Source organism: Pedobacter ginsenosidimutans, from assembly GCF_001442625.1.
Classification (GTDB): domain Bacteria; phylum Bacteroidota; class Bacteroidia; order Sphingobacteriales; family Sphingobacteriaceae; genus Pedobacter; species Pedobacter ginsenosidimutans.
This window is the reverse complement of the sequence record NZ_LMZQ01000013.1, coordinates 230,686-288,356: the sequence shown is the minus strand read 5'-3', so window position 1 is coordinate 288,356 and position 57,671 is coordinate 230,686. Positions and strand designations below refer to the sequence as shown.

The window sequence follows — 57,671 nt, the reverse complement described above, 5'->3', positions numbered from 1 at the left end:
AGCGGCTGGAATGTGATCAGCACCAAGATCAAGAATTATGACCTCCGTTATGAGTGGTACCCAGGCCCGGGAGAAATCATATCAGTATCGGCCTTTTATAAAGACTTTGATAATCCGCTGGAACTCGTTGCACAAAATGTGTCTTCATCAACCGGAAAGATACGTTACCTGCGCTTCCAGAACCAGAAAAAAGCAACCAATAAAGGATTTGAAATGGAATTCCGGAAATCATTGGGCTTTATTGCCGATAAACAGTGGCTGCACGATCTAAGCATTTTTGGAAATGGTACATGGATGCGTTCTGAAGTAACTGCAGTAAATTATAGGGTAGTTGCTGAGAATGGAGGTACTTCCTATTCGCTGATAGAAGAAATATTGCCTGGAGTGAAACGCCCCCTTTATGGGCAATCGCCATGGCTTATCAATGCGGGGGTAAGTTACAGCTCAAAAATAGTTGGTGCCAATATCAGTTACAACCGTTCAGGTTACCGCTCTTACGTAGTAACGGCCAGTCCAAATGACATTGAATATGAAAACGGACGGAATGTGGTGGATCTCCAGTTGAGTGCCAGACTGATGAAGCAAAAAGCAGAGATCAGGCTTAATATTGGTAACCTTCTTGATGAGTCTACCATTTATTATACCAATCCAACAGCCTATACATTAAATCCGCAAAATGGCTATGATATCGCAGGCAATAATACCGATGCCTATGAACCGGAGAACGGTGATAAGATATCCTACCGGATAAAAAATGGGAGAACAGTAAGTATTACGTTTAGTTATAAATTTTAGGAATTAGTGTATAAAAAGAATAGAAATTTCTAAGCCTTTTTTAAAGGTTTAAATGTTGTTTAATTGCTTTATTTAAGCGATGTAATTATCTATTTTTCAGTATTTTATGAAAAAAATATTTTATAATTTTTCTTGCATTATTCAAACATATATTTCAACTTTACAATGTTTTAAAACAAACACAAATCTTCCACATTAAACAAATCTCCTTACGATGAAAACAAAAAATTTAAACTTATTGGTACTCTTAGCAGTACTTGCGACTTTTGCACTTCAGAGCTGCAAAAAGGATGGTGTTTTACGCACCGGTGATTTCAGCAAATCATCTAAAGCACCTATTGATTACAACTTGTTACCAAAAGTACATTTAGCTGGTGTATACACTGGAAGCCGCACACTTAGCCCAGATACCCTTTATCTTTTAGACGGTGTAGTTTATTTTTCAGGCAGTAATGCAAAACTTCATATTAAAGCAGGAACACATGTTGTAACCGGTAATGCAGTAACTTATGCTGGCAGATCGCTTAAAGGTGTTTTGGTGATTGCTAAAAATGCACAGATTTTTGCTGATGGTAACAGAAGCAATGTTGCTGAAGCCAGCTACAATCCAGATAGTACAATCGTATTTGGTCCGGATCCTGCTCTTGCCTCACCAGCTCCTGGAGATTTCGGTGGTGTGATTCTTTTGGGTAATGCGCCAACCAATCAACCAACTTCAACAGTAATCGAAGGTATTCCTACATCTCCACCAGCTGATGTTACTTATGGCGGTTCTTCTGCAGGTGATAACTCAGGGGTTTTACGTTTCGCACGTATTGAGTACGCAGGATTTTTATTATCAACCGATAATGAAATCAATGGTCTTACTTTGGGCGGTGTTGGTTCAGGTACTACCTTAAACCACATCCAGGTATCTTTCAGTAATGATGATTCATTTGAATTTTTTGGAGGAACAGTAAACGCAGATCACTTGATCGCTTTAGGCGGTATTGATGATGACTTTGATTTCGATTTCGGTTATTCAGGTACAATCCAGTACGCTATTGCATTAAAAAACCGTGATGGCAACCATACTACATCAGGTGGTGTTAGTGATGCTAACGGTATCGAGTCTGATAATAACCCTACAAGCGATACTACTTCTACTTTCTTAACCAGACCTGCTTTAAGCAACTTCACTATTCTGGGTTATTCAAGCGGTGGCACAGGTACTGAATCTGATGAATTGGAAAATGGTGTACATATCAGAAGAAAATCTGGTGTAAACCTTCAGAATTCAATCGTAGCAGGATTTAACAATGGTATCCGTTTCGAAAACATCAAACAAGCGGGTTCTACTACTCAATTTAATTTGGTGCATGGTTTTGTAACTAGTTATTTACCAGCTACTGGCGGTCGTCCGGCTACATTTGCCAACAACCAGGCATTTACAGGTTCATTGTCTCCTGATTATTTAGGTTTAGCAGGCGGAGCAAGTGCATTTTATGCAAACGGTTCTTATGACCCAGCTAATTTAACACCAGTTGCCTCACCTTCAACTGATGGTGGAACCAGCGGAACTTATAATGGTGCTATTGATCCTAGTGGTGCAATCTGGACAGACAACTGGACCAAATTTAATTTTTAACCTTATTAAATGTTTGTTTTAAAACCTTAAGAATAAGTGGCAGCCTCTCGTTGCTGCTTATTCTTATTAATAAAAGAAAATATGTCAAGAATCATTACCCGCTACTTTTTTTATTTAAGTTTAATTATCCTTTTTATTTCAGCATGTAAACGGCAGGAGCCTTATTTAAAAGATGCGGCCAGCTATGCAGATATTCCGGTATTTATCAACAACAGTGTCCTTGGTGATAAGTTGGGCACAAAGCTTAATGGTAGGCCAATTGAATCTTTTGGTAATGTATTTTTAAGCGGCCCTGGTAAATTTAGTTTCTACAATAAAAACACAGGTAACGTTTTGCTGGAAAAAGAATTTAACCTGCAAGATAAGAAGAGGGATACATTATACATCTTTCAGCCAGATAGTACCATTACCCCACAATTGTTAAAAAATACACAGCTCAATGAACCTGCAGCTCCAGCAGGATATATGAAGCTAAAAATTGCCAACTTAAGTAATATTGCGCTATCCAATAGTGCTGGGGTTCCCTATAGAAAATTGGATGTAATAGTTAAATCGACATTAACAAGTGTGGTTACCTATCTCCCAATTGATACCCTTATTGGAATAGGAAAAGATTTGGATACAGCTGGTTATTATCTCATCAAAAAACCGATTAGGGCAGGGTTGATACAGACCCAATATAAATTTTCTTTCCTGGATCATGAAACAAAGACGCCTATACAGAGTAGTAATGGTACAGTCTACCTGTCTTTATCTTTTAGCGCGCCCCACAATCCGGCAAATCCAGGAAAACAGGTATATACTGTTTACCTTACAGATACCTCTAGACCCTCAGCCGGGGCTGCTTATATATTAAAGAATGGCAAATATTACGATGTCTCATCAAATAAATTATTTGAATAACCCGGTTGACTGTTATAATCGCAAATAATACAATTTCTCTCTCATGTACCTATAGAGGCCGTATCATAAGATATCGGCCTCTTTTTTAACCTGCGTTCTTCGGCGATACGATGTATATATAGCAGTCTTTGCTGATGTTTTTAACGACATCGTTAAGTGAAATATTAAATGAAAGATGCCTGAACAAGTTATTTTCTGCCAAAATCCGAACCCTTCCAGGCAAGACCATTAATGAACTTTTTTATTAAAGATTTGAAGCGTGTTGCGGATTTGGAAATTCCGAAGTGAGCCTTGCACGCTACCTCGTTTCAAAAAGTAAATTCAAAACACATTAGTTTGCTCTTTATAGCAATTTTCGGTGACAAGCTATTTTAGGAGAAGACAGTGCATCTATCGCCGCAGGCGGCTTTACACCTTTAAGCAGAATATAAAACTGACCAGCAGCAGTATTCTTTGATACCTCTCATTGAGTTGTTAAATCGATTTACATATGTTGTTTGGATATGATTAATAATATATATTTGTTCTATACCAACCAGATATGCAGTTATATAGTGACCTTCCAGACGTTGAACTATTTGATCTTGTTCAAGAGAATGACCACTACGCATATACTGAAGTTTACAACAGGTATAGCCGATTGCTGTATACTCATGCTTACAAAAAGCTTGGAGATCGGGAGTTGGCCAGAGATTTAGTTCAGGATTTATTTACCACGCTTTGGATAAAGCGGGAAGAGATATTTATTCAGAGTGTACTTTCTACATATCTATATACTGCACTAAGAAATAAGATTCTTGATCATCATGCTCACCAAACAGTAGCAACTGGTTATCTTTCTTATCTGGAAAACTATTCCTTTGCTAAAAATGATTTAACAGATCACTTGGTCAGACAAAAACAATTGGCCTCGCTTATCGAACAGGAAATCGCTGCCTTACCAGATAAAATGCGCCATATATTTGAACTGAGCAGGAAGCAGCATTTAAGTCATAAGGAAATAGCAGCCGAATTAGATATTTCTGAACAGACGGTGAGAAAACAGATCCAAAACGCATTGAAAATTATGCGCCCTAAATTGGGCATTTTACTCGCTTTAGCATTTTTATTAGAAAAATAATTTTTTTCTACCCTATACGTCTGAGTTATTCGTCTATAGTTTAAAGGGGATCATAATATTCCTGATAAACTTCATGCAAACTAACCAAATTAAAGATTTACTTAAGCGTTATACCGCCGGAACCTATACGGAAGAGGAGAAGGCATTCGTAGAAAGCTCGTATTTAAAGTATGAACATCAGGCTAAACCTTTAACCGAAGAAGAGATCGAAGAAGATCTAGAGCTGATTAAGAGCAGACTTCCACAGGTTGGCGTACCAAGAAGATTTTCGCTTTTTCAAAAAGCAGTGGCAGCCGCGGCAGTATTACTGTTGGTAGCCTCGGTAACTTTTTATCTGGTTAAACCAATACCGGAAGAACTTAACGCTAAAACTGAGCAAGAAAAGCAAACTATTCTACCAGGTAAAGATCAGGCCATTTTAACCCTTGCTGATGGACGCAAGCTTGTGTTGGATAAGAATGCTTCAACGCTCGTGTCTGATACGGGTATGGGCATCCGGATTAAGAAAACTGCCACGGGAGAGTTAGTCTACGAAATATTAAAAACTCAAGGCCCTGCATCTACCACCGTGGCCTACAATACTATCGAAACACCCAGAGGCAGCCAGTACAAAGTGATCTTGCCAGATGGAACTAATGTATGGTTAAATGCCGCTTCGAGCTTACGTTATCCGATTGTTTTCAAAGGGGCTAAGCGAGCGGTGGAGCTTAGTGGAGAAGGTTATTTTGAAGTAGCCAAGAATCCTGAAATGCCGTTTATTGTTCAAACCGGTACTCAGGAAGTTCAGGTTTTGGGTACACACTTTAATATCAGCGCTTATCATGAACCTGAAGGAATTAAAACTACGCTTCTAGAAGGAAAGGTATTGGTAAGCCAGGCCGGACAGAAAAAACTAATGAAGCCGGGGCAACAGGTTGTGAATTCGGGGCAATCACTTATGCTGCAAAATTTACCCGATGTACAGGAAAGCATTGCCTGGAAAAACGGACTGTTTTTATTCAATCATGAAGATCTGCATTCTATCATGAATAAAATTTCCCGTTGGTACGATATCGATGTAGAATACAAAAATGATTTTAAAGCCCAGTACTACACCGGTACCATTTCCAAATTTGGAAGTGTAACTGAGGTGTTAAAAATTATGGAGCTTACTAAGTCGGTTAAATTTAAAATAGAGGGAAGGAGGATTATTGTGATGAAGTAACCCTTACCCAAACCGGCTTTAAAAAAAGACCCGAAGTGATTGGAGCCACTCCAGGTCGATGGCAAAAGCCAAAATGCAAATCAAATAAACCTATTTTCCGAACAAGTTATACTTTAACTTACTAACCAAATGTATAAAATTTTTAACACAACTACATGCTGTGGGCAACCCTCCATGTCATTTAAATTTCTCCTCCGAATGAAATTTATCGTGATTTTAATGCTTGCTTTCGTGCTACAGCTGAATGCAAATATCCACGCTCAAAATATCAATTTAAGCGTTAACAAAGCTTCAATTGCTCAAGTTTTAAAAGTATTACGTGCACAAAGTAATTACAATTTTTACTATGAAGATGAACTGATAAGATCAGGTAATCCAATAACATTAAATGCTGTAAACGAGCCGTTTTTAAGTGTCTTGCAAAAATGCTTTGAAGGTCAGCCATTTACTTATGTTATTGATCAGAGAACCATTGTTTTACGCAAGCGAATGGCTGAATCGAAATTAAATGCAGACGAAATTACTGTGCAGGGTAAAGTTCTTGATGAAACAGGTCAGGCTATTCCAGGGGCTACGGTAAAAATAAAGGGTGGAACCTTAACTGTTGCCACCAATCCGAGTGGAGAATTTAAAATTAAAGTAGATGAAAATGCCACACTATTGATCAGCTATATTGGATATGAGAGTAAGGAGGTGCCTGTTGAAAAGAGAAAGAGTATCACCGTTATCTTAAAACCTATTGACAATTCTTTAAATGAGGTAGTGGTCGTTGCTTTCGGGCAAAAACAAAGAAAGATTGAAACTTTGGGTGCACAATCAACAATGGATGTTGAATCCTTAAAGCAACCTGTAGCTAATATTTCTACCGTTCTGGCGGGTCGGGTATCAGGACTTGTAGGTGTGCAGCGTAGCGGTGAGCCAGGCAGGGATGGAGCTGATTTATGGATTAGGGGGGTAATATCCACTGGAAATAATACCCCTTTAATTTTAGTAGATGGAGTAGAACGTGCCTTTAGTAATATTGATCCTAATGACATAGAAAGCTTTTCCATATTAAAAGATGCTTCTTCTACTTCAGTATATGGTGTAAGGGGGGCTAATGGAGTAATTCTCATCACTACCAAACGCGGAAAAGCAGGTCGTACAGATCTTAGTCTGGATTATTATCAGGGCCTTACCCAGTTTACCCGAATTCCTGAAATTGCTGATGGTGTAACCTATATGCAGATGGCCAACGAGGCCTCTACCACTCGTGGAGGCAATCCGATATATTCGGAAGACATGATTAATAAAACATTTACGCAGGTTGATCCCTATTTATATCCCAATGTAAACTGGTTTGATGAAATATTTAATGATTTTGGCCATAACCGTAAGGCAAATCTAAGCGTGAGGGGAGGCGGAGAAAAATCTACTTTTTATGTTTCAGGTGGATATTACGATGAGACAGGTTTGTTCACCACGAACGGATTACAGCAGTATAACTCCTCGATAAAGTTTTCGAGGGTTAACTTTAGTTCTGCGCTTAACATAAAAGCCACAAAGAGCACCACTATAGATTTAGGTATCAAAGGCTGGATTTCAAACGGGAATTATCCAGGAAAAAATGCTTCTGAGATTTTTGATATGGCTTTAAAGACCTATCCCATTCTATATCCAACCATGTATCCGGATAACAGGGAACCTTTTTTATCTACAGGTGGCGGATTGAACAGTCCGTACGCCATGTTAACCAACCGGGGATATCAGACTACTTACGAAAATCAGATAATGTCTGATATTAGGGTAACACAAGATTTAGGTTCATTGGTAAAGGGTTTATCATCTCATATACTTTATTCGTTTGATGCCATCAATTCGAATACCCTGGCAAGAATTAAAACGCCAACAACCTATTACGCAACCACTCGCAATGCCAATGGCGAATTGGTTTACAGCAGCATTAATCCTGGTCAGGATTATTTATCTTTTTCGAGAAGCAATGGTGGTAGCAGACAATTTTATCTGGAAGGGGCAATTAATTACGCACGTACTTTCGGGAAACATAAGCTTGGTGGTTTAGCACTTTATTACCAAAGTGATAAAGTAAGTGCCACAGCGGGCGATCTAATCGGCTCCATTCCTTACCGTAGCTTAGGTGCAGTAGGGCGCTTTACATATTCTTTTGATGACCGTTATCTTGCAGAAGCCACCTTTGGATATAATGGTGCAGAGAATTTTGCGCCCAACAAACGTTATGGTTTCTTCCCTTCATTTGCCGGAGGATGGGTGATATCTAATGAAAAGTTTTTTGGTAACATCAAAAATGTTTTTCAGTTATTGAAATTGAGAGGTTCTTACGGGATAGTAGGAAGCAGTAACATTGGAGGAAGACGCTTTTCTTACGTAGGTACGGTTGGCAGTAGTGGGGAATATCAATTCGGTCAGGTAAGAAACGATAATTTACTAACCGGAATCGATATTGCAGATTACCCGGTAGATGCAACCTGGGAAACAGAGAAAGATTTAAACTTAGGTTTAGAGTTAAAAACCTGGAACAATGCGTTAAGCCTACAGTTTGATGTATTTACCCGTAAAAGGGAAAATATCTTTACAGATAGGAAAGGCGTACCGGATTTTGTGGGGGTGAGAAACAATTTGTTGGGTAACCTGGGGGTTACAGAGGCAAAAGGAATTGATTTTACCGGGAATTTTGATAAAAACTTTGGTGCTTTTTCATTGTCACTTCAGGGAACATTTACCTATAACAAAAATAAAATAATTGAAGATGACACGCCAACACCTGCATTTCCATGGCAGCAAAGCAGAGGCCAATCTGTTTATAATAGGTTAGGTTATATTGCAGATGGTTTTTACACCCAGGCAGAAATAGACAATCCGGCAATTGCCAGGACTACAGGTATTGTACAGGCTGGTGACCTAAAATTTAGTGATCTAAATGGCGATGGGGTAATTAATGCTGACGACATGACTTTTATTGGTAAAAATCAGGTTCCACAAATATTATACGGATTTGGAACAACCATAGGATATAAGGGATTTTCATTGGGTGCTTTTTTTCAAGGTGTAGGTTCAGTTGATTTTTATTTCTCATCAGCTTTTATGCCTTTCAGAAATGGATCTGCTCGAGGGAGCTTATATGCTAATGTTTTAGATAGATGGACACCTCAGAATCCGAGCCAGGATGCTTTTTACCCAAGGCTTTCCTATGGTGCTGATATTAATCAGAATTATTCTTCAACTAATTCACATTTCCTGATGAACGGTCGCTTCTTACGACTTAAAACACTTGATTTTGGATACACCTTTCCCAAACCGATGATCAGCACTTTAGGTATGCAACGCTTAAGGCTCTACTTTATTGGTTATAACCTGTTTACATTCAGTCCATTCAAATATTGGGATCCAGAATTAGGTGGAGGGTCAGGAACAACCTATCCCAATATCAAAACCTATAGTTTGGGTGTAAGTGCAACTTTTTAAATGATAAAAATCCGTTGGATATGAAAAGAAATATATTTTTTAAAGTGACAATGGTCTTGATGGTGATCAGCACTTTAACTGCCTGTAAAAAGTTTTTGGATCAGGTGCCAGATGATAAGCAAACTATTGATGACGTATTTAAAAAGAAGCTGGAGAGCGAAAAATACCTCGCAGGAGTTTATTCTTATATCAAGTCGAATGCTGATTGGAATACACAAAGTCCTTGGGCAGGTTTATCTGATGAGGCAGATGTTACTTATAACGACTATCCTACTTATTCTATGAACCTGGGAAGCTGGGATAAAAACAGAGGAGATTATAATTTTTGGAATAACTATTATCAGGGAATCAGAAGAGCATCATATTTTATGCAACGTGTTCCGGAAAATCCAGAAATTGAGCCTCAGCTGATCAAACAATACGTGGCAGAAGCCCGGGCATTAAGAGCTTATTTTTATTCGTGCCTTATTGCACAATATGGGCCGGTGATCATTTTACCTGATTTACCTATCCCACCAGATGCAAGTATCGATGATTTTAACCTCCCCCGTAATAGCTACGATGAGTGTGTAGATTACATTGTTTCCGAACTAGATAAAGCTATCCTGGACCTTCCTGTTTCACAAGGGAATACACGCGAGTATGGCCGATGGAAAAAGGGAATGGCCCTTGCTGTAAAATCCAGAACCTTGTTGTATGCAGCTAGTCCGCTATATAATGGCAATACCGATTATGCGAATTTTAAAAATTTGGACGGTAAGGGGTTAATTAACCAAAATTTAGATATAAACAAATGGAAGAAAGCAGCCGATGCTTCTAAGGAACTAATCGATATGCCCGATTATAGTTTATATAAAGAGTTAGATGGTACTGGAAATATCAAGCCTTACGAGTCGTTAAAAAACCTCTGGATAAAGGATTGGAATTCAGAGGTGATTTTGTGTAGATTAACATCCGATAAGCTCTATTCCATTGATAAGAATGGATCTCCTTATATTTTAGGGGGTTGGTCATCATGGGGAGCAACACAGCAAGCGGTTGATGCCTTCTTTACAGCAAACGGCAGATCTATTGATGATCCCTTATCGGGCTATACAGAAAACGGAACCAATGCAACTGCCAATAATTACTATGCGGCAGGTACATCTAATATGTATGTAAACCGTGAACCACGTTTTTATGTAAATATAACATTCAACCTCAGTAAGTGGATTAACAATGCATCAAACAACAATAACGGAACAGGTGCCTCTCCAATTACAATTCAGATGTATAAGGGCGGTAATAGTGGTCAGTATACAGGAAGGAACTGGTCGAGAACGGGTTATGTTGTCCGGAAAATGGTCAATCCCAATAGCAAGGTTGGTCCAGATCAGATTGCAGATCGTGCTGAGATTATTTTTCGTTTGGGAGAAATCTATCTTAACTATGCCGAGGCACTTAACGAATATGCTCCAGGCCATCCAGATATCAAGAAATACATCAACCTGATCAGAGAAAGAGCAGGAATTCCACAGTATGGTTCTGCTGTCAATCAGATTCCTGAGCCTGGAAACCAGACTAGCTGGAGAGAAGCTATTCGTAAAGAAAGAAGGGTAGAGCTGGCTTTTGAGAGTTTCAGGTATTTCGATACCCGTAGATGGAAGATTGCCGAGCAAACTGATGCCGGGCCATTTTATGGAATGGATGTTAATGCCACCACATCTACTGATTTTCAAAAAAGGGTAGTGTTTGAAAATAGGGTTTTCTTAAAGAAAAATTACTTGTGGAACATCGTTCAATCAGAATTAAACAAAGACAAAAATCTTGTAGGTAACCCGGGCTGGTAATGTGCCCTTAAATGAAATTTTATGAACAGAATATTTAAAAATAAATATGCTACAGGATTGCTATGCTTTGTGCTTATGTTATCCTGTAAGAAAGAAAAGGTTGATAATGTGAGTACTAGCATTGTTGCTGCCAATATTGTGGCACCTGCAAATAATACGCTCATTAACTTAGATCCGGCAAGTAATGCTGTTGTAAGCTTCGAGTGGAATGCAGCTTCAACCGCCAATTTCACACTGGCCTTTTATAAAGTAGTATTTGATAAAGAAGGAGGCGACTTTACAAAACCCGTTTACACAGGAATACCAGGGAAGGTGGGTTCGGAAAATAAATTGTCCTTATCTCATAAAGAGATGAATAAAATAGCTTATGCTGCAGGAATTAAAGAGCTGAACAGCGGAAAGGTAATTTGGAGGGTTATTGCTTCTAATGGGGTTGTATCTGCTACTTCAGGCTCGGGCATATTAGAGTTAAAAAGACCCCTGGGCTTTGCAGAAAATCCTGCCAATATCTTTATTACAGGTGCCGCTACAGAAGGTGGAACAGATATCAGTAAAGCGCAAAATTTTAAAAAACTCTCTGATGGTGTCTTCGAAATTTATACCTCATTAAATCCCGGAACCTACAAATTAGTAGATAAGGTTACAGGAACACCGTTGAGTTTCGTTATCGATGCAGGTATGTTGAAAGAGGGGACTGAAGTCACAAGTTTAGCATCAACGAAAACCGTTTATCGCATCAACCTGGATTTTAATAAGTCTACAGCAATATTTACCGAGATACAATCTGTAGGGCTTTGGTTTTCGGGCTACAATAAAATCCAAACGGTACTTACTTACGATGCTGCCGGTTTATGGAAGGCTACAGATGTCGCTATTGTTTGGAAAACCGAAAGCTGGGGTAAAGACGAGCGCTATAAGTTCAGGGTTACCGAAAAAGATCCTTTGGGGAATGTAACAGTTAAAAACTGGGGTAGTGTTAATAAGGACAATTCAAGGGCAACAGCTACAAGTCCGGCCAGTTATTTCTTTTTAAAGGAGGTAGACAACAGCCAGTACGATTACACTTTCAAATTTGCAGCCGAATCGCAAAAAACAGATATCGAATTTAGACTTCAGGCGGCAGCAGACTACACACATAAGGTAATATTCAAATAATACATCGGCGGTTTTACAATATTAAAGCCGCCTAAATCTCAACCAATGAAATTATTAAATCAAAATATCAAATGGGCAGGACTGGCTTTGATTAGTCTCCTGATGTTTGCCTGTAAGAAAGAAGAAAAAAGAGTTTTTCCTTCAGAACCTGTTCCGGCACCGGCAGTGGTAGATTGGGCAGCGGCTGCGGATGCCGCACAGTTAGCCCTTGATGCACAGTTCTACAACCAGGCGCAGAATTATTTCAATCAGAACAATGATGGGCATACGGGTTTCAATTACTGGTGGAATGCACACGCACTTGATGTGTACGTAGATGCATATAAGCGAACCAAGGATGCCAAATACCTTACCAAAATGAAAACCCTGTTAAAGGGCTGTTATGTAAAGAATGGCAATACCTATAAAAATACTTTTTACGATGATATGGAGTGGTGGGCACTGGCTTGTTTAAGAGCTTATGAAGCTACAGGAGATGCGGAATATAAACAGGCCGCAGATCAGCTTTGGACCTGGATTAAGGTGGGCTGGACTACAGTAAAAAATGGTGGTATTATGTGGGCATCTGGATCGCCAGATTCTAAAAATGCTTGTTCAAATGCCCCGGCAGCCATTATAGCCGCAAGAATGTATCAGCTGGATAAAAAGGATGACGATCTGGTTTGGGCAAAGAAAATCTATACCTGGATGAAAACCTATGTGGTTGAATCTGCCCGTGGTGTGGTTTGGGATGCTTATGGAAATACTTCAGAAACGGCCATTTATACTTACAACCAGGGTACGTGGCTGGGTGCGGGCTTAGAATTGTATTTGATTACTCAGGATAAGGTTTACTTGCAGGATGCCATTCGAAATGCCAATTACGTGATGAACGATCAAACGCGGTTTTCACCATCAGGAATTTTAAAAGGAGAGAATACAGGAGATGGAGGACTTTTTAAAGGCATTTTTATTCGCTACATGACCCAGTTATTGTTAAAGAATGCGGTAGATGATTATACGAAAGAACTTTACCTGAAATATCTTAAAAACAACGGGCAGAGTTTGGCTACAAAAGCCACAAGGGCACCAGAAAATGTTTTTGGTCCAGATTGGGCGACTAAACCGGGCAGCAAAACAGGTGATTGTTCTGTACAGCTAAGCGGCGTAATGCTTTTCGAAGCACTGGATGAATTAAAGAGAGCTAATATCCTTAAGCCATAATGGATCAGAAAAAAAAAATCAATTTAATAGTAATGCTCCTTGTACTGCCTGCCTTTTTTTTGGCAGGTAGTACTCCTGTTAAGGCGTTGGAAATATATCCAATTCCAGCCCGTTATCAAGCGTCAAAAACCTATTCCTTAACAGTATTGGGCTTACCGGCACCCATCGTGAATTATACCGATAAATACGATTATGCGCATTTTATGATGGATGAGGAGATTGTTGATGTAATGTTGACTTTGCAAGATGGAGATATTTTAAGCTATAATATCAGTCCGAAGAAATTAAATGTTAGGGCCGATGCAAAAGGAAATACGCTTCATTTCAAAATAGCTAAGGGACAATACCTCATTGTTAAAATCAATAAAACAAAAGAACTGGTTATTGCTGCCGATGCAGCTGATGTAAATAAACCAGCTATTAGTGGAAAGGGAATATTTAATGTACTGAGTAAACCTTATGCTGCAGATGCAAGCGGTAATACCTTAACTACGCAAAGCATTCAGCAAGCTATAAATGATGCATCGCAGCATAAAAATGGAACCGTTTATGTTCCAATAGGTATTTACAAGGTTGGTAACATAGAGCTGAAGAGCAACATTAATTTTTACCTGGAGGCAGGAGCAGTATTACTTTTCTCGGGAGTGGCCAAAGATTATACAATAAGCGCCAGAAAGGCTTCTCAGAAACGAGACATTACCTGGTGGATTTATACCAAAGGAGGCGCAAAAAATATAAAACTATATGGGAAAGGCACGCTAGATGGAAATGGTAAGATTGCAACTGAAAAAGGGAATATCGGTAATCATATCCTGGCCATTATGGGTGCAGAAAATATCGAAATAGATGGGCTAATCATTAGAAACTCTGGTGCCTGGGCTGTTATTCCTACGAGGTCTAAAAATGTGGTTCTTCAAAATATCAAGCTCTTTAACCGATTTGATATGGGAGAGAACGATGGTATCGATGTTATTGAATCGCAAAATGTGAAGGTTAAACATGTTATCGGGATTGCTTTAGACGATCCCTTTTCTACCAAAACCTGGGAGCAAAATACTGACTTATGCAGAAACTGGCCCGGAAAGCCTCTCGCACAGCGAAATGTGCTTTTTGAAGACTGTATTTCCTGGACATATTGTTACGGATATAAGATTGGTCAGGGGGTAATGCAGCCTCAAAGTAATATCACGTTTAAAGATTGTGTGGTATATGATGCTGCCGTGGGTATTGGAATCCACCACAAATGGGGAACCTCTTACGTGAAGCATGTAATCTTCAACAACATTGATATTGAAAAATTGAGCTATCAGAATGATGACCATAGAACCTGGGCGATATTTTTTATGCAGAATGGAGATAAAAAGGGAAGTGGGCCTATATCAGATATTTTAGTGAAAGATGTATTAGTCAGAGATTCTGGGAAGTCACCCGGAAAGATTAAAGGGGTAAGCGATACCAATAGGATTAGTCACTTAACTTTTAGAAACATTCAAATGCCAGGATCTAAATTACCTGCGAAAAGTTTAAAGGAAATGAACATGACAGATGTTGCTTTTGCAGTGGGAGTAAAAGTTTTAGATAATTAATATTTCTAACGATAAATAAAATGAAGAAACTACTCTTTCTGACGATTATGGGGTTATTTTATTACCCTGTATCCGCACAGGATAAATACTTTAAAAACTGGCCGAAAGGTGCTGAACCAAAAGAAGTTGGATTAAAACTTAGCCGGCATTTTCTGGCTACTCCACATACCAATTTTGGATTTCCAACACCACCGGGTTCAATTACCTATTCGGAGGTTTGTGCCTGGTATGGTGCACTGAAATTCGCCTCAGTAAGTTCAAATCAAGATTTAGCCCATAAGCTTGACCAGCGGTTCAGGCCATTGCTTTATGAAAAGAAGAATCTTCAGCCGAGGCCAGACCATGTAGATCCTAATATTTTTGGATCAATACCGCTCGAGCTTTATATGCAGACCAAGAATCCCTTGTACTTAGATATGGGGAAGTGGTTTGCTGACCAGCAGTGGACAATGCCAGCTAAGGTAAAACCCGAATATCAGGCCTTACTTGATCGGGGTTTGTCCTGGCAAACGCGTTTATGGATAGACGATATGTACATGATTACCAATATTCAGTCGCAGGCTTACAGGGCTACAAAAGATCGGAAATATATAGACCGCGCGGCACATGAAATGGTCGTTTACCTCGATTCGATTCAACGGCCAAATGGCTTGTTTTACCATGCACCCGATGTTCCTTTCTTTTGGGGCCGTGGAAACGGATGGATGGCAGCCGGAATGACCGAACTGCTTAGTTCCTTGCCAAAAGATAATACAGATCGACCGAAAATACTGAAGGCCTTTCAGCTGATGATGGCCAGTTTAAAGCAGTACCAGACCCCAGAGGGGATGTGGTTGCAATTGATAGACGATAAGGAAAGCTGGCCTGAAACTTCGGGCAGCGCCATGTTCGCTTTTGCCTTTATCAACGGGGTAAAAAAGGGTTGGTTAAATGAAGAGGAGTATGGACCTGCTGCAAGAAAGGCCTGGTTAGCAATTAATCAATACATTGATGTGAATGGCGATGTAAGGGAGGTTTGTCAGGGTACAAACAAAGAAAATAGCCGCCAGTATTATCTGGATCGTAAGCGGATTACAGGAGATATGCACGGACAGGCACCTGTGCTTTGGTGCAGTTTTGCATTGTTAAACAAATAGGTTACAAAGATGGCAACATATAATTTAAATGATATTGTTTTAGGTGTAGATATTGGTGGTTCGCACATTACAGCAGCCATCATCAATTTAAAAGAGAAGAAAGAAATTAAATCAACCTGGAACCGAAACCTGATCAATGCAAAGGGTACAAGCCATCAGATTTTACAAGGCTGGGCGAGTACGATTCTTCAATCTATGGAAAGTGTTGAAACTAAGCCTGAAAAGATTAGAATTGCCATGCCAGGCCCTATGGATTACGAAACGGGGATTTGCTTAATTCAGGACCAGGATAAATTCAGGTCGCTTTATAGTTTAAATATTAAAGAATTGCTGGCAGCTGAAATTGGTTATGACCCGGCAGATATTAGCTTTCACAATGATGCAGCCTGCTTTTTAAAAGGAGAATTATACGGCGGGAGTTTATACGGTTTTGATAAAGCAATAGGCTTAACACTGGGTACCGGATTAGGTACTTCGTATACTTCAAGCGGTAAAGCAGAAGATGCTGATTTATGGAATATGGGCTTCTTAGAGGGAATTGCCGAAGATTATATATCTACCAGATGGTTTGTAAAACGTTTCTATGAATTAACTGGTAAGCAGGTAGCTGATGTGAAGGAATTGATCGATAATCATGCCGGAAGTACTGATTTTTATCAGGTTTTCTCTGAGTTCAGTAACAACCTGGCGAGCTTTATTTACCAGTTTATTCAAAGAGAAACGCCTTTGGCAGCAGTAATTGGTGGCAATATCGCCCATGCAGATACTTATTTCATGAAAGAAACACAGCAAGAGCTCAACGAATTATTGGGGTACAGTTTTCCGGTAAAGAAATCCTTTTTAGGAGAAAGTGCTATCTTACTGGGCGCAGGAGCAAGTACATAAATCGGAAATATACTATGCATAGAAGAGAAATATTAAAGCTGGGACTGCTTGCCGTACCTGTTTGTTATGGATTTAACTCAGACCTAAACTTTGTTGCGGATACTAAAACAGATTGCCAAGTAATTAATGCAGGTGTGGGTGGCAATAATACCAGCGACCTTTTGTCTAGAATTGAGCAGGATTGTTTGCGGCACAAACCCAAACTCACCATCTTAATGATTGGAACCAATGATATGAACAGTGTGAAATATCTGCCAATTGATCAATACGAAGCTAATCTGAATACCTTGATAAAAAAGATAAAGGACAAGGGTAGTAAGCTTTTGTTGATGAGTATACTGCCGGTGTATGAGCCTGATTTGCTCACCAGGCATCCGGCATCATTCTATGAGCCTGAAGGTGTAGGAGGGAGAAGAAAACAGCTTAATGGTGTGGTTCAGAAAGCTGCCAGAAAACACCGTATTCACTTTTTAGATTTGGGACATCGTTTTTCAGCTATTGGAAAAATTGGTACTGATAAAGATTCGCTACTCCAGAATATGGCCAATAGTAATAAAAGAGATGGTATCCATCCTACAGCGACGGGATACCGCTTTATTGGCCTGGCCGTTTATGATTACATCGTTGACCACAATTTGCCCAAAACACAAATTGTGTGTTTTGGAGATAGCATTACCAAAGGTGACGGAACACTAGATAGAGATAGTTACCCCGCTTATTTGCAGCAACTTTTAAAACAATCAACATTATGATGAGGAGATTTTTAGTCTGTGTATTTGCACTAATTGTGCTCTGGTGTAATGCATTTGCACAACCCAGGAAGTTGGAATATCACGCTGATATCATCATTTATGGTGGAACTACAGCTGGTATCATCGCCGCTGTACAGGCCGCAAAACTCGGTAAAAGTGTGTTGGTTATTTCTCCAGATAAACATTTGGGCGGACTTTCCTCTTCTGGGCTAGGCTTTACCGATACCGGCGATAAATCGGTTATTGGAGGCTTGGCCCGAACATTTTACCAACGGGTTTACCAGCATTATCAAAATGACAGTGCCTGGAACTGGCAGCAAAAAGCCGAATACGGTAATAAAGGACAGGGTACGCCAGCTATTGATGGAGCAGACCGGACCATGTGGATTTTTGAACCACATGTTGCCGAACAAATCATGGAAGATTTTGTGGTCGAAAACAAATTACAGGTCTATCGTAATGAGTGGTTGAATAGAAAATCGGTTTTGCAATTAAAAAACGGACAAATTATAAGCCTTGAAACACTATCGGGCAAAAAGTTTTTTGGAAAGATGTTTATAGATGCCAGCTACGAAGGCGATTTGATGGCTGCCGCAAAGGTGAGTTATCATGTTGGTCGCGAAGCCAACAGCACTTATGCTGAACAGTGGAATGGGGTGCAGGCACTTGTTTTTCAACATGGGCATCATTTCAAGAGCAAAATAGATCCTTACCAAATTGCAGGAGATAAAAGTAGTGGACTTTTAAAGGGGATTTCTGCTGATCAGCCTGGGGTAAATGGTACAGCTGACCACAAACTGCAGGCTTATTGCTACCGCATGTGCTTAACCGATAAACCAGAAAATAGAATTACTTTCCCTAAGCCAGACCACTACAACCCAACGGATTACGAACTGCTGTTGAGGGTTTTCAATTCCGGATGGAATGAACTTTTTGATAAGTATGATCCCATTCCTAATCGTAAAACAGATACCAATAACCACGGCCCATTTAGTTTAGATTTTATTGGGATGAATTATGAATACCCGGAGGCTTCTTACAAGAAACGCAAAAAGATTATTAAGGCCCATGAAGATTACCAGAAAGGACTGATGTATTTTATGGCTAATGATTCGAGAATGCCGCAAAAGATACAGGTAAAATTAAAGAACTGGGGGTTGGCCAAAGATGAGTTTAAGGACAACAACAACTGGCCTTACCAGCTCTATGTTAGAGAAGCGAGAAGGATGGTTAGCGATTTTGTAATGAGCGAAAATGAGGTATTGGGTAAAAAAACGGTTCCAAATCCGATAGGGATGGGCTCTTATTCGCTCGATTCGCATAACGTTCAGCGCTATGTAACCGAAGAGGGTTACGTTCAGAATGAAGGCGATATAGGCGTGAAGGCACCCAGGCCCTACAGCATTGCCTATCAATCCATTGTTCCGAAAAAAACAGAATGTATAAATCTTCTGGTACCTGTGTGTTTATCTTCCTCGCACATCGCTTATGGTTCTGTGCGCATGGAGCCGGTATTTATGATCTTAGGAGAGTCTGCAGCAACAGCCGCCGCTTTAGCCATTGATAGTCATAAAGCTGTTCAGGATATAGATTACGGAACTTTAAAAAATATGCTCCTTAATCAAAAACAACAGTTAACTTTAGATAACTAAAACGATTTAAGTAATATAAAAATCAATAAAAATAGAAGCAGTTAATTCTGCTCCAACCCAAATGAAAATGAAAAAACAATTATTAACCACCTGTATTTTGCTGCTCGCGTGTTTGAAGCTCTATAGTGCAGAAATTGATTTATCCTCTCCAGATAAAAGGATAAAGATTTCAGTAAACGTTAAAGAAAAAATCAGTTATTCGGTTAGCTTTAATGGCGAGTCTTTCTTAAAAAATTCTTATCTCCAGCTTAATCTGGATCAGCTAAAACTTGGTGCTAATGCAAAGTTCTTAAAAAAGACACTTTCCAGCGTAAATTCAAGCTCTATTCCAGTTGTTCCCCTTAAAAATAGTACCGTAAGCAATCAATATAATCTTTTACGCTTAGATTTTAAAGGCGATTTTAGCGTCGAGTTCAGGGCCTATAATGATGGTATTGCCTATCGCTTCATCACCAATAAAAGAGATTCTATCTCCATTACCAGCGAAGATGTACACATCGCTTTTAGCAACAAGGTGAAAGTTGCTTATCTGGAAACGGCAGGCTTTAAAACCGCTTACGAAATCCTTTATCGCCAAAATGAACTGGGCAAGGTAGATAAAAGTAAAATGAGTGTTTTGCCCATGCTTTTTGATAACGGAAAGTATAAAGCACTTTTTTCTGAAGCCGATTTGTACGATTACCCCTGCCTGTTTGTTAAGGCTACCGACGATCAAACCATCGAAGCAACTTTTCCTAAAGCACCCTTAGCATTTGGAGAGGATGGCGATAGAAGTAAAAAGATACTTAAAGAAGCAAATTACATTGCTAAAACTGTAGGAAAAAGGAGCTTTCCATGGCGTTTTTTGGTCATCACGGATAAAGATGAACAATTGGCTGCCAATGAAATGGTTTATAAGCTGAGTACACCAAATCAATTGAAGGATACCCAATGGATTAAGCCAGGACAGGTTACCTGGGAATGGTGGCACAATGCCTATGTATATGGTGTAGATTTCAAATCGGGCTATAATCAGGATACGTACAAATATTATATTGATTTCGCTGCTAAATTTGGCATCCCTTACATCATTATGGATGAAGGTTGGGCCAAAACTACACTTAATCCTTTCGAACCGAATCCAACCATTAACCTGCAAGAACTCATCGCTTATGGAAAATCAAAAAATGTAAAGATTGTACTTTGGTTTACCTGGTTAGCGGTAGAAAATAACTTCAATATTTTCGAAACCTTAGAGAGATGGGGGATTGCAGGCGTTAAGATCGATTTTATGGATAGAAGCGATCAATGGATGGTTAACTATTATACCCGTGTAGCTAAGGAGGCTGCTAAACACCATATTTTAGTCGATTTTCATGGGGCATTTAAACCTGCCGGACTGGAAGTAGCCTATCCCAATGTACTTTCTTATGAGGGGGTAGTGGGCATGGAGCAGAATATAGGTGGCGGATTGGCTACCCCTAATAATAATTTGTTTTTGCCTTTCCTGCGTAATGCTGTTGGGCCAATGGATTATACCCCTGGCGCCATGCGTTCTGCTCACAAAAAGGATTATAAACCCAGCTGGGTAAATACCATGAGCATAGGAACCCGGGCACATCAATTGGCCATGTATATCGTTTTTGAAAGTGGTTTTCAAATGCTGGCCGACAATCCTTTCAATTATTTGAAAGAACCCGAAACCACTTCATTTATTACCAGTGTTCCGGTTACCTGGGATGAAACCAAAGTACTGGATGGACGAGTAGGCGAGTACATTGTTAAAGCCAAGCGCAAGGGAGAGAAGTGGTTTATTGGAGCTATGGGCAATGACCAAACGCATGACCTGAAGGCAAAAGCTTCTTTTTTAAAGCCAGGTATAAATTATCAGATCACCTTGATTCAGGATGGAATCAATGCCGATTTTCAGGCCATGGATTTTAAAAAGATTATTAAGCCAATCATGGCGGGTGAAATTATCGATATTAAAATGGTGAAAGACGGAGGTTATGTAGCTGTTATTGAGCCGAAAAACTAATATTAATTAAGGCCGGAACAATGCAATTCTGTGCAGTTTATAGATGGTAAACTGTACAGAATTAGAATTAATCAATAACTTCTTTTTCCTTTTTAAAATCTATTTTCTCCGAACTTTCTTTAGTTGAAAAAGGATTATAGAAATAAATGCCTTTTGCTTTATAAAGTGCTATTTGCGATTTCAGTCGTAAATTAAATTTTTCCTCACTCTTAGCTTCGGGACTTGTCCAACCAGATTCTGCTAATGCCGCAATACGCGGAAAAAGCAAAAACTCTAACCGTTGATCTGTAGCTATGGTTTCTGTCCAGATATTGGCCTGTACGCCCAGCACGTTTTTAAGCTGTTCATTTGGTTTGGGGTAGTGGTATATGTCTAAATATGAATTATACAGTCCGCCCCATTTTCTTCCCGATTGATGGGCTGCATCCTGAACGAAGTCGAAATATAACGGTAATCTTGGCGATAATATCACTTTGTATCCCTTGCTAATAGCTTCTGTAAGACTATTGGGTTTGTTATGCCTCCACCATTGAATATACACTTTATCTGAAGGGAGGTTTGCAGAAACAGCCTCGTCCCAACAGATGACATGGAGGCCTTTTTTGCTTGCACTATCCGTCATTCTTTTCAGGAAATAATGTTCAAGTTCAGTAAAATCGGTGAATTTTTTTTCTTTCATCATGTTTTGTACACGGGGATTTGATTTCCAGGCATCAATGCCCAAAGTCACCTCGTCGCCTCCCAAATGCACCATTTTACCAGGAAATAAGCTGGCTACTTCTGTGAGGATATTGCTGAGATAAGTATAGGTGCCCTCATTGGCAGGATCAAAAGTAAAATCGGGATTTTCGGAGACTTTTCCACCCGAAAATTCTGGATAGGCATGATTGGATGCACTGGCATGACCCGGCATATCAATTTCTGGGATAATGGTGATGTTTCTGACACTGGCATATGATACGATATCCCTGATTTCTGCCTGTGTATAATATCTGGCTGCAGCCAGGCTATCTGTAAAATTTCCTCGACCGCCTATAGTGGTTAACAATGGGTATTTTTTGATCTCTAATCTCCACCCGTTCGCATCGGTTAGGTGCCAGTGAAATTTATTCAATTTGTAAAAAGCCATCCAATCAAGCAACTGCTTCACCGTTTTGGTGCCAAAAAAGTGCCTAGATTCGTCGAGCATCACCCCGCGCCAGCCAAATTGAGGTTCATCCTGTATAATCAGGCGTGGTATGTTAATTGTTTTTTTATTTGCAGTAGCTGATAAACAAAGCTGCAATAGCGTAGTGAGCCCGTTAAACAGGCCCGAATCGTCCGGTGCTGCAATCTGAATGAATTTTGTATCAGTACGTAAGGTATACGATCCCGAAATCCCGCCCTGAACTTTACTGAGTTTTACGCTGAGCTCCTGTTTATTCTTCACCTTGTATTGCTCTGCCCAGGCCTGGTTAAAATATTGGAGCAAGGGCTGGAATTCTTTTTTTTCAGCCACCAGTTCGGTACCCTTAACTAAGCTATAAAAGCCACTGAGTTGTTTTACATTTTTAGGATAGGGAATGAGATTAAGCTCCTGACTTTTCAGACCAACTGTGCATATCAGAAGCGAAAAAATGAATAATAATGCTTTCATATTGAATAAATTATTAATTTCGTGTACGTTAACGATGTAAAAATAGCTACTTTATTCATATTTCCAAATCCGGGAGCAAATATGTTTGTGCGATCAGATATGATGATATATTGGTTTTTTAGATTTCAGGGCTTATTGATTTCTCATAGAGAAAGGGCAAGATTTCGAAAATGTCTTGAAGTATTTTTTCATCAAAATAATCTATATTTAGTGCACCCAAATGCCATGGTGTAATGGGGGCTGCTCAAAAGAACGATTTCATGAAAGAAAATAAGGAACTTGTTGGTGTGAAAGAAATTGCCCGTCGCGCTAAGGTGTCGATAGGTACGGTAGACCGTGTGCTGCATAACCGTACAGGTGTTTCAAAAAAGACCAAAGATAAAATCCTCGCCATTATAGCAGAACTTGAGTATCAACCAAATATTTTGGCCAGACGCCTGGCCTCAAAAAAAACGCTGAATATAGCGGTGCTTATTCCGGCTGTTTCAGCTGAAACAAACTATTGGAAAGCACCTTTGGATGGAATTTTGGAAGCCGGGATAGAGGTGAAGCCATATGGAATAGCCGTTGAGCAGTATTTTTTTGATCAGAACGATAAAACGAGCTTTGTAAAACAGGCCGATCAGATCCTTGCAGCAGGTGTGGATGGCGTGCTTTTAGCACCCATGTTTATGAAAGAATCGGAAAAATTTGCCGACGAGTGTAAAAAACTACGGATTCCTTACGTATTTATCAATTCGGATATTCCAGACCATGATAGCTTATGTTATATCGGCCCGGATCTGTTCCATAGTGGTTCGTTGGGTGCACATTTAATGCGTTATCTGGTTTCGGGCAATGACCAGGTACTGATTGTGAATATTTCGAAGGAAATTGATAACCTGCACCATCTACTGCGCAAAGAAGAAGGCTTTAAGGATTATTTTAAAAAGAATGGATTAAACAATGAGATCATTAAGCAGGATATCCGTTCTACCGATTATGCATCTGTAAAGAAAGAATTAACAAAGGTGCTCGATAATCGTGCGATTAAAGCAATCTTTGTTACTAATTCAAGGGTATCTTCTGTTGCTAAATACCTTCAAGAAGCTAAAAGGGGCGATATTAAATTAATAGGCTACGATTTTCTGGAAGATAATATCAATTACCTGAAAAACGGCGATATCGAATTTTTGATCAGTCAGAAGCCAAAGGAGCAAGGCTATAGGGGGATCATGGCACTTTACAACCACCTGGTACATGCTGCACAGTTTGATAAGTCTTATTATATGCCCATTGATATCATTACCAGCGAAAATTATCTTTTTTATAATAACTGATCTGTCCATCCTTTACACCAAGTATTTAAATCCCTCTGATCTCCTTTTTTGAAATATTTCGAAAATAAATTTGGGATTCTAATTTTAATCCTTATTTTCGTGTACGTTACCGTAATTACTAAAGCTTAGTATACAGTTGTTTATAAACATCGGGTAAGCTTTACATTTCAGCTACTTTTTCCCGTATAAAATTTAACCAATTGAGAAAAACAAAGCTGTGAATATTTTACGTGTACGTACCCGAAACAAAACAACCGACTGACCAAACCATGGAGAAAATCGAACCCGTTAATCAGAGCAGACTACTATCTCTTGATGTCTTCAGGGGAATTACCATTGCCATGATGATCCTGGTGAACAACATGGGAAGTCATGAATATGTGTATCCTCAGTTAGGGCATTCAGATTGGAACGGTTGCACGCTTACCGATCTGGTTTTTCCATTTTTCCTTTTTATTATAGGGGTGTCGATATGCTTCGCTATGGACAAAAAGCGTTATAACACGCCTCATCGTGAAATTATAGCTGCGGCAGCGAGGCGGTCGATGATCATGATCGGACTGAGCTTTGTTCTTTTTCTGTTTCCAAAGGTGTTTACTGCACCAATTGATGCAATTCTGAATTTACGTATACAGGGCATCCTGTTTAGGATAGCGATTGTATATTTTTTAGCAACGCTGATTTTTATAAAAACAAAGCTTGGTACACAGATTATATTGGGCATTCTTTTCCTGGTTGGCTACTGGTGCGTATTGAGCTTTATCCCTGTTCCGGGTATTGGAGCCGCCAACTATGGAAAAGATACCAATATGGGTGCTTACCTGGATCGGGGTTTGTTTGGCACCTCCCATTTGCTCCACAAAACCTGGGATCCACAGGCATTGCTTGGTACCATTCCTTCGATAGCCACAGTAATTATGGGCATAGTAACAGGCCATATTTTAAGGAATAGCAAGTACGGCATGAACAGAAGATGCATCCATTTACTGGTGCTTGGATTAAGCACTATAATGCTAGGAATTGCCTGGGGGCAGTTTTTTCCGATAAATAAATCCTTATGGACAAGTTCATATGTGCTTTATACAGGAGGACTGGCCTGCGTTGGGCTTTCTGCGAGTTATTACCTCATCGATATAAAAGGGATAAAAGTTCCATTCCTCCCGTTCTTAGCCTTGGGCCGGAATGCCATTACGCTTTATTTTCTCTCCGAACTATTGCCCAGAATTCTGAATATCATTCCGATAAAAACATCAGGCGGAAGTATGGATCTGAGAACATTTATTTACCATAAACTATTGCAGCCAATCTTTGAATCCCCATACCTCGATTCGCTGGCCAGTGGCATATTTTATATGCTGCTATTTACTGCACTCGCCTGGTGGATGTACAAAAAAGACATCATGATTAAAATTTAACCATTATAAATATCAACTAAACAGAAGAACCAAAATGAAAAAAAGTATTTATTTATCGGCTTTGCTGTTGTTTACAGCACTGTCGATGTCGGGATTTACCAACCCAGAGGGGGGCGTTCCACAGCTTAAAAAAGCCAATTTAAGCCGAAATGAGGATGAACCTAAAACACTAAAATTTGCAGGTTACACCTGGAAAATCAGATCAAAAAAAGGTGAACCGGGGCCAAATAGCTGGAGCGAAAAGAATGCCTTTGTCGACAAGAACGGTTTTTTGCATTTAAAGCTCACCAAAGATCCTGCAACCGGTATATGGGAATGCTCGGAGGTAATTATGACGGAAAAACTGGGTTATGGTACTTATCAATGGAAAATTGATGGCCGTATAGATACCCTCGATCATAATATCGTTTTTGGATTATTTAATTATTCTGGCGAGGACAAGCATGATGAAATGGATATCGAATTTTCTAAATGGGGGCACCCAGAAAATAATAAAAACCTGAATTATACCATTTGGCCCGCAAGTGGGGTTACTGAACCTAAAAATGTAGAACACGTACAACCCTTCAGTTTAAATGGAACATATACCACCCATCGTTTTAAACGTACAGAAAAATCGCTCACATTTACCAGTTTATACGGATTTCAGGACGGCGACAAAAATATTTTTGCAACCAAAAGCTGGGATGCACCTAAAACATCGATCAGTAAACTGGAAATGCCTGTATTTATCAATCTTTGGATCTTTAAAGGCGTTCCCCCATCCAATAATGCAGATGTAGAGATTGTAATCAGAGATTTCAAATTTATTCCCCTTTAATTTTATCAGTTTTTAACAAAGGAACTTTTTGCTCATCAATAATTATAACGGCCTAAAAAATAGGCCGACCAGATTTTATTTGCCCAATTCTAAGCACAGCACCCATGCATCCGGAAACTAAAAAACATTAATTATGAAAACAAGACCATATTTAATGTGGATACTTTTGATTGTGTCCACTGTATTTGCTTCCTGTAAGAAAGAGCAGATAAATAATTTACAGCCGCTGACAGGCAAGAATAAGGCTGTTGCTGTAAATCCTGTAACCAATTTAATAACTAATCAGACCACTATAAATTTTTCGGGGTACACTTGGCAAGTTAAGGATAGCGGAAGTGGTACTGCTGGTCCCTGGGCCAACTATTGGAGCAGTTCGAATGTTTTTGTAGATGCAAATGGGTACCTCCACTTAAAGTTAACCAAAGATCTGAGTAACAATACATGGAAATGCTCAGAGGTTATTATGTTGGATACCCTGGGATATGGCACCTACCAATGGAAAGTGGTGGGAAGGATAGATACGCTGGACCACAACATCGTTTTTGGACTTTTCAATTATTCAGGTGTCAATCTGCACGACGAAATGGACATCGAATTTTCGAGATGGGGCTATCCGAACAATGCCAATAACCTTAATTATACAGTTTGGCCTGCCGTAGGGGTTACCACGCCAAAGAATGTAGAATATTTGCAGAATTTTACGCTCACTGGCGATTGGACAACACATCGGTTTACCCGAACTGCTAATTCTATTGTTTTCAAGAGTTTGCACGGTCACCAGGATGGGAATACAAATCTGTTCGCTACCAAAACATGGAATGCACCGGCTACATCGATCAGTACAGTTCCGATGCCTGTTCGAATGAATTTGTGGCTGTTCAAAACGGTGCCTCCATCAAACGGACAGAATGTTGAGATCATTATCCGCGAGTTCAAATACATACCCTTGTAAGTCTTAATTCAATAAAAAAACAGCGTGGGTGCTGTGCTTAATCAATAGCTAATTTAAAATTCTATGCGATACCTAACAGTTTTTCTTGTTTTATCTTTTTGTATAAATACTTGGGCACAAAATCGTTTCAATCCTAATGAGCTGAAATTGGAATGGAAAATTATCCGGCAGAATACAAATAGTAAAAAGGAAACACTTGTAAATTTTACAGTCGTTAACGGCAGTAAGATAGATTTTCCACTTAAAGGCTGGACGGTTTTTTTCAACGCAGGCGATGTGTACGACAATATTAAAGGTGGGCCAATCTCGGTAAGGCATATCAATGGTGATTTATTTGCACTTGTTCCTAACGGCACGCTTAAAGTAATCCCCGCCGGAAAATCTGTTGAAATATCAATTGTATCGAGAGCAGCCAAAAATATTACCGATTTCCCAAAAGGCTTTTACTGGGCCTGGGATGATCAGAACAGCAGTGCCATCCCACTCAAAGTAAAAATGGAAACAGTAGTTGATGTGAATGAGGAGGAACGAAAACTAGCAGATGAAATTTATACCCAGAACAGGGCAATTGTCGGTACATCAAAGGATCAATTAATGCCGGTTTTTCCGACTCCGGTTCATTTTACCAAAGGCATTGGCTTTTTTTATTTAGATAAAACAGTGCGCATTGTTGCTGATAAACAGTTAAATAATGAAAAAAAATACCTGATTAAGGAAATAAGTAAAGTTTTAAAAAATGTGCCTGAAAAAGACGTTGACGGACGAAAAACAATTGAACTCAGATTGGATCCTTCAATTGCCGATGATGCTTATCAGCTACAGGTAAATACAGCTAAAATTACCATTACTTCGGGCGCTAATACCGGGGTTTTTTATGGTATTCAATCGCTTAAAAGTTTAATGCCGCTGGCCGCATGGTCAAAGAAGGGCGAAACATTAAATATAGCATCAATAAACATTACAGATGAACCCAGGTTTGGCCATCGTGCATTTATGATGGATGTGGCAAGGAACTTTCAGCCTAAAAAGACAGTGCTAAAAACCCTTGACCTGATGGCAATGTACAAGCTGAATAAATTTCATTTTCACATCACAGACGATGAAGGTTGGAGATTGGAAATACCTGGATTACCGGAATTGACTGCTGTTGGTGCCTACCGGGGACATGCCTTAAACGAACAAAAAGAAATTCTTCCCGCATATGGCTCGGGACCATCAAGAAACAATAAAACGGGAAGCGGTTATTACAGCAGAGCGGATTTCGTAGAAATTTTGAAATATGCTACTGCAAATCATATTGAAGTGATCACCGAAATAGAAACACCAGGGCATGCAAGGGCTGCCATAAAGGCAATGGACGCCCGCTATCAGTACTATAAAAATCGTGGAGAGCAGCAAAATGCAACGGCTTACCTTTTAAGGGATACTGCGGATAGATCAATTTATCGATCGGTACAGGGATTTAACGATAATGTAATTAATGTCGCATTGCCTTCTACCTACAGGTTTTTAACCAAAATTACCGATGAATTGATTGCCATGTACAAAGAGGCCCACGCACCGCTGAATACCATCCATTTTGGTGGTGATGAAGTGCCGGCGGGTGTCTGGGAGAAATCGCCAGCGGTTAGGGCTGTATTAAATTCGAATAGCACGGTAAGTTCGGTTGACGAAATGTGGTATTATTATTTCAATAAGATTAACCTCATGCTAAAAGAAAGAGGTTTGTATCTTTCAGGCTGGGAAGAAATCGGGCTCCGTAAAACTTTGGTCAACGGAAAGAAAACCATGATTGTTGATCCCCGTTTTGCCAGCGAAAACTTTCATGTAGATGTTTGGAACAATCAGTTTCCGAATGAGGATTTGGCCTATAGGATGGCGAACGCAGGTTACAAGGTAGTACTGAGCAACGTATCCAATCTTTACCTCGATCTTGCCTATAATACCAGCTATTTCGAACCTGGGCAATATTGGGGTGGTTATGTTGATGTGGATAAGCCTTTCAATTTTATTCCTTTTGATTATCTGCGTGAAAAACGACAGTCCGAAACTTCAACCGCTGCCCGTGTGTATGAAAAACTAACCGAGGCGGGCAAAAATAATATCGTAGGTATGCAGGCTCCCTTATGGAGCGAAATTATAAAAAATCAGGATCAGTTTGAATACTTATTGCTTCCTAAACTGTTCGGACTAATTGAGCGGGCCTGGGCAAAAGATCCGGCATGGGCAGGTCCGATCGACTCGTTGACCTATAAACAAGCCTACCAAAAGGATTGGTCGAATTTTATTAATGTTCTGGCCAAAAAGGAACTGCCAAGGTTGGATTATTACAATGGAGGCTATAATTACAGGATTCCAACAGTGGGATTAAAGAATGAGAATGGTCTTTTAATGGCCAATATACGCTTTGCTGGCTTTGACATCCGTTATACCACCGATGGGAGTGAACCGAGTATCAAAAGTAAGATTTATACCCACCCGCTTGTTGCAGATGGGAATTACGCTTTTCGGGCTTTTAACCGTTTGGGCAGGGGTGGAAGAACAATTTTTAGTATCCCTAAAATTACAAAATAAGCATCATCGATATGAACAATGCAGAAACGAACGGCTCATCCAGGTATTTATCGCTTGATGTACTAAGGGGAATGACCATTACACTTATGATCGTGGTAAACACACCCGGAACCCGGTCGGCAATTTATGCTTCGTTAAAACACGCCGCCTGGCATGGCTTTACGTTAACCGATCTGGTATTTCCCACTTTTTTGTTCGTAGTAGGAAATGCGCTGGCTTTCAGCATGAAAAGATATGAATTTCCAGGGCTCCAGAAACAGTTTCTTCAAAAGGCGTTCAGACGGGCATTAACTATTTTTTTTATCGGCCTATTGCTTAACCAGTTTCCTTTTGTGATGTTGCAAAATGAAGGATTTGTTTTGAAATCCTGGGCAAATATCCGGTTATTCGGTGTGTTACAGCGGATAGCGATCTGTTATTTTATTGCCTCGCTAATGATCTACTACTTTCCAAAAAAAGTGAATATCATTTTGGCAGGCATCATTTTATTGGCCTATTGGGCCATGCTCTATTTTTTTGGTGACCATGGAGATCCTTACAGTTTGGCAGGCAATGCCGTGCTCAAACTCGACCTTTTGATTGTTCCAGAAAAAAACCTCTACCAGGGATATGGACTGCCTTTTGATCCTGAGGGACTATTGAGCTGTTTGCCAGCAATTGTAAATGTATTGATAGGTTATTTCGCAGGTAGAGCACTGCAGCAGAAACAGTCAGGAACGATGAGCAAATTCTTGACGAGCGGTGTTGCCATGGTTGTTATTGCATGGGCATGGCACAGCATTTTTCCGATAAATAAATCACTATGGACAAGTTCCTATGTTTTGCTAACTGTTGGAATAGATCTGCTGGTATTGGGTGTACTAATCCTCGTTATTGATCGATGGAAGTGGATTAAATGGGCCGGGTTCTTTGTTGTATTCGGTAAAAATGCCCTGTTTATTTATATTCTGGCGTGGACAGTCAACAGCATTTTATATCTTTTTACCGCAAATGGAATGCCCTTGCCGGTTTTTATCCATTCCCATTACTTTGCCAGCTGGCTTAATGCATACGCTTCATCATTTTTATATGCCATAAGCTACATGCTTTTTATCTGGCTGTTTGCCTTAATAATGGACTTGAAAAGAATTTATATTAAAGTGTAATATTTGCTAATTTGCCCGAGCAGGGCATCCCAAACACAAACAAATTTCTATGTGCAACAATCATCCCCATACCCATCGCCTACTCGAGCTTAAAAAGTGTATGCTCCTGTTATTCTTTTTGATTTTTTCCTTTCAGGTTTTTACCACGGCTGCACAGGATAAGAACGAATTCCCGGTAAGGGCTTTCCATCTCGATCTGCGGATCCAGGTTATGAAAATGCCAGCATTGAAGACCTTTGCGCTGAAGCTGAGCAAAGGTGGTATCAATACCTTGATCATGGAATGGGAGGCAAGTTATCCTTATGCCAAACAACATGCCATTATTGCTAACCGTTACCATTATACTGTTGAAGAAATTAAGTCATTCGTCGCGTATTGCAGTTCAATCGGTATTGATGTGATTCCCTTGCAGCAAAGTTTCGGGCATGTGGAGTATATCCTGAAAAACTACCGCTATGCCGATTTAAGGGAAGACCAAAAAGATTATTCGCAGATCAATCCGATCAAGGAAGAAGGAGCGAAAGCATTGTTTACCGATCTCTTTAAAGATATGATCAGTACACACCATTCGCCTTATATCCATGTCGGTGGAGACGAAACCTATCTGCTTGGCCATTCGCCGGCATCACAGGAGAAAGTAAAGAAGCTGGGCATGGCACGTTTATATGGCGATTATATCAAAATGATCTGCGATGTGGTGGTAAGTCTTGGCAAACGCCCGATTATCTGGGCAGACATTGCCATGAAATACCCTGAAGCACTAAAAAATCTTCCAAAACAAACGGTATTGGTAGATTGGAACTATGGCTGGGACCTGAACCGTTTTGGCGATCATCAAAAATTGATGTCGTACGGATTTGAAATATGGGGTGCACCTGCATTGAGAAGTAATCCGGATAATTATTTCCTTACCGACTGGAACAAACATTTCAAAAACATAACCGATTTTATTCCGCAATCGGCAAAACTGGGTTATAAAGGAATGGTGATGACCTCATGGTCTACATCTGGTGTCTATTCTCCTGTTTTTGAAACCCATACCGATATTTATGACCTACACGCCATCAGGCATGTATATCCCATTACAGGATTCAATATCCTTGTTGATGCCTATATATCGAGCTTAAATAATGGTTTTGTGTTAAATAAAGACCGTTTTATAGAACAGTATGCCATTGATAAATACGCACTAAATGAAGCGGATGCAAAGAGATTTCGAACAGCCCTTAGTGTAAGGGCATTTGAAATTAATCAGGGCAAGGTGACGGGAGGGGAGCAGACTATTCCGCAATTGTTAGATTCTGCGCAACAGGCGGCAGCGATTTTTGCTGGCTTGAACCCAGCTAAAAACAAGCCGGAGTTTGAACATTACCGGTTAATGGCCGATATCAGGGTGCAATACCTGAAGTACATGCAGATTGAAGCGGCTGTAAATGCACCGGATTTCGATCCCGGCACGATTCCATCATTATTGAAACGGCTTGAGGCATTACCAACCAAAGAAATTGATAAACGTTTTATTAAACTTAACCAGGATAGTTTTTATCTGCCCGAACTCAAGACAGAAAATGCCCTCCGGAACAAAAAAATAGAATTGTTGTACAGTACGTTATCTGCAAAAAGAAATTAATATGAGCAATCAAACCAACTTCGGAAAAGAGAGCATTGTGCCAATTTCTATTATAGCAGGGCTGTTTTTTATCTTTGGATTTGTCACCTGGATCAACGCGATACTCATTCCATATTTTAAGATTGCCTGTCAATTGAACAATCTGCAGTCGTATCTGGTTGCCTTTGCTTTTTACATTTCCTATCTGGTTTTTGCTGTACCAGCATCCTACCTATTAAAAAAAGTAGGCTTTAAAAAAGGGATGATGGCCGGTTTCTGGATTATGGCCTGTGGTGCCTTTATATTTGTTCCTGCAGCCTATACACGCACCTACGAGCTTTTTCTGCTTGGCCTGTTTACACTCGGTGCCGGTTTGGCCATTTTGCAGACGGCAGCCAATCCATACATTACCATCCTTGGGCCAAAAGAGAGTGCTGCAAAGCGCTTTAGCATTATGGGCATCTGTAATAAAATGGCTGGTATTATTGCACCACTGCTGTTTGCTGCAGTTATATTGCGGCCAACCGATACCCAGTTGTTTAAAGAACTGAATGGTATGCACTTAGCAGACCAGAAAGTGATTTTGGATGAGCTGGCCCGCAGGGTAATTGTGCCCTATACAACGGTTGGTACAATCCTGTTGCTACTGGGCTTTTTTGTTCGTTTTTCGCCGCTTCCCGAAATCGATACTAATCAGGAAACTTTAGAGGTGGCAGCTATTACCTCGACCAAAAAAAATATCGTCGAATTTCCGCATTTGATACTGGGTGCGGTTGCCATTTTCCTTCACGTAGGCTCGCAGGTACTTGCTGTTGATACCGTAATCGGTTATGCACATTCAATGGGGATTTCGCTATTGGAGGCTAAAGCTTTTCCATCATACACCCTTTCTGCCACCATTATTGGATATCTGCTGGGGATCTCGCTTATTCCGCGTTATCTGAGCCAATTGATTGCTTTAAGGATCTGTACCTTTCTGGGCATCATTTTTACTTTTCTTATCATTTATGCACAGGGCGAAGTAACCGTTTTTGGTCATCATACCCATATTTCCATCTGGTTTATTGTGCTTTTGGGTTTCGCCAATTCGATGATATGGGCAGGGATATGGCCGCTTGCAATGGATGGTCTAGGTAGGTTTATTAAAATCGGGGCATCCATTTTGATAATGGGATTAAGCGGAAATGCCATTTTACCACTTATTTATGGTTATCTGGCCGATAGGTTCAATGTACGCGATGCCTACTGGGTGTTATTGCCTTGTTACGCATACCTCTGCTTTTATGCCATACACGGCTTTAAACTTAAAACATGGACAAAACTGCAAACGGCTTCAGTTTTGCAGGCACCTGAAAAAAAACATTAAAATATTTGCATATAATTTTGTTTTATTAAAACTTAATTGTAATTTTCGTGTACGTTAACGAAATGATTAAGTATTGATAATGAATAGTTAACATAACCAAGTTCTTTTACGCATGACGCTGAAATACCAATAACCCCTGTACTATTTTGAGGATAGATTACCGGGGTATTATTTTGAATATTTTACGTGTACGTAAACGAATGTAACAGACCAAATCGACTAACAACCAAAACTTAACTAATATGAACCACTATTTATCACTTTCAAGGTGGAGAACCCGTCTGCTGCTGGTGATATGCCTTGCAGGGCTTGTTCCCCTTGGCTTATCCGCTAAATTCAGTTCAAAGGGTTTGCCGATCTTAAGGCAGGTACAGTTTTCGCTAACTGGAAAACTAACCGACGAGGGGGGCGATGGGCTTCCCGGTGTGAGCATTCAGAACCTCAGAACAAAGTCAGGGGTAATCAGCAATGGCCAGGGCGGCTATATTATTCCAGTCGCCCAGGGCGATACCATTAGGTTTTCGATGATCGGCTACCAAACCATCAACGTTATAGCCAGCAATAATAAACGAGTGGTTAATTTAACGATGAAAGCCTCCGTGCTCGAACTACATTCTGTAGCAGTTACAGCCTTGGGCATCAATAGGCAGGAAAGGGAGCTAGGTTATTCTTATTCCGAAGTAAGCGGTAGCGAGATCGATAAAGCAAGAGAGCCTAATGTAATCAACTCACTTGCAGGTAAGGTACCAGGGCTGGTCATTACCAGTACCTCTGGCGGCCCCGCCGGATCATCACGCGTAATAATCCGTGGAAATACCAGTGTAACTGGCGATAACCAGCCACTTTACGTAATTGATGGTATTCCGATGGACAATTCTAACTATGGTTCTACAGGTGGCGGCAAATTTGCCGAAGGATTTGATCTCGGCGATGCAATCTCGGCCATCAATCCTGATGATATCGATAAAATCAGCGTGCTAAAGGGCCCATCAGCTTCTGCTCTTTATGGTAGTAGTGCTGCAAACGGCGTAATCCTGATTACCACCAAAAAAGGGAAAAATAAAAAGGATCTTGGGATTGATTTCAACAGCACCACCTCATTTGAAACCCAACTTACCCAATACGATGACTATCAGTATATTTACGGACAGGGAAGAAATGGATTGCTGCCAACTGATCAGCAGCAGTCGCTGGGCACACTTTTTGTGAATTTCGGCCCGCGCCTTGACCCTTCGCTCAGCTACATTGGCTTTGATGGACAACAGCGCTCATATGGTCTGGTAAAAAACAATATCGACGGCTTTTTCAGAACAGGATCTTCTTATACCAATACGCTTTCGCTGGCATCGAACACTGAAACTACCAACTTCAGGATTTCGGCATCCGATATCCGTGTAAATGATGTAGTGCCCAATAGTGGGCTGAGAAGAAACACCTTCAACTTTAGCGGGTTTTCCAAATTTGGTAAAAAACTAACGCTCGATACCAGGGTGTTTTATCTGAACGAAGATGTAAACAATAGACCCGCCCTGGCGGATAACGCCTCCAACATCGGTAATTCACTTATCGGTTTGGCCAATAACGTGGACCAGGCCTATTTTGCCGATCATTATAAAGATGCAAATGGCAGATATTTAAACTGGCAGAACGATTACAGGTTAAACCCTTACTGGGTGGTTAACGAAATGAAAAACGAATCGAACAAAGACCGTATTACCGGTTCGTTCCAGGCCAATTATAAGTTTAATAGCTGGTTGAGTGCACAAGGAAGGGTTTCTACCGATTTTACCTATTTCAATTTTCAGAAGGTGAGCCCCATCAGTACGCCGCTGATGCAGACCGGGGTTATGGATGCTGTTTCTAACCGATATTTAACCAATCAGGCTGATATCCTCCTTACCGGAACACGCTCGGTTTCAAAAGACATTACACTGACTGCAAGATTAGGGGCTTCCTTATATAGGAGCCGCAGATATGGAACCACCAATCAGTACATCAACCAGGTAATTACCGATAAGATCAGTCCGAACAGTTATGCAACCAAAACCGTTATCGAAAATGACGTCAGAAAACAGAAAAATTCTGTTTACGGTTTACTCACCGCCTCATTTAAAAATTATCTTTATTTAGATTTCACCGTAAGAACGGATGCCTCATCAACGCTTCCGGTTGATAATAATACCTATACCTATCCATCCGTATCGGGAAGTTTTGTTTTTACCGATGCCTTTAAGGTGGACAAAAAGATATTATCGTTTGGTAAAATCAGGGCTTCGGTTGCTGAAGTGGGTAACGATACCGACCCTTATGCGCTAAATCTGTATTATAACCTGGCACCGATTAGTTTTCAGGGTGTTTCATTGGGTACGATATCCTCTACTACTTTGCCGAATGCCAATTTAAGACCAACCAGAACACGTTCCTTTGAGGTCGGTACCAACCTTAAGTTTTTAAAGGATAGGATTGTTTTCGATGCAACCTATTATACCCAGAAATCGAGAGATCAGATCAATGTGATCCCTGCGCCGACCTCATCTGGCTTTACCCGTCAGGTGGTTAATGCGGGAACAATTGCCAACAAAGGTATCGAACTGTCATTGTCGGGAAGTCCGGTTATTGGAAAAGATTTTTCCTGGGATCTGAACCTGAACTTTGCCAGAAACGTAAATGATGTGCTTTCGCTTGCAGATGGCAATCCTTTTATCTCATTGGCCGATGCACGCTGGCTGGGCCTTTCGGTAGTGGCCATGCCAGGGGCGCCTTATGGTGCAATTTTGGGCTATAATTATCAATACGATCCAAACGGAAATGTTATCCTTGATCCGACTACTTTGCTTCCGGCCATATCGGCGCAACGGGAGGTACTAGGGAAAGGTACCTATAGCTGGACCGGGGGAGTTGGAACCAAAGTAAATTACAAGAACTGGAGTTTTGGTGCCGTACTTGATATTAAATCGGGTGCCGATCTTTTCTCCATGACCAACTATCAGGCGGCTTATCTGGGAAACAGCGAAATGACACTTGAGGGGAGGGACGAATGGATCCAATCAGAAGAGGCAAGATTATCTGCGGGCCAAACTGCTGCACAATGGACTGCTGCCGGTAAGGTTAGGGGATATGTACCACAGGGGGTAATCAAAACAACGGTAAACGGCAATGCAGTTTACACGCCCAATACGGCAGCAGTTGATCCTTCGGTATACTGGGGACGCTGGGCAAATTCGAACTCGGCTGTACCAACGCGTTTTATTTACGATGCAACTTATGTGAAGGTGAGAGAACTTACACTTACTTACCGCTTCGATACAAAATTGACTACACGGATCGGTTTAAGGAATCTTGCTTTATCGCTGGTTTCGAGGAACCCTTTTATTTTATATAAAAATGTGCCGAACGTAGATCCTGATTCCAATTACCAGAATGGCAACGGACAGGGGCTTGAATATGGCTCATTGCCATCCCGCAGAAGTTTTGGGTTTAACCTGAGTGCAAAATTTTAAGGAAGATGAGAACGCAAGACAAAAAAAACAGTTCTGATCTGACCGGGAAATATTCAGATACAGGAAATTTTGACCAATTAATCAAAATAGAGATGAAAAATATAAAAGTGCTATGCCTGAGCCTCTTGGCTGTTGTACTATTCTCATGTAATAAGTTCAACGATTTCGGTGATGTAAACATCGATCCAACAAAATCATCCGATATGGATCCTGCTGCGCAAATGGCTTTAACGCAGGCACGCTTTTCGGGCGATGTAAGCACACAACAATACATTAATACTCTAGTGCTTCAGCCCATGATGCAGCAAACTGGTGGTGCTTATGCCACAAGGTTAGGCTTTTTGTATGAAAGAAATGCTACTGCGATGAATGCATTATGGGATAATGGATATCCGAACGATATCGTAAACATTGTAGATGCCACCAAGAGGGCTGAACTGAGCAAAGCCGCCAAGCCAAACCTCTACGCCATGTGCAGGGTAATGAAAGTATATCTTTTTGCAAGGATGACTGATATTTATGGTGATATTCCTTATACAGATGCCGGCAAAGCCTATATCGATGGAACAATCCGCCCAAAGTACGATACCCAGGAATTTATTTACAATGACTTTTTAAAGGAACTTACCGAAGCGGGCGCGTCGTTTACCAGCAATACCGAAATCCTGAACAAGGATTTATTCTACAACGGAAATATTGCTTTATGGAAAAAATTCACCAATTCACTTAAGCTCCGTTTGGCATTACGCCTGGCAAAACGCAATCCAGAAAAGGCAAAAGCAGCCATTCAGGAAGCAGTTGCAGCAGGTGTATTTACCAGTAACAGCGATATCTGCATGACCAGGCATGAGGATGTGGAAAGTACAGGAACGGATATCAGGGGCAATGGAACTTCAGTTGCCGTAACCCGTCAATCGCAATATCCTTTGCTTTGCCAAACGCTGTTCGATCAGCTGAAAAGCACTTCCGATCCCAGGTTCAACTCTATTGTAAGGGTTTACCGTGCAGGTGTTCCTGCCAGCCGGATTGACATTACCGAACAGATCAAAGCTTCGGCCAATGGCTTAGTGGGCACTCCGGCCAGCAAATTTATCTATGACGACCGCCTGCCTTTTGGGCCATACCTAACCCCGGTAACCATTAATGTTAATGGGGCAAACGTAAGTATCGGCAATAACGAACAAAGAACCCAGTTCGGCAATTTCTTGATCCGTTTTAATGCACCGTTTTTTCATATTACCTACGCCGAGGTTGAGTTTCTTTTGGCCGATGCCATTCTTCGCTTTCCAGGTATTACCATCAGTGGTACAGCGGCAGAGCATTATGCAAAAGGTGTTTCTGCAGCGATGAAACAACTGGCCTTGTTTCCAGGTGGTCCGGTAATTACCGATGCTGAGATTAATACTTTTTTAACCGCCAACCCGCTTAGTGCAGGTAACGAACTGAAACTGATCAACAATCAACTGTGGATCAATTACATTATGAACGGTCCGGAAGCTTTTGCCAATTGGAGAAGAACAGGTTTTCCTGCTTTAGTACCCTCTATCCGTGCAGAGTCGACAGCAACCAGTATTCCACGCAGGTTCGAATACCCACTTTCAGAAAAAGAACAGAACACAGCCAACGTTGGACAGGCGATTTCAAATATTAAAGAAGGTTTATATCCGGGAACAGATAATTGGGAGAACAGGGTTTGGTGGGACAAACAATAACAACATCGATAAAACATATAACGATAACAATATGAAAACGAAATTAATGATACTCCTCATTGCAGCAATCTGTTGCAGCAGTGCATGGAGCGGATGCAAAAAAGATGATGTTCAGGATCAGGAAGATGCGAGTATTCTTTATCCCAGGATTTTTGGTGATAATATCCTGTTTCCCGTTCCAGCGATTACATCTGTCATTACGGTCGGACAGACCAAGGTGTTTTCCGGGCTTACCTATTCGCCCGCCGATCAGGTTGCAGTTACCTGGAAAGTAAATGATGCGGTGGTTGCCACTAGCAAAGATTATACGTTTACAGGGACAGCAAAAGGGTTGTTTACCATTTCGGTGGAGGCTGCCTACAACAACATGAAAACTTCGCGTACCTGCAAGGTACAGGTAAATTAAATTTAAAAACCGGGATGGAAACTGAATAGACTTCCATGCCTCAAATTGACGTTTTATGTATAGATCTTTTTTTTATATCCGGTTGATTGTTTTATTAACCGTGTTATTTTCGTCACAGGGGCTTAGTGCGAAATTTAAAGTTGTAGGTTACCTCAGGAGCAATAATAATCTGCTGAACGATGTTAAAAGTATCGATCTGAATAAACTCACACATCTTTTTATCGCTTTTATCAATCCTGAGCCCAACGGAGAGTTTAAGGAATACGATCAACTAAAGGCTGTGGTAGATCTGGCCCACCGTTCGCAGGTAAAAGTGATGATTTCATGCGGGGGCGGAAGCAGGCACCTATTCCTGGATACTTTATTGGCCATAAAAAACAGAACCAGGGTTGTGAACAATTTTATCGCCTTTGCTGAACAATATAATCTTGACGGAATTGATGTTGACATAGAAAACGATGATATCAGTGCTGATTATGAGCCCTTTGTAATGGCGCTGAGTGTAGAATTACATCAAAAGAACAAAGAAATAAGTGCTGCATTGGCATTTTCCACCCGGAAGAGGATAACTGACCCATCGCTCAATGCATTCGATTTTGTAACGCTTATGGCCTATGACAAACATGCGCCCTGGCGCCCTAACGATCCTGGCCAGCATTCACCGATCAGTATGGCAAAAGAACAGATTGATTATTGGACAAATGAACGGGGCTTAAACAGACAGAAAGTTATTATTGGCGTGCCCTTTTATGGTTATGGATTTGGAAGTTTGCCTGATAACGATAAAAAATACAGGGAAATGGCTTTTAAAGATATTGTTGCCAATTTTAAAGATGCAGAAAATGTTGATGAAGTGCAATTGCCTGGCGGTGGGGGAGTTGTGTATTGTAACGGGAGCGAAACGATCCGAAAGAAAACCTTGCTTGCGCTTAAAGAAACCGGAGGAATTATGATCTGGCAGCTGATGCATGATGCATCAGGTGATCATTCCTTACTTGGTGTGATCAATAAAACATTATTAACCCAAAGAAATAAGTTATGAAAAAATACCTGACAAAATATAGAAGGCTAGTGCTGTGCGCAGCAATATTGGTACTGTCAACGGGCATGCTGCAGGCACAGTTTAGGGTAGTGGGTTACCTGCCAAAATATACGAGCACATTTGCTGATCACCTTAATGCCTTCGATTTTACGAAGCTTACCCATTTGAACGTTGCTTTTTTTAATCCCGATACCGCCGGAAACTTCCCTTCTTCGCAGGGTACCGGTCTCAGTCAGATTGTGACCAAGGCACATTTAAATAACGTAAAGGTGCTTATTTCCATAGCAGGCGGCTCAAACCAGTCGCAGTATGCCAAATTGCTGCTCAATTCGAACCGGGCGGCCTTTATAAACAAGTTGGTGGCCCTGGTTTCGCTGTATAATGTTGATGGGATTGATGTAGATCTGGAGGGTGACAATATCGATACCAATTACGAAAGCTTTGTTACCGAACTCGCCGATACGCTGCACCCCTCTGGTAAATTGCTTACGGCAGCACTTGCCTATTATACGAGGGCAAAAATTTCGGATAATGCAATGGCAGCTTTCGATTTTGTAAACCTGATGGCATACGATCTGGCCGGAAAGGAGCATTCGCCCTACAGCTTCTCTAAACTGACCATAGATTATTGGCGAGATACCCGTGGGGTTGCTGCTTCAAAACTTACGCTTGGTGTTCCCTTTTATGGGTATTACAAAATGGGAACAGCACTTACGGCCATGTTTTATAAAGATATCACCGCAGCATACACCGGTGCAGAAAACCGAGATACCATCAAAAGAACTGACGGTTATGTGGTAAACTACAATGGAAAACCAACAATTATGAACAAAACTGCTTTGGCAATGGCCAGGGGCGGTGGTGTAATGATCTGGCAGTTATTGCAGGATGATACCGGTTCCAACAAATCGCTGCTTAAAGCAATCGTTGATAAGATCCACTCCGCAAGCGGTTGGGACGCGCCATACCTCACCTGGGCTTACGATCTTTCTACGAAGACCGGTAATGCCGGCCCGCTGTATTCGGCCACAACTACAGCAAAAAGCTCAACATCCAAATCAACGGTTGCAGGTTTTTTGCCCTACCCACCATATGGATCTTCGATGGTTTTTCTCGGAGCGAATACGGGGGCATCTTTTCTGATCGACAGTACAACTGTTCCATATAACATCAAGGCAATTGCATCATCGGGCAGCTCTCCAAGTAAACTTGCCTGGTACAATGTGTATCAGGCAAGCCCGGTAACCACCATATCTTTTAACTTAAACCTCAATGCAGCACTAACCAACGGGCAGCTGATCATACCGTTCGGATATAGCAATGGTACCATTAACAGCAGTATTTTTAATGGTACCAACCAGTTAACCAGTACGAATACTGCGGGTGTATTTGGTGCAGTCCGCCTCGATTTTTACGGGGGGAATTACGCTACCTTATCTTTTAGGAATACCGCTTTTGGATATACCACCATTAACAGCAATGTTTTTAATAAGGTGGGCAGTTACGATGTTGAGCTTTATTGCAATAATGCGACTACGGCTCAATCTTACACTAAAAATGCTACAACTTATACTTTGCCCGCCCAAAAATTTAACATTTGGGTAAATGGTACACTTCAGCAGGGAGCAGCCTCGCTAACCAATTTTTCGGCCTCGGGAGAGCTTCCCGCAGATTCGGTCATCAATAGTTTTACCTTTAATACTTCTGGCAATTCCGGAACTCCCGCTACAACTCCGCCCACATTGGCCAACTCTTTGCAGGCAAAATTGAGTAAGGTAGATTTTAAACTTTCATTTATGGGACAGGATGCCCTGGAGATGGGTGCGAGGACGATGCAATCTGCGGCGGTGGTTGCCAAGCCAGAGGAGCATCCGATGAAAGTATCGATGGTATCAGACCGTCAGGTGAAACTAACAATCTATTCCGCTTTGAAAGAGCATGCCACGGTAATTATTACCGATTATTTTGGGAAGATTGTTTCTCAAAATAATGTAGGCCTGGAAGAAGGCTATAATGAGGTTCTAATGGATGTCCGTTCGGTTTTATCCGGGCTTTACATCGCCTCGTCGGTTGCCGCAAGCAAAAAACAGAGTATAAAATTTAAAAAGATTTAACAGCTATAAATAATTTTAGAAAATGGGTTATTTAAAGATTTTTAACGGAAATATCATCACTCCGCAAGGATTGATCAAAGATGGTACAGTCGTTATCCGCGATGGGATTATTGTTGAGGTAGGTAACGGAAATCCGGATATAAGCGGGGCAGAAGCAATAGATGCAAGCGGAAAGTATATCTCGCCGGGCTTTATTGATATGCATGTGCACGGCGGTGGCGGTTTCGATTTTATGGATAATACCATAGAGGCTTTTTTAGGTGTTGCACAGACACATGCGGCCTATGGCACTACAGCTTTGATGCCAACCACTTTAAGCTGCGAAAAACAGGATCTTTTAAATACTCTTTCCATTTATGAAATTGCCAACAGCAAAAATACAATGGGTGCTTCATTTGTTGGACTTCATATCGAAGGCCCATATTTTAATGTCAAGCAAAAAGGGGCACAGGATGAGCGCTATATCCGCAATCCTGACCCTGCCGAATACAAAGAACTGGTAGAAAGTGCCGTTTTCATTAAACGATGGAGTGCTGCTCCTGAATTGAAAGGTGCATTGGCCTTTGGAAGCTACCTGAGAAGCAAAAATATTTTACCCGCCATTGCGCACACCGATGCCATTTATGAAGAAGTGGTACAGGCATACGAAAATGGTTTTACCCATGCTACCCATTTTTATTCCTGCATGTCGGGCGTATCGAGAAGAAACGCTTACCGTTATGCCGGAGTAGTTGAAAGTGCTTATCTGATTGACGAAATGACAGTAGAAATTATTGCAGATGGATCGCATCTGCCTGCACCACTTTTAAAATTGGTTTACAAAATTAAAGGTCCTGGACATACCGCGCTGATTACAGATGCCATGCGGGGTGCGAGTATGCCTGATGGTGAAAGTATTTTGGGCAGTATGCACGATGGCATGAAAGTGGTTATCGAAGATGGTGTGGCAAAATTGCCTGACCGGAGTTCGTTCGCAGGTAGTGTGGCTACTGCCGATCAATTGGTGAGGAATATGATCAATCTTGCCCAAATACCGCTCATGGATGCGGTTAGGATGGCGACTCGTACTCCAGCAGAAATTCTGGGGATTGGTAAACAGAAAGGATCAATTCAGCTAGGTGCAGATGCAGATATTGTAATTTTTGATCATCAGATCAACGTAGAAAAAACCATCATCAGAGGCAATCTTGTTTATGGTAAAAAGAGAAGCCACCTCCTTACTCATCATTAATTTACAATAAACAGGATAAGCATTTTTATATCCACCAAACAAAACCCTACTCTTTGAAAACAATTGAAGTACCTTATTTGCCTATTCAGGATAGTTCAGATATGAGCTGTTTGGCCAGGCAGTTAAAACATTTTCCAAAACTGGCAATCAACAGCAACCCTTGGCCAAAATTTTTGGCAGCGGTTAAGGCCGATTGCGTTATTGCGTATAACGATAATGCTATTCTATTGCAATACCAGATTTCAGAGCCTTATCTGAGTGCAAGCTCGGATATTAACGGTGATATACATAAAGACAGTTGCGTTGAATTTTTTCTTGCACTCGATAACCATGGAAGTTATTACAACATGGAGTTTAACTGCCTTGGTGTATGTAAAATCGGTTACGGAAGCGAGCGCGATCAACGCGCACTGATTGCAGAAAGTCTAATTGCAAATATCCGTTCACATACGGCCATTTACAGCACGGTTGAAAATGGGCAGAAACTGTTCAGCTGGGAAATGACACTGGTTATTCCGAATGAAACCTTTTGCTTTAATGTGGATGTTTCCTTTAAGAATCGCAAAGCGAGCGGAAATTTTTACAAATGTGGCGATTCGCTTCCTGAACCACATTACTTATGCTGGAACATGATCGAGGCTGAGCATCCTGATTTTCACCAAAAAGACTTTTTCGGAAGGCTTGATTTCGTCTGATCCGACAGCAGAACAGATTTTTTAACGGCAAGATTAATTAAAACCAAATGTTAACATCAAATTTCGCTAAATTTCCTGAAGTCAGGATTTATGAATCGAGAAAATCAATGGGAGAGGCCGCTGCAAACCGCCTCTCTATCGCAATAGAATCGGTATTAAAACGAAAAAGCGTAGTAAATATCATATTTGCTGCCGCACCTTCACAGAATGAGTTTTTAAAGGCACTTTTTTATGAGAATATTCCTTGGCAGCAAGTTAATGCATTCCATATGGACGAATATATCAACCTGGATGATGATGCGCCCCAACGTTTTGGCAACTTCTTAAAAGAAAGGATCTTTAATAAATTTAATTTTAAATCAGTTCATTACCTTAATGGAAATGTGGCAGATATCGAAGGAGAGTGCTCGCGTTATTCCAGATTGTTGGAAAGTTTTCCCATTGATATTGTTTGTATGGGAATCGGAGAAAATGGACACCTGGCTTTCAATGATCCGCCAGTGGCCGACTTTAATGATCGTAAAAAAGTAAAAGTTGTTGAACTAGAGCTCGCTTGTAGGCAACAGCAGGTTAACGATGGTTGCTTTGCTTCTTTAGATCTGGTGCCAACACAGGCCCTAACCCTCACTATTCCTGTATTAATCAATGCGGCAGTAATTAATTGTGTGGTTCCTGGCAAAACCAAAGCACAGGCAGTATTAAATACCTTTACCATGCCTGTAGATACAGCATGTCCTTCAACGATCTTGAGAAACCATGAGGGGGCTGTTGTTTTTCTGGATACAGAAAGTGCAAAATATATCCTTTAGGCGTTTAATATTTATTAAGATTAGAACAAATTCTGACCGGATATTTTGAAAATGAAAAGAAGGCGGTCACCTCGTTCCCAGTGTTAAACTACTGGCAGATGACCTTCATCTTTCTGCCAATTATTTAAGTGATATGTTAGGTAACCTCACCGACAAAGTGCCCTGCAATATATTTATAACCATATTATTGAAGCGGCTAAAGTTTTGCTTTCTACAACAAACCTAAACATTAGTGAGATTGCCTATTAGTTTGGATTTGAGTATTCCCAGTCTTTTAACTGATCTAACTACTTTCTGCGCTAAAATTAATTAGAATTTTACACCATACGTAAATCATAAATATGCAGTTTTATACAAGTACCTCAAGCAGAATAAATTCAGCTGTCAAAAACAATTCCCTTGATTTTCTAATACTTCTTGTAATGACTACTATAAATCGCAGGTGCCATTCAGAAATAAAAGAAGAGTATAATAAAGGCCAGCTACCTTTTGAAATCGTTAAAGCATAAGCTTCTTTGTCAAATACCCGAACCCTTTATAATCTAGATAATTCCATAGTAGATATATTTTTTTGAACCGATCTTAAATATGGTTCAATAGGTTTTTGAGCAGAAGTTGAACATAATCTGATGTTGTAAAGGTTTGTGCTCCAGGATTTTATTGCGAAAAAAAAAAGGAAACAACAAAGGTGTGCTGTTTCCTTAAGTGCTCCCGACGAGATTCGAACTCATATCGATGGTACCGGAAACCATAATTCTATCCATTGAACTACGGGAGCATAAGGCTGCAAATATAGAAAAATCAAAATCATTTCATTAAAAAAACAAGCCTATTTTTAATCTGTAAATTGTTGTCAAAATTAACTTCCTGCTATTGAGATATCTTTTATGTTAAAAAATGATTAAATCATAAACCTGCAAGCTTGTATGTTGAGTTTATTTCCCATTATTTTTAATTTAAGAAGCCTTTCTGGCTAATTTTAAACCTACACTATTGGCTTTTTAAGAAATAAAAATGCACCTTTGCGAACCGTTAATAGAGGTTTAGGCATGTAATAAATTAGATTGTGTTTTATGGAAGAATTGGTTGTGGAAGAGATTCAGGAACTGCTTGAAAAAGAAAATGATAAGGCTTTAAAGCAATATCTCGATCAACTGAATATTTCGGATGTTGAAGAACTGATTGACGAACTTCCACAACATGCAGCTAAATTTATAGAAACCTTATCCCTCAATAGAGCAGTAAACGTTTTTAGGATTCTGGATTTTCCTACCCAGGAGCGGATCATCAAAAAACTTTCGGGCAATAAATTGAATCAGATCATCAAAGATCTGCCACCAGATGACCGTACCGCACTTTTTAGCGAATTAAAAGGCGATGTGGTAAAAAAAATGATTACGCTTTTACCACCCGAAGAACGTAAAGAATCGCTTGCACTTTTAGGCTACAAAGAAGATAGTATTGGCCGTTTAATGACGCCCGATTACATCGCTGTAAAGCCCGAATGGTCTATCACAAGGGTTTTGGCGCACATCAGACGCTACGGAAAAAACTCCGAAACCATCGATGTGGTGTATGTGATCGATAAAGAAGGAGTACTGTTGGATGATATCAGGATCCGTGAGGTTTTACTGGCCGATCCTGAAGCAATTATTGGCGAACTTACCGATAAACGTTTTATTGCCCTAAAAGCTAACGATCCTCAGGAAGATGCAATCAATATTTTCAGGATGAACAACCGTGTGGCTTTACCTGTAGTAGATGAAAATAACATTCTTTTAGGTATTGTTACCGTTGATGATATCCTGTGGATTGCCAACGAAGAATACACCGAAGATATGCACAAAATTGGGGGTACTGAGGCTTTGGACGAACCTTATCTCGATATCCCGATCCTAAAACTGGTTAAAAAACGAGCAGGTTGGTTAATCGTCCTCTTTTTAGGCGAAATGTTAACCGCAACAGCCATGCAGCACTTCGAAATCGAACTCGAAAAAGCTGTGGTACTTTCGCTTTTTATTCCATTAATTATGAGTAGCGGCGGTAATAGCGGTTCTCAGGCCTCAACCTTAATTATCCAGGCCATGGCCTTAGGCGAAGTAACTATTGCCGAATGGTGGCGCGTAATGCGCCGCGAGCTCGTTTCAGGAGCCTTGCTGGGCATCATTTTAGGCACAATTGGCTTTGTCCGCATTGTAACCTGGCAAGAGTTACACCTCTATAACTATGGTCCGCATTGGTTTTTAATTGCGGCAACCATATTTTTTACCCTTGTTGGCATCGTATTATGGGGCAGTTTAATTGGTTCGATGATGCCAATTATTTTGAAAAAACTAAAACTCGATCCGGCAACTTCATCAGCACCATTTGTAGCCACTATGGTTGATGTTACCGGAATTGTAATCTATTTCAGTGTTGCTGTATTAATTTTAAAAGGCGTTTTACTCTAAATCTAAATCATGCAAAAGAAAATTACCACACTTTTTACCGATATCGGTGGCGTTTTATTAACCAATGGCTGGGATAGGCATGCAAGGGGCGAAGCTTCTGTGCTTTTTAACCTCGACTCTGTTGACCTCGAAGAACGCCATCACCTTACCTTCGATACCTATGAGGTGGGTAAATTAACCCTCGATGAATATTTAGAACGTATTGTTTTCTTCGAAGAACGGAATTTTACCTACGATGATTTTAAAGAATTTATGTTCAAAAAATCACTTCCTTATCCCGAAATGATTCAGTTGATCTGCGATTTAAAAAAGAAATATAACCTTAAAGTAGCTGTAATCAGTAATGAGGGCAGGGAGCTAAACCAATATAGAATTAACACATTTAAACTGAACGAATTTGTCGATTTCTTTGTGTCTTCTAGCTTTGTGCATTTCCGTAAACCCGATGCCGATATTTTTAAAGTTGCTATCGATATTTCGCAAAGTGATGTAGAAACGAGTTTATATATTGATGATCGGATGCTTTTTGTGCAAGTAGCCGAAGGTTTAGGCTTAAGAGGTATCCATCATACCGATTACGAAGATACCAAAGTGCAACTGGCTGCTTATGGGTTGGAGATTTAATAAATGGATCGTCATCTCGACTGAAGAGCAGTCCCGACGTTAAGTCGGGAGAGGGATCTATCTTAAATTTCTTAATGCCCCTAATTTTAAATTGGCAACTCTTACTAAAAAGAATACTTGCTAATTAAAAATTATATTTATCTTTACGCCGTGAAAAATACAACAGAAAAATATTGTTTAAACTCGTGTTTTTGTTACTCAAAAAGTAACGGGTTGACTTTATTTATCTGATAAAAAATATAAAAAGATTTAAAGGCCACTTGTTACAAATGTAATAAGTGGCTTTTTTTATTGCTGATTGTTTGGTATGCACAATGGATGTGTGCTGGTCTGCAAAACCAGTGTAGTCAGTTCGATTCTGACACCAAACTCAAAAATACTTTATTCTTGTATAGTGGTATCTTCTTCCTTTGATGTGCAGTTAGATTGTAACATCTAACTGTTTGATTTTTATAAAAGATCAATAAATTTTATTCTAAAATGTTTACTATTGGTATCGGATGGTAATATCTGACATCACAAAAACAAATGGCAAAGAGTTGTCGTCATTCCCGCGCAGGCGGGAATCTTAATGCAAAATACAAGCTCAACCAATGTATTTTATTATTTATTAATATTAATAGGTTGCAGTTTTTGGAAAGCAGTTGCAGAAGCTCTATTTTAAGTTTCTTCCCGCTTTCTGTTCAAGGCCTGATGAAGAATCAGGCGCTTTCACTGTCAATCGGGTTTAAGTGGCAATGTAGCTGCCAGTATTTTAAGCTGAGCACAGCGATATAATTCCATTTTTCTGTGCGTTCTCTAACGTTCGTCATCCTGAATTTATTTCAGGATCTGTCATCGTTAACTGTCTGTGTTAATCTGTATTATCTGTTGTTAATTAAGCGCTTCGACTCCGCTCAGCGTGACAATTGAGTGGTATCCGTGCTTTCTGTGTCTCCGTGGTAAAAAAAGTCTTCAAACAAAAAAAGCCACTCTTTCAAGTGGCTCTATATTATTATACTTTTTCAAAGTCTCCTTTAGGGGATTTAGGGTTTAAACATTAAACCTGAAGTGCATGATGTCTCCATCTTCCACTACATAGGTTTTTCCTTCAACACCTAATTTACCAGCATCTTTACAGGCATTTTCAGAACCTAAGGTTACGAAATCGTTGTATTTGATTACCTCCGCACGGATAAATCCTTTTTCGAAATCAGTGTGGATAACACCAGCAGCTTGTGGCGCGGTAAAACCTTTTGTAATCGTCCAGGCCCTAACTTCTTGTACACCAGCGGTAAAGTAGGTGTAAAGGTTTAATAATTTATAAGCTGCGCGGATTAATTTATTTACACCTGATTCAGTTAAGCCTAAATCAGCTAAAAACTCCTGACGCTCTTCATAGCTATCCAGTTCAGCAATTTCTGATTCAATTTTAGCAGAGATCACTAAAACCTCAGCATTTTCATCAGCAACATTTGCTTTCACTAAATCAACATATTTATTGCCGTTAATTACCGATGCCTCATCAACATTACAAACGTACATTACCGGTTTTTGTGTAAGTAGACCTAAATCTTCAATAAAATCGAAATCATCTTGAGCCAATGCCGCGGTACGGATAGATTTGCCAGCTTCTAAATGTGCTTTAACTACCGTTAAAATTTCATAAGTACGTTTAGCATCTTTATCACCACCAGTTTTAGCCATTTTTTCAACTTTTTGAATACGTTTATCAACGGTATCTAAATCTTTAAGCTGAAGCTCAGTATCAATAATTTCACGATCACGGATCGGATCAACAGAACCATCTACGTGGATTACATTACCATCATCAAAGCAACGTAAAACGTGAATAATTGCATTTGTGGCACGGATATTTCCTAAAAACTGGTTTCCCAGGCCTTCGCCTTTCGATGCACCTTTTACCAAACCTGCAATATCTACAATCTCGATTGTATTTGGTTGCACTTTGTTTGGTTTAACCAACTCGGCTAATTTGGTTAATCTATCATCAGGTACTGTAATTACGCCAACATTGGGCTCAATAGTACAAAAGGGAAAGTTTGCTGCCTGCGCTTTTGCATTTGATAAACAGTTAAAAAGAGTCGATTTCCCAACATTTGGTAAACCAACTATACCACATTGTAATGCCATTATTTATTAGTCTTTATATCTTTAGTTTTTTGCTATTGGTCTATTGTCTTATGGTCAATAGCCTTGTGTTTCGTTCTTGGGCTTTAGTTTTGGCCATCAACCATTTTACCTTTTCCGCCTTCCGCCTTCCGCCTTCCGCCTTCCGCCTTAAAATCCGCGCAAAGATAAGCTTTTAAAACCTTTATTTAAACCCTTGCTATTGCATCAAATCTATATTTTATCTAAGTTTAGCCCAAAATAGATAGAGATAAATGGAAGATTTTGAAAATGAAGTGCCCCAGGAAGTAAAATTGGTTGTTACCGAAGAAATGCGGAGCTATTTTTACGATATGAGTAAGTGGGCAAGATTTTTATCGGTTGTGGGTTTTGTTATCTCGGCATTTTTAACCTTGGGCTCATTTGGAATAGGAGCTGCGGTAACGGCTAATCCAGGGATGCTCAATCAATTGGGTCCATTGGGCGGTATTGGCGCAACAGGTATAACCATATTTTACCTGCTGCTGGCTTTGTTCTTTTTTTATCCAAGTTTATTGCTGATGCGTTTTTCGGCCAAAGGCAAACAAGGGGTTTTATTCGGCGATCAGGAAAATTTAAATGATGCCATTGCTCATGTAAAATCGCTCTTTAAATTTTGGGGTATAATTACCATCGTATTGATAGCCAGCTATTTTCTTTTGCTGTTGGCAGTACTCGCAGGTGGAGGCATAAAATAAAAATATTACGCACACGAAAAAGCCTCCGGATTTTTAAAATCAGGAGGCTTTTTTATTGAAATTATATTACTTAAAAAGTAAAATCGTCGCTTGCTTTAGTGCTATGTTCTCCATTTTCAGAATATTCATAGCGTTTTTCAACCACATCTTGGTGAGTTTTGATGTAATCAACAGTTTCATTCAGTCCTTCTGCAAATTTTTCGAAATCTTCTTTGTATAAAAAGATTTTATGTTTTACAAACACACCGTCTTCTAATCTTTTCTTACTCTCGGTAACTGTTAAATAATAATCACCCGATCTAGTAGCCTTCACGTCGAAGAAATAAGTTCTCTTACCTGCTCTTACTTTCTTTGAAAAAACTTCTTCTCTTTCCTTGTTGTCGAATTCTCCCATGGTTGGTATTGATGTTGGTTTTTGGTTTCGGTAAATATAAAGCAAATATTTAAAGTTCAAAATACAATTTTAATACAATTTAAATAGTTCGGGTTTCCTCCTCCAAAAGTTGGTTATTGTAAAGCTCTGTATAGCTTCCGTTTTTACTAAGTAATTCATTGTGTGTGCCTTGTTCGATGATTTTACCATTATCCAGCACTAAAATCTTATCTGCATTTTTAATGGTAGAAATCCTGTGGGCAATTAAAATACTTGTTTTTCCAGCCATGATTTTACCAAGATTTTGTAGTATTTCCTCTTCGGTTTTAGTGTCAACCGCCGAAAGACAATCATCGAATATTAAAATCTTAGGTGATTTTATTAAAGCCCGGGCGATAGAAACCCGTTGTTTTTGCCCACCGGAGAGTGTAATTCCACGTTCGCCCAGCATGGTTTCGAACTTTTCTTCAAAATCGATAATATTGGTATAAACCGAGGCATTTTTAGCAGCAGTATGCACTTCTTCATCCGTAACCTGGTCTAAACCAAAGGCAATATTGTTCTTTATAGTATCAGAAAATAAGAAAACCTCTTGTGGTACAAAGCCGATCTGCCCACGATAATCTTTTAGATTTAAGGCTTTAATATTTTTTCCATCAATATCAATAGTACCATTTTCTACATCATACATCCGCATAATCAGATTGGCCAATGTCGATTTTCCGGAGCCTGTTTTTCCGATAATGGCTACAAATTCGCCACTATTAATCTCGAAACTCACCTCTTTTAAAGCTTCAATCCCTGTATCTGGGTAGGTAAAACTTACCTGGTCGAACCTGATATTGCCTGTTAGCTCAATTTCAGCAGTTTCTTTCGATTGGATGTCAGATGGGATATCCAAAAATTCATTTATCCTTTTTTGCGATGCAGCAGCCCGCTGGATTAAAGAAGTAACCCAGCCCAACATGGTTACCGGAAAGGTTAACTGGTTGATGTAAATGATAAATTCGGCAATATTCCCTGCTGTGATACTGCCATTCATCACCTGGATACCGCCGATATATATAGTTAAAATGGTACTTAAGCCTATCAATAACAGCATGGTTGGGTAAAACAGTGCCGATACTTTAACCAAACTCATCGAATCTTTTTTATAATCGTTGCTTTGGATTTCGAACATGTTCCGTGTGTAATCTTCGCGAACGTATGATTTAATGATCCTGATTCCGGAGAAACGTTCCTGTACAAAGCTCGAAAGATCGGAGAGGCGCTCCTGTATTTTTCCGCTTTTTTTGAAGATCAGGGTATTTACATAATAGATAATGATTACAAGGAAGGGAAGGGGCAATAAACAATAGATGGCCAGTTTTGAATTTACATCAAACATCGACCAGATAATGAGCACAGATAAAACAAATGTATTGATGGTGTACATAATCGCGGGACCAACATACATCCTCACCCGGTTAACATCTTCTGTGGCACGGTTCATTAAATCGCCGGTATTATTCCTTCGATAAAACCCCAAGCTCAGTTCCTGGTAATGTTGGTAGATATCGTTCTTCATATCAAACTCTATATGCCGCGACATTAAAATAATAGTCTGACGCATAAAGAACAGAAAAAGCCCCCGCAGTAAGTAAAGCGCTATAACCAGTAAGCCAAAATATAAGAGATTGCTGCTAAAAATATCGTAAATAATGGCCTGGCGGTCGAAACCATAAAAAAGGTTAAAAATCTGGATGTTCTCGGTAATCAGATCAACTGCATAGCCAATCACCTGGGCAGGCACTACGCCAAAAATATTAGAAATTACCACGAAAATACTTCCGGGTATAATCCACCATTTGTATTTAAGAAAGTATTTGTTTAATCGGCTTAAATGTCTCATTCCATACAAACTTAGCTAATTTTGTTATTTCATAATACATATTTATCCATTCGGGCCTAAGCTTTAAAAAATAATGACACTTGAGTATGTAAAATGGATGATATAGAGTAGCTAGATTAATGAAAGCCCTAAACCATATCGCTAAAGTGTTCTCAAGTGACTTAGGTGGTCAATATTATTTTGAAAAGCAAGGTTCGGTGCTTTTGGGTAGATCAGCCCTGCTATCCATTTCAAGCCGATGAAGAATCGGGCTTTGCATTCCTATCAGGTTTATTTTACATGGGATTGTGGCTCTTGGTTCAGTAAAATCTGTTGTCAGTTTTAGTTATGGAAACTGAAAAGCATAGAATGTTTACCTCATCACTTCATTCTGCGCAAATCTAGCCCCTTCTAATTTAGGTGCTGGGGGTGGTAAATCGGCTTGTTATTTAATTATAGCCGAATTAATTTTGTTATAGTTTCGTTAAATAGGTGTAATAATGGTTTTTTATTTTAATTTTGCAGCAGGTTATCCGAACGTTCAATATGCCAGCAAATTCTCCGTCAGATTCATCAATTTTAGATCAGTTAAGTGCTTATGGGCATAAAAAATTGGTTTTTTGCAATGATCCAGATACAGGTTTAAAAGCAATTATTGCTATACACGATACCACATTGGGTCCTGCTTTAGGCGGAACACGCATGTGGAGTTACGCCACCGAAGGCGAAGCTTTAGAAGATGCCTTACGTTTATCGAGAGGGATGACTTACAAAGCAGCCATTACCGGATTGAATCTGGGTGGTGGAAAAGGCGTAATCATCGGCGATTCCAGGAAAGATAAAACAGAAACTTTAATGCGTAGCTACGGTAGGTTTATTAAAAACCTAAATGGCGAATTCATTACGGCAGAAGAAATGGGTACCAATACACGCGATATGGAATATATCCGTATGGAAACCAATTATGTTACTGGTGTTCCCGAATCAATTGGCGGTGCTGGTAATCCGGCTCCTTTTACTGCGCAAGGTGTTTATTTAGGTATTAAAGCAAGTGTTAAAGAGGTTTTCGGTACGGATATGCTTGCCGGAAGAACTATTGTAGTACAAGGTATCGGAAATGTTGGTGAGCATTTGGTTGCACTGTTAAGAAAAGAAAACGCCGAAGTTTTAATTAGCGATATTAACCAGGAGCAATTAACATATGTTGCCCGAAAATATAAAGCAAAACCGATCGAAGCCGATAAAATTTTTACAACTGATGCCGATGTGTATGCTCCATGTGCAATGGGCGCTACCGTTAACAACAAAACCATCGAAAAAATGAAGTTTGCAATTATTGCAGGTTCAGCAAACAATCAGTTAAAAGATGAGGTTTTAGATAGCGAATTACTTTTGAAGAAAGGGATTTTATTTGCACCTGATTATTTAATTAATGCCGGTGGACTGATTTCTTGCTATTCTGAACTAACTGGCTTTGGTAAAAAACGTACAGTGCAGCTTACTGAGAATATTTACGATGCTACCCGTAGCGTAATTAAATTAAGTAAAGCTGAAAATATATCAACTAATATTGCTGCAAACCGCATTGCTGAAAAACGGATTGCAGATGTGAAAAAAATTAAATCGTCATATTAAATCATAATTATTAAAACAGGTTTTAAAAAACCGCACTCGTTCTTACATTCATGTTAAACAGAAGGCACTTAAGAATCAAAGCTTTGCAAAATATTTTTGCTTGGCACATGGCAGACAAAAAAGACATTAAAGGTGATTTGAAAACTTTAATGCAGAGCATCGATAGCGTGTACGAAATGTACATCTGGATGTTATCTTTAATGGTAGAAGTTACCGAATTTACTGCTAACGACGCCGCAGAGCGCGCAAATAAGTTTATTAAAACAGCAGAGGATATTAATCCTAACATGAAATTGCTACACAATAAGTTTAGCGTTTTAATGCAGCAGAATCCTGAGTACGTATCTGCAGTTAAAAAATACAAGGTAGATTGGGGTTTCGATCCGGAAATCCGTAAAACAGTTTACAATTCCTTAAAAGCATCAAAAGAATATGCCGATTATCTTGCCGATCCAAACGAAAGTTTAGAGTCGTCAAAAGATATTATTAAATACATTTTCAGGAAAATCATCTTAAAAAACCAGGCCATTTTGCAGGTTTTCGAAGAGAAATTTATCAACTGGCAGGTAGATCACGAAGTGATGAAAGGTATGGTGGCCAAAACCTTGAAAAACTTTACATCCGAAGATCCTTTCAAAAATAAACTGACCGAAATTAGTGCAGACTGGGTTGAAGACAGCAAATTTGTTCAGGATCTTTTTGTGCATACTTTGCAGAATGATGCAAAATATCAGGAAATGATTGCCGATAGAACCAAAAACTGGGAATCGGAGCGTATTGCATTAATGGATACAATTTTAATGAAAATGGCCATTTGCGAATTGTTAAACTTTCCATCTATTCCGGTTAAAGTAACCATCAACGAATATTTAGAGTTATCAAAAGATTACAGTACACCGAAGAGTAATTCATTTATTAACGGTATTTTAGACAAAATTTTAGGCGATCTTAAGAAAAACAACACTATTAAAAAGATTGGCCGCGGATTAATCGAAGATTAAAAATGAAAAGAATATTTATCTTGGCTATTGCTGCGCTTTCATTTGCAGCATGTCGTAATGCAAATAATCAAACTAGCGAAACCGCAACAACAGTTTCAGTTGGCAACGATACTTCAAAAACAGCTAAAGTTGCTCCGGCAGATGCGCCTGTTATTGTTTTCGAACGGGATATCTTCGATTTCGGTAAAATAACGCAAGGTGAGAAAGTTAAGCACGATTTCAAACTTAAAAATACGGGTAAAAGTCCGCTGATTGTTTCAAATGCAACTGCCACATGTGGTTGTACTGTTCCTCAGGTACCCGGTGAACCAATTTTACCTGGTAAGGAAGGGGTAATTAGCGTAGTTTTTAATAGCGAAGGTAAAATGGGCATGCAAGATAAGGTAGTAACCGTTACATCAAATGCAAATCCAACGGTAACCACTGTTCATTTGGTAGGAGAGGTGCTCGCTAAAAAATAAATTGGTTCGATTGTTTATGGCAATAATCCATAATGATCAAAATTCACAAAAACACAAATAAATAAGAAATGACATTAACAGTAATTTTAGATGCAGCAGCAGGTGGTAGTAACATGCTAACTACAATTGTACCAATGGTACTCATCATGGTAGTTTTCTACTTTTTCATGATCCGCCCGCAAGTTAAAAAAGCTAAAGACCATAAAAAATTGGTTGAAGAATTAAAAAAAGGAGATAAAATCGTAACTACCGCAGGTATTCACGGTCGTATTGCCGATATGAATGAAACAACTTTTTTAATTGAGGTTGAAGGTGGTGTAAAGATCCGTTTCGATAAATCAGCAGTTTCTTTAGATGCGACCAAAGCAGTTGTAGCGCCTAAAGCCTAATAAATTAATAAAATTTAAGTGCAGTCCCGAAAACTTTCGGGACTGTTTTTGTTTTACTACATTTGATTAAATGCATTTTGGATAATATTTTTCCAGCTTACAGCTAACATTAATTTATTATGCCCTTCATTAGGTTAACGAAGATTGAAAAAAGACGTGTATTTAGCTTATTGGCCTGTTTGCTGCTGGCTATAGCTGCATGGCTTTTTATGGCATTGAACAACAAATATATTTATGTAGCAAAAACCGTTTTAGTCTTTAAAAATACACCGACCAAAAGGGCATTTTATCCCTTGCAGTCTGATACGATAGATTTACAGGTCGAGGGCA

43 protein-coding genes and 1 tRNA gene (2 of these 44 only partly in view) are annotated in these 57,671 nt (G+C 39.9%); 39 read left to right on the top strand and 5 right to left on the bottom strand.

From position 1 onward, the window contains the following. From ASU31_RS17220 to ASU31_RS17150, 15 genes are all read left to right on the top strand, one after another. On the top strand, nt 1-795 hold the final stretch of the coding sequence (locus ASU31_RS17220; protein ID WP_057933508.1) for a TonB-dependent receptor. It extends 2,490 nt beyond the left edge of the window; 795 of the gene's 3,285 nt are visible here — the last part of the coding sequence; the start codon falls outside the window, past its left edge; the stop codon is at nt 793-795. Between the two features lie 214 nt (nt 796-1,009). Continuing rightward, the gene (locus ASU31_RS17215) at nt 1,010-2,422 is read left to right on the top strand and encodes a hypothetical protein (RefSeq protein WP_057933507.1); all 1,413 of its coding nucleotides are present in this window, start codon (nt 1,010-1,012) and stop codon (nt 2,420-2,422) included. A gap of 81 nt (nt 2,423-2,503) precedes the next feature. Next, entirely contained in the window at nt 2,504-3,325 is an 822-nt protein-coding gene (locus ASU31_RS17210; protein ID WP_057933506.1) for a hypothetical protein, read from the top strand. Nucleotides 3,326-3,866: 541 nt separating this feature from the next. Continuing rightward, on the top strand, nt 3,867-4,445 hold the full coding sequence (locus ASU31_RS17205; protein ID WP_057933505.1) for an RNA polymerase sigma factor: 579 nt from the start codon (nt 3,867-3,869) through the stop codon (nt 4,443-4,445). A 73-nt stretch (nt 4,446-4,518) separates the two neighbouring features. After that, on the top strand, nt 4,519-5,649 hold the full coding sequence (locus ASU31_RS17200) for a FecR family protein (protein WP_057933504.1): 1,131 nt from the start codon (nt 4,519-4,521) through the stop codon (nt 5,647-5,649). Between the two features lie 198 nt (nt 5,650-5,847). Beyond that, the gene (locus ASU31_RS17195) at nt 5,848-9,132 is read left to right on the top strand and encodes a TonB-dependent receptor (RefSeq protein ID WP_057933503.1); all 3,285 of its coding nucleotides are present in this window, start codon (nt 5,848-5,850) and stop codon (nt 9,130-9,132) included. A gap of 20 nt (nt 9,133-9,152) precedes the next feature. Next, entirely contained in the window at nt 9,153-10,961 is a 1,809-nt protein-coding gene (locus tag ASU31_RS17190; protein ID WP_083505407.1) for a RagB/SusD family nutrient uptake outer membrane protein, read from the top strand. Nucleotides 10,962-10,982: 21 nt separating this feature from the next. Then, entirely contained in the window at nt 10,983-12,116 is a 1,134-nt protein-coding gene (locus ASU31_RS17185; RefSeq protein WP_083505406.1) for a SusE domain-containing protein, read from the top strand. Nucleotides 12,117-12,161: 45 nt separating this feature from the next. Continuing rightward, nucleotides 12,162-13,319 carry a glycoside hydrolase family 76 protein gene (locus ASU31_RS17180; RefSeq protein ID WP_057933500.1) on the top strand — a complete coding sequence of 386 codons (1,158 nt, stop codon included), beginning with the start codon at nt 12,162-12,164 and terminating at the stop codon, nt 13,317-13,319. Beyond that, a complete protein-coding gene (locus tag ASU31_RS17175) occupies nt 13,319-14,905 on the top strand; it encodes a glycoside hydrolase family 28 protein (protein ID WP_057933499.1) in 1,587 nt (528 codons plus the stop codon). The genes ASU31_RS17180 and ASU31_RS17175 overlap by 1 nt, the downstream gene beginning before the upstream one ends. A gap of 20 nt (nt 14,906-14,925) precedes the next feature. Further along, entirely contained in the window at nt 14,926-16,041 is a 1,116-nt protein-coding gene (locus ASU31_RS17170) for a glycoside hydrolase family 88/105 protein (protein WP_057933498.1), read from the top strand. A gap of 9 nt (nt 16,042-16,050) precedes the next feature. After that, nucleotides 16,051-16,926: an ROK family protein gene (locus ASU31_RS17165; RefSeq protein WP_057933497.1), complete on the top strand. Its 876-nt coding sequence runs from the start codon at nt 16,051-16,053 to the stop codon at nt 16,924-16,926. A 14-nt stretch (nt 16,927-16,940) separates the two neighbouring features. Continuing rightward, the gene (locus tag ASU31_RS17160) at nt 16,941-17,678 is read left to right on the top strand and encodes an SGNH/GDSL hydrolase family protein (protein ID WP_057933496.1); all 738 of its coding nucleotides are present in this window, start codon (nt 16,941-16,943) and stop codon (nt 17,676-17,678) included. Continuing rightward, on the top strand, nt 17,675-19,330 hold the full coding sequence (locus tag ASU31_RS17155) for an FAD-dependent oxidoreductase (RefSeq protein ID WP_083505405.1): 1,656 nt from the start codon (nt 17,675-17,677) through the stop codon (nt 19,328-19,330). Before ASU31_RS17160 ends, ASU31_RS17155 begins: the two co-directional genes overlap by 4 nt. Nucleotides 19,331-19,397: 67 nt before the next feature. Then, on the top strand, nt 19,398-21,347 hold the full coding sequence (locus ASU31_RS17150; RefSeq protein ID WP_057933531.1) for a glycoside hydrolase family 97 protein: 1,950 nt from the start codon (nt 19,398-19,400) through the stop codon (nt 21,345-21,347). A gap of 67 nt (nt 21,348-21,414) precedes the next feature. Here ASU31_RS17150 and ASU31_RS17145 read toward each other — a convergent pair whose 3' ends face one another. After that, nucleotides 21,415-22,983: a beta-N-acetylhexosaminidase gene (locus tag ASU31_RS17145; RefSeq protein ID WP_057933494.1), complete on the bottom strand. Its 1,569-nt coding sequence runs from the start codon at nt 22,981-22,983 to the stop codon at nt 21,415-21,417. A 260-nt stretch (nt 22,984-23,243) separates the two neighbouring features. Between ASU31_RS17145 and ASU31_RS17140 the strand changes: the two genes are divergently transcribed. The 16 genes from ASU31_RS17140 to ASU31_RS17065 all read left to right on the top strand — a co-directional run bounded on the left by ASU31_RS17140 (nt 23,244) and on the right by ASU31_RS17065 (nt 45,692). Beyond that, on the top strand, nt 23,244-24,302 hold the full coding sequence (locus tag ASU31_RS17140; RefSeq protein WP_057933530.1) for a LacI family DNA-binding transcriptional regulator: 1,059 nt from the start codon (nt 23,244-23,246) through the stop codon (nt 24,300-24,302). Nucleotides 24,303-24,571: 269 nt separating this feature from the next. After that, nucleotides 24,572-25,717, top strand: a complete 1,146-nt coding sequence (locus ASU31_RS17135) for an acyltransferase family protein (RefSeq protein WP_157258077.1) — start codon at nt 24,572-24,574, stop codon at nt 25,715-25,717. Between the two features lie 34 nt (nt 25,718-25,751). After that, entirely contained in the window at nt 25,752-26,537 is a 786-nt protein-coding gene (locus ASU31_RS17130) for a glycoside hydrolase family 16 protein (protein WP_057933492.1), read from the top strand. A 133-nt stretch (nt 26,538-26,670) separates the two neighbouring features. Further along, entirely contained in the window at nt 26,671-27,489 is an 819-nt protein-coding gene (locus ASU31_RS17125) for a glycoside hydrolase family 16 protein (RefSeq protein WP_083505403.1), read from the top strand. A gap of 63 nt (nt 27,490-27,552) precedes the next feature. Then, a complete protein-coding gene (locus ASU31_RS17120) occupies nt 27,553-30,063 on the top strand; it encodes a family 20 glycosylhydrolase (RefSeq protein ID WP_057933490.1) in 2,511 nt (836 codons plus the stop codon). 11 nt (nt 30,064-30,074) lie between these two features. Further along, on the top strand, nt 30,075-31,208 hold the full coding sequence (locus tag ASU31_RS17115; protein ID WP_057933489.1) for an acyltransferase family protein: 1,134 nt from the start codon (nt 30,075-30,077) through the stop codon (nt 31,206-31,208). Between the two features lie 100 nt (nt 31,209-31,308). After that, nucleotides 31,309-32,838: a beta-N-acetylhexosaminidase gene (locus tag ASU31_RS17110; RefSeq protein WP_245224558.1), complete on the top strand. Its 1,530-nt coding sequence runs from the start codon at nt 31,309-31,311 to the stop codon at nt 32,836-32,838. A 1-nt stretch (nt 32,839) separates the two neighbouring features. After that, nucleotides 32,840-34,183 (top strand): sugar MFS transporter, encoded by a 1,344-nt coding sequence (locus tag ASU31_RS17105; RefSeq protein WP_057933487.1) that lies wholly within the window; start codon nt 32,840-32,842, stop codon nt 34,181-34,183. A 242-nt stretch (nt 34,184-34,425) separates the two neighbouring features. Continuing rightward, a complete protein-coding gene (locus ASU31_RS17100) occupies nt 34,426-37,683 on the top strand; it encodes a SusC/RagA family TonB-linked outer membrane protein (RefSeq protein WP_057933486.1) in 3,258 nt (1,085 codons plus the stop codon). Between the two features lie 5 nt (nt 37,684-37,688). Further along, nucleotides 37,689-39,395 (top strand): SusD/RagB family nutrient-binding outer membrane lipoprotein, encoded by a 1,707-nt coding sequence (locus ASU31_RS17095; protein WP_057933485.1) that lies wholly within the window; start codon nt 37,689-37,691, stop codon nt 39,393-39,395. Nucleotides 39,396-39,426: 31 nt separating this feature from the next. Then, complete coding sequence (locus tag ASU31_RS17090; RefSeq protein WP_057933484.1) at nt 39,427-39,801, top strand: hypothetical protein; 375 nt, start codon at nt 39,427-39,429, stop codon at nt 39,799-39,801. Between the two features lie 55 nt (nt 39,802-39,856). Beyond that, nucleotides 39,857-40,843, top strand: a complete 987-nt coding sequence (locus ASU31_RS17085; RefSeq protein WP_057933483.1) for a glycosyl hydrolase family 18 protein — start codon at nt 39,857-39,859, stop codon at nt 40,841-40,843. After that, entirely contained in the window at nt 40,840-42,957 is a 2,118-nt protein-coding gene (locus tag ASU31_RS17080) for a glycosyl hydrolase family 18 protein (protein WP_057933482.1), read from the top strand. Before ASU31_RS17085 ends, ASU31_RS17080 begins: the two co-directional genes overlap by 4 nt. A gap of 22 nt (nt 42,958-42,979) precedes the next feature. Beyond that, the gene (gene nagA, locus ASU31_RS17075) at nt 42,980-44,188 is read left to right on the top strand and encodes an N-acetylglucosamine-6-phosphate deacetylase (protein WP_057933481.1); all 1,209 of its coding nucleotides are present in this window, start codon (nt 42,980-42,982) and stop codon (nt 44,186-44,188) included. A gap of 53 nt (nt 44,189-44,241) precedes the next feature. Then, on the top strand, nt 44,242-44,883 hold the full coding sequence (locus ASU31_RS17070; protein WP_157258075.1) for a carbohydrate-binding family 9-like protein: 642 nt from the start codon (nt 44,242-44,244) through the stop codon (nt 44,881-44,883). 47 nt (nt 44,884-44,930) lie between these two features. Then, nucleotides 44,931-45,692 carry a glucosamine-6-phosphate deaminase gene (locus ASU31_RS17065; RefSeq protein WP_057933479.1) on the top strand — a complete coding sequence of 254 codons (762 nt, stop codon included), beginning with the start codon at nt 44,931-44,933 and terminating at the stop codon, nt 45,690-45,692. Between the two features lie 706 nt (nt 45,693-46,398). On the opposite strand, the gene ASU31_RS17060 is transcribed toward ASU31_RS17065, so the two are convergent. Next, nucleotides 46,399-46,470, bottom strand: a tRNA-Arg gene (locus tag ASU31_RS17060). Nucleotides 46,471-46,765: 295 nt separating this feature from the next. On the opposite strand from ASU31_RS17060, the gene mgtE reads away from it, so the two are divergent. Together mgtE and ASU31_RS17050 are read left to right on the top strand one after the other, a co-directional pair. Next, nucleotides 46,766-48,142 carry a magnesium transporter gene (mgtE, locus tag ASU31_RS17055; protein ID WP_057933478.1) on the top strand — a complete coding sequence of 459 codons (1,377 nt, stop codon included), beginning with the start codon at nt 46,766-46,768 and terminating at the stop codon, nt 48,140-48,142. Between the two features lie 9 nt (nt 48,143-48,151). After that, nucleotides 48,152-48,766, top strand: a complete 615-nt coding sequence (locus tag ASU31_RS17050; protein WP_057933477.1) for an HAD hydrolase-like protein — start codon at nt 48,152-48,154, stop codon at nt 48,764-48,766. Between the two features lie 1,032 nt (nt 48,767-49,798). Here ASU31_RS17050 and ychF read toward each other — a convergent pair. After that, nucleotides 49,799-50,899 (bottom strand): redox-regulated ATPase YchF, encoded by a 1,101-nt coding sequence (gene ychF / locus ASU31_RS17045; RefSeq protein ID WP_029275975.1) that lies wholly within the window; start codon nt 50,897-50,899, stop codon nt 49,799-49,801. Between the two features lie 251 nt (nt 50,900-51,150). Here ychF and ASU31_RS17040 point away from each other — a divergent pair, with 251 nt between their 5' ends. Next, complete coding sequence (locus tag ASU31_RS17040) at nt 51,151-51,612, top strand: hypothetical protein (RefSeq protein WP_057933476.1); 462 nt, start codon at nt 51,151-51,153, stop codon at nt 51,610-51,612. A gap of 70 nt (nt 51,613-51,682) precedes the next feature. On the opposite strand, the gene ASU31_RS17035 is transcribed toward ASU31_RS17040, so the two are convergent. Both ASU31_RS17035 and ASU31_RS17030 read right to left on the bottom strand, forming a co-directional pair. After that, a complete protein-coding gene (locus ASU31_RS17035; RefSeq protein ID WP_029275977.1) occupies nt 51,683-52,006 on the bottom strand; it encodes a DUF3276 family protein in 324 nt (107 codons plus the stop codon). Between the two features lie 79 nt (nt 52,007-52,085). Then, complete coding sequence (locus ASU31_RS17030; RefSeq protein WP_057933475.1) at nt 52,086-53,876, bottom strand: ABC transporter ATP-binding protein; 1,791 nt, start codon at nt 53,874-53,876, stop codon at nt 52,086-52,088. Nucleotides 53,877-54,401: 525 nt separating this feature from the next. On the opposite strand from ASU31_RS17030, the gene ASU31_RS17025 reads away from it, so the two are divergent. The 5 genes from ASU31_RS17025 to ASU31_RS17005 all read left to right on the top strand — a co-directional run. Beyond that, nucleotides 54,402-55,490 carry a Glu/Leu/Phe/Val family dehydrogenase gene (locus ASU31_RS17025; protein ID WP_057933474.1) on the top strand — a complete coding sequence of 363 codons (1,089 nt, stop codon included), beginning with the start codon at nt 54,402-54,404 and terminating at the stop codon, nt 55,488-55,490. A 50-nt stretch (nt 55,491-55,540) separates the two neighbouring features. Further along, complete coding sequence (gene nusB, locus ASU31_RS17020) at nt 55,541-56,491, top strand: transcription antitermination factor NusB (RefSeq protein ID WP_057933473.1); 951 nt, start codon at nt 55,541-55,543, stop codon at nt 56,489-56,491. 2 nt (nt 56,492-56,493) lie between these two features. After that, the gene (locus tag ASU31_RS17015; RefSeq protein WP_057933472.1) at nt 56,494-56,952 is read left to right on the top strand and encodes a DUF1573 domain-containing protein; all 459 of its coding nucleotides are present in this window, start codon (nt 56,494-56,496) and stop codon (nt 56,950-56,952) included. A 68-nt stretch (nt 56,953-57,020) separates the two neighbouring features. Continuing rightward, complete coding sequence (gene yajC, locus ASU31_RS17010; RefSeq protein ID WP_057933471.1) at nt 57,021-57,341, top strand: preprotein translocase subunit YajC; 321 nt, start codon at nt 57,021-57,023, stop codon at nt 57,339-57,341. A 119-nt stretch (nt 57,342-57,460) separates the two neighbouring features. Further along, nucleotides 57,461-57,671, top strand: the beginning of a protein-coding gene (locus ASU31_RS17005) for a YbbR-like domain-containing protein (RefSeq protein WP_057933470.1). The gene runs 737 nt beyond the window's last position; the window shows 211 of its 948 coding nt (coding positions 1-211); the start codon lies at nt 57,461-57,463; its stop codon lies beyond the right edge, outside the window.

Coding starts and splice junctions, on each gene's coding strand:
- ASU31_RS17215 (WP_057933507.1), top strand. CDS start 1,010: ATGAAAACAAAAAATTTAAACTTATTGGTACTCTTAGCAGTACTTGCG.
- ASU31_RS17210 (WP_057933506.1), top strand. CDS start 2,504: ATGTCAAGAATCATTACCCGCTACTTTTTTTATTTAAGTTTAATTATC.
- ASU31_RS17205 (WP_057933505.1), top strand. CDS start 3,867: ATGCAGTTATATAGTGACCTTCCAGACGTTGAACTATTTGATCTTGTT.
- ASU31_RS17200 (WP_057933504.1), top strand. CDS start 4,519: ATGCAAACTAACCAAATTAAAGATTTACTTAAGCGTTATACCGCCGGA.
- ASU31_RS17195 (WP_057933503.1), top strand. CDS start 5,848: ATGAAATTTATCGTGATTTTAATGCTTGCTTTCGTGCTACAGCTGAAT.
- ASU31_RS17190 (WP_083505407.1), top strand. CDS start 9,153: ATGAAAAGAAATATATTTTTTAAAGTGACAATGGTCTTGATGGTGATC.
- ASU31_RS17185 (WP_083505406.1), top strand. CDS start 10,983: ATGAACAGAATATTTAAAAATAAATATGCTACAGGATTGCTATGCTTT.
- ASU31_RS17180 (WP_057933500.1), top strand. CDS start 12,162: ATGAAATTATTAAATCAAAATATCAAATGGGCAGGACTGGCTTTGATT.
- ASU31_RS17175 (WP_057933499.1), top strand. CDS start 13,319: ATGGATCAGAAAAAAAAAATCAATTTAATAGTAATGCTCCTTGTACTG.
- ASU31_RS17170 (WP_057933498.1), top strand. CDS start 14,926: ATGAAGAAACTACTCTTTCTGACGATTATGGGGTTATTTTATTACCCT.
- ASU31_RS17165 (WP_057933497.1), top strand. CDS start 16,051: ATGGCAACATATAATTTAAATGATATTGTTTTAGGTGTAGATATTGGT.
- ASU31_RS17160 (WP_057933496.1), top strand. CDS start 16,941: ATGCATAGAAGAGAAATATTAAAGCTGGGACTGCTTGCCGTACCTGTT.
- ASU31_RS17155 (WP_083505405.1), top strand. CDS start 17,675: ATGATGAGGAGATTTTTAGTCTGTGTATTTGCACTAATTGTGCTCTGG.
- ASU31_RS17150 (WP_057933531.1), top strand. CDS start 19,398: ATGAAAAAACAATTATTAACCACCTGTATTTTGCTGCTCGCGTGTTTG.
- ASU31_RS17145 (WP_057933494.1), bottom strand. CDS start 22,983: ATGAAAGCATTATTATTCATTTTTTCGCTTCTGATATGCACAGTTGGT.
- ASU31_RS17140 (WP_057933530.1), top strand. CDS start 23,244: ATGAAAGAAAATAAGGAACTTGTTGGTGTGAAAGAAATTGCCCGTCGC.
- ASU31_RS17135 (WP_157258077.1), top strand. CDS start 24,572: ATGGAGAAAATCGAACCCGTTAATCAGAGCAGACTACTATCTCTTGAT.
- ASU31_RS17130 (WP_057933492.1), top strand. CDS start 25,752: ATGAAAAAAAGTATTTATTTATCGGCTTTGCTGTTGTTTACAGCACTG.
- ASU31_RS17125 (WP_083505403.1), top strand. CDS start 26,671: ATGAAAACAAGACCATATTTAATGTGGATACTTTTGATTGTGTCCACT.
- ASU31_RS17120 (WP_057933490.1), top strand. CDS start 27,553: ATGCGATACCTAACAGTTTTTCTTGTTTTATCTTTTTGTATAAATACT.
- ASU31_RS17115 (WP_057933489.1), top strand. CDS start 30,075: ATGAACAATGCAGAAACGAACGGCTCATCCAGGTATTTATCGCTTGAT.
- ASU31_RS17110 (WP_245224558.1), top strand. CDS start 31,309: ATGCTCCTGTTATTCTTTTTGATTTTTTCCTTTCAGGTTTTTACCACG.
- ASU31_RS17105 (WP_057933487.1), top strand. CDS start 32,840: ATGAGCAATCAAACCAACTTCGGAAAAGAGAGCATTGTGCCAATTTCT.
- ASU31_RS17100 (WP_057933486.1), top strand. CDS start 34,426: ATGAACCACTATTTATCACTTTCAAGGTGGAGAACCCGTCTGCTGCTG.
- ASU31_RS17095 (WP_057933485.1), top strand. CDS start 37,689: ATGAGAACGCAAGACAAAAAAAACAGTTCTGATCTGACCGGGAAATAT.
- ASU31_RS17090 (WP_057933484.1), top strand. CDS start 39,427: ATGAAAACGAAATTAATGATACTCCTCATTGCAGCAATCTGTTGCAGC.
- ASU31_RS17085 (WP_057933483.1), top strand. CDS start 39,857: ATGTATAGATCTTTTTTTTATATCCGGTTGATTGTTTTATTAACCGTG.
- ASU31_RS17080 (WP_057933482.1), top strand. CDS start 40,840: ATGAAAAAATACCTGACAAAATATAGAAGGCTAGTGCTGTGCGCAGCA.
- nagA (WP_057933481.1), top strand. CDS start 42,980: ATGGGTTATTTAAAGATTTTTAACGGAAATATCATCACTCCGCAAGGA.
- ASU31_RS17065 (WP_057933479.1), top strand. CDS start 44,931: ATGTTAACATCAAATTTCGCTAAATTTCCTGAAGTCAGGATTTATGAA.
- mgtE (WP_057933478.1), top strand. CDS start 46,766: ATGGAAGAATTGGTTGTGGAAGAGATTCAGGAACTGCTTGAAAAAGAA.
- ASU31_RS17050 (WP_057933477.1), top strand. CDS start 48,152: ATGCAAAAGAAAATTACCACACTTTTTACCGATATCGGTGGCGTTTTA.
- ychF (WP_029275975.1), bottom strand. CDS start 50,899: ATGGCATTACAATGTGGTATAGTTGGTTTACCAAATGTTGGGAAATCG.
- ASU31_RS17040 (WP_057933476.1), top strand. CDS start 51,151: ATGGAAGATTTTGAAAATGAAGTGCCCCAGGAAGTAAAATTGGTTGTT.
- ASU31_RS17035 (WP_029275977.1), bottom strand. CDS start 52,006: ATGGGAGAATTCGACAACAAGGAAAGAGAAGAAGTTTTTTCAAAGAAA.
- ASU31_RS17030 (WP_057933475.1), bottom strand. CDS start 53,876: ATGAGACATTTAAGCCGATTAAACAAATACTTTCTTAAATACAAATGG.
- ASU31_RS17025 (WP_057933474.1), top strand. CDS start 54,402: ATGCCAGCAAATTCTCCGTCAGATTCATCAATTTTAGATCAGTTAAGT.
- nusB (WP_057933473.1), top strand. CDS start 55,541: ATGTTAAACAGAAGGCACTTAAGAATCAAAGCTTTGCAAAATATTTTT.
- ASU31_RS17015 (WP_057933472.1), top strand. CDS start 56,494: ATGAAAAGAATATTTATCTTGGCTATTGCTGCGCTTTCATTTGCAGCA.
- yajC (WP_057933471.1), top strand. CDS start 57,021: ATGACATTAACAGTAATTTTAGATGCAGCAGCAGGTGGTAGTAACATG.